Raw genomic sequence first — 56,562 nt, 5'->3', positions numbered from 1 at the left:
CCTCGGCTGCCGCTTCGCCGTTCCCAAAGCACGACACATTCCCTGGTTGCCAGACCTCGTCATCGCAGCTCAGGCATAAATGCCCCGGGATCTGCCCCGGTTACCCTGCCGCACAGCGGAAAATGGCCGCTGCCTGAACCTGGCAATGCCATCCGTACGGCTGAAGGGCGCGGGCTAACCGGCCCCATACGAACATCGCTTTGTTCACAGACGACTATCGACCCGGTTGACCAGATCGCCTGTGCGGCGAGGGCGGGTTTCGCGGGAATCAGCGACAACGGGCTCAAGGGACGACCGCCGGACGTCCAGCGCCGCATGGGGAAAGCGCTGCGCGACCATGGGCTGGCAATGGGCAGCTTCACCCACGCCATGCCGGGACGGGAACCGCCATTCTTCTGGGGCAGCCCTATCTCCGATGTCGGCGCGGCTCTCCACGAGACGCTGGCGGCGGCGGAGCGCGTGGAAGGCGGCCTGATCAATGTCATCCTGCTCGATTCGGGCGCTCCGCTGGGGAGCAGATCGCGCGTGCGAGCGAAAATCTTGGGAGAGCGGCGGAACTCGCCTCAGGCAGGGGGTTCCGGATCGCGCTGGAGGCTGTGAACCGGACGCGGGCGCCCGGCGTGCTTGTCGAGACCGTAGCCGATGTGGTCCGGCTGATGCGGGGGTGCTGCGACTCGGCCTGATCCTTGAAAGCTGTCACTGCCATTGCGCGGGCGATGACATGGCCGCGGCGATACTGGCCCATGCGGACGTGCTCGCGGGCGTCCAGATCGCCGACATGCCGGGGCGCGTGGAGCCCGGTGCCGGCGCCATTGCCTTCGCGCCGGTCATGGCAGCGCTCGCGCGGATCGGCCGGAAGGGGCTGGTCGAGGCGGAATTCAATCCCGCCCGGGCGGGGTGCGAGGGGGAGCAGGAGGCGCTCGCCGCGCTCCGGCGGCTGTCGCTGCTCAGTTCTGTCGATCCGGGGTGCGGACGATGAGGCCGTCCAGCGCCGGACTCAGTCTAATCTGGCAGGACAGCCGGGATTCCGGCCGTCGATCGAACGCGAAGTCGAGCATTTCGGCTTCGTCGGCAGAAGCAGGGCCAGCAGCTTTCAGCCATTTTTCGTCGACATAGACATGGCAGGTTGCGCAGGCACAGCACCCGCCGCATTCGGCGACGATGTTCTCTATGCCATTGCGTCTGGCGACCTCCATGACCGACTGACCGACATTCCCCTGGGCCGTCTGCGCGACCCCCTCGGCAGTGATGTAGGTGACGTGCGGCATTCGAGCTTTCCGGTGGCGAGCCTGTTTTCGTGAAGCCGATGCCGGGCCGGTGCAAGGCTCCGGCACAACATCATGATTGCGATCACTACGTCGCCGTCTTGCCATGCTTTTGGCCCTGCGGGCAATGTCGTCGGCAAGTAGACCGCTCTCGCGGCAGTTGAGGAGAAGGTCATGAGGGCAGCTGTTTTCAAAGGTGCCGGCACGCCGCTGGTCGTGGAAACCTTGCGCGATCCGGAACCGCGCGCGGGCGAGGCGGTGATCAAGGTGCAGCGATGCGGCGTGTGCGGCACCGACCTTCACATGACTTCCGGTCATGGCAACGACGCTCCGACCGACAGCGTCATCGGCCATGAATATTGCGGGGAGGTCGTGGCGGTCGGCGCGGGCGTTGAGAATCTGAAGGTCGGCCAGTTCGTAACCGCGATGCCGGTGGCGGGCTGTGGCCATTGCACGCCCTGCCTTGCTGGCTATCCGATGGCCTGTTTCCAGATGCAGGGCGTCGTCGGCGGCTTTGGCGAATATATGCGCATCGCCGCGCCCGGTTCCATCATCCTGCCTCAGTCCCTGTCACTAGCGGACGGCGCGCTGGTCGAGCCTCTGGCCGTGGGCCTGCGCGGGGTGCGGCTGGGCGCGATGCAACCGGGCGCGCGCGTGGCAGTGCTGGGCGCCGGATCAATCGGCCTTTCGGTCATTTATTGGGCACGACTGCTGGGCGCCGGCAAGATCGTCGCCATCTCCCGCTCCGAACGGCGGGCGGACCTCGCCATGCAGATGGGCGCGCAAAGTTTCGAGGCGCTAAGCGAGGGCGAGACGGAACGTGTCTTCGCCGCGCTGGGCGGGATGCCGGAGATCGTGTTCGAATGCGCGGGTGCGGTCGGCATGACACAGAAGGCGGTCGATCTGGTCGGCCCGGGCGGCACCGTAGTTTCGCTGGGCTTCTGCACGGCGCCCGATCCCATATTGCCGTCGCTAGCGACCTGGAAGCAGGTGACGATGAAATTCTCCTTTGCCTATGACCTGCGGGAATTTCAGCATTGCGCGGACACGCTGGCCGCCGGCCATGTCGAGCCGCGCGCAATGGTCTCGCGCATCGTTGCCTTGGACGCCTTCCCGGACGTGTTCGAGTCCCTGCGCGCGGGTGCCAACGAGACCAAGATCCACGTCGATCCCTGGAGCGCCGCATGAGCAGTCAGGCAACCGTCGACAGCGGCAGCCTGCTGACGCCCGAGGCCATGCTGGCCGCATCGACGGAGCGCACCGGCCTGTCCGATTTCGGCGATCCCTCGTTCCGGGAGGGGCTGGACCTGCTCCTGTCCGACATCCGGATGCTGGACCTCGATTCCGCCTGCGCGCAGGCCAGCGCCTACAGGATCGGCCAGTCGCTCGATACTCGGGCGCTGGCGGTGCAGGGCTTCAAGGCGCGGCCGGAAGTGCTGAAGAGTGCGATCCGGCAGCCCATCGTGATTGCCGGGCTAGTCCGGTCGGGCACCACCGCGCTGCACCTCCTCATGTCCCTCGATCCGCAGTTCCAGGGGCCAGAGCATTGGCTGACCGTCTATCCCATGCCGCGTCCGCCGCGCGACACATGGGATGACATACCGGGGTATTGCGCGGAAAAAACCGCCCTCGATGCCTTTCTCGCGATGTCGCCGGAGGCGGCGGACGATCACATGATGACCGCGGAGGGCATCGAGGAATCGCTGTTCATACTCGGCTCCAGCTTTGCCAGCAATATGTGGCCGTCAATGTGGAACGTGCCGAACTACGACCGCTGGTATCGGGATCGCGACGATACGGACAGCTATCGCTGGCTGGCGGACGTGCTGCGCCTGATCGGGGCGGACGATGACCGGCGCTGGCTGCTCAAGAACCCGACCGATCTCTTCTCGCTCGAGGAGGTGCTGAACGTCTTTCCTGATGCGATGGTGATACAGACGCATCGCGATCCGGTGGATGCCATGCCGTCGGTGAGCAACCTCATCTTTTCCGCCCGCCGCGCCTTTTGCGGCGACAAGGCCGATCCCGCCGATGTCGGCCGGCGCGAGGCGGAGGTGTGGGCGCAGGCGCTGGCGCGGGCCGAGGCGGTGCGGGCCAAGAGCGACAATGTCTTCGTGGACGTGGAGTTCCGCGATTTCACGCGGGACCAGATGACAACCATCCGCTCGATCTACGATCAGCTTGGCCTCGCCCTGACGGCGGAGACGGCGGCGGCGATGCAGGCCTGGCTCGACGCGCATCCGCGCCGGGCTGTCCAGGGCGCCAAGCACGACCCGGCGGACTTCGGCCTCAGCAAGGAGGGGCTGGCGGCGCGGTTCGAGGCCTATCGCACGCGGCGCGGCTATGTCTGAATCGGATCGCCTGCTGGACGGTCAGATGATCCCGTAGCTGGCGAGGCCGTCGATTGCGGCCTCGTCCAGGCCCAGTTCCTTGGCCAGAACCTCGCGCGTGTGCTCGCCCAGCATCGGCGGCGCGCGATAGTCGGTGATCGGCGTCTCGGAGAAATTGAGCGGGCTGCGGATCACGTCCAGATCGGGTTTCAACGGATGCGGCGCGCGGGCGCGCAGGCCGCGATGCATGGCCTGCGGATAGGCGAATACCTGCTCCAGGTCGTTGATCGGTCCGCTGGGAATGCCGGCCGCCCCCAGCTTTTCGAGCCAGTAATCCGCCGTATTGGTGGCGAAGATCGCATTGAACACTTCCGTGATTTCGTCACGGTGTGCCACGCGGAGGACATTGGTGTGGAAGCGCGGATGCGTGGCCAGTTCCGGGTGGCCGACCGCGTCGCATAACGCGACATATTGCTTGTCGTTGCCGGAGGTGATCATGATCGCACCGTCGCTGCACGGGAACATGCTGGTCGGCATGCCGCCGTTGCCCTGCGTCCCGCGCCGAACCGGCACTTCGCCGGAGGTCAGGTAGATCTGGGCGTAATGGGACAGCGCCGACACGCCGCAATCGAGGAGGGCGATGTCGATATACTGGCCCTCCCCGCCATTGGCATCGCGATGATAGAGCGCGGCGAGAATGGCATTGGCGACGTTCAGGCCGGTGAAGAGGTCGATGATGCTCGGCCCCACCTTCATCGGTCCCGCGCCCGGCTTGCCCTCGGGAACGCCGGTCACGCTCATCAGGCCGCATTCGCCCTGAAACACGGCGTCATAGCCCGGCTTGGCCGCCAGCGGCCCGGTCTGGCCATAGCCGGTGACGGAGCAATAGACGATGCCCGGATTGATGCTCTTCAGGCTCTCATAGTCGAGGCCGTACCGCTTGAGGTCGCCCACCTTGTAATTTTCCATCACCACGTCGCTGGACTTCACCAGCTCGCGGATCAGCGCCTGCCCTTCCGGTTTGGCGATGTTGAGCGCCACCGATCGCTTGTTTCGGTTCACGGACAAGTAAAAGGCATTTTCCCGCGTCGCCTCGCCGTCTGCGTTGCGTAGATAGGGTTCGCCGAAGATGCGGGCATCGTCGCCAGCCCCCGGTCGTTCGATCTTGATCACGTCCGCACCCATGTCGGCCAGTATTTGCGACCCGAAGGGACCGGCCAGCACGCGGGTGAGATCGAGGACGCGAATCTTTTCGAGCGGCAGTCTGGACATGCTTCACCTTGACGATGGTCCTGTTCCCTCGCGTCGGGTCTCGACAATGGCAAGCCCGGCAGGCGCTTCTTCACAACCGTGATATGCCCCCTCGCGCGCGGCGGCGGGCCGTTCCGACTGCTCGCATTTTGACCGGCAATGGTCCACATCCTTGGCAGCCAGAGCAAAATGGGAAGGACAGGACCTACATGGGCGACATAGTCCGCGATGCACCGGCGGAGGGCATATGCCGCCTGACACTGAACCGCCCGGATGCGCTCAACTCGCTCACCTTTTCCATGTATGCGGAGCTGATCGATCATCTCGAGGCGGTCCGCTACGACCATGACGTGCGCGTCGTGCTGCTGACGGGCGCGGGCCGCGCGTTTTGCGCAGGCCATGACATCCGCGCCGGCGGGACGCCCGACTGGGTCGCGAAGGGCCTCGGCAAGGCGCAGTTTCAGCGGCGGGTGATGGACAAGCTCGGTCAGATCCCGATCCGGATGCGCGCCCTGCCGCAGCCGGTCATCTGCGCGGTGAACGGCGTCGCGGCGGGTGCGGGCTATGCGCTGGCCATCGCGGCGGACATGACCATCGCGGCGCGCTCCGCCAAATTCGTCAACGCGTTCCACAATGCCGGGACGGGCCACGAAATGGGGTTCAGCTATATGCTACCCCGCCTCGTCGGGATGCAACGCGCGGCCGAGCTGATGCTGACGGGACGCCCCCTCATGGCGGAGGAGGCCGCGCGGATCGGCCTCGTGCTGCGCTGCGTCGACGATGATACGCTGATGGACGAAGCGCTGAAGCTGGCGGATGCGGTGATGGTGAACAGTCCCATCGGGATCGCCGTCACGAAAAGCTCCATGTGGCACAATGTCGACGCGCCGAGCCTGGAAACGGCCATCGAGATGGAGAACCGCGCGATCTTCATGAGCCAGTCCACGGCCGATTCTGCCGAAAGGCGCGCGGCCTTCGTCGAGAAGCGGCCTCCGTCGTTCACGGGCGAATGAGCGGGAAACGTAAGATGAGCGCTATCGATCCCCTGCTGCAACCGTTCACGCTGCGCGGTCTGACCTTGCCCAACCGCGTTCTGATGGCGCCGATGACGCGCTATCGCTCGCCGCTGGGCGTGCCTACCGATGAGGTTGCGAGCTATTATGCGCGCCGCGCCGCCACCGGGCTGGGCGCCGTGCTGACCGAAGGAGTGGCCCTGCCGCATTATGCCGCCGCGGACCATCCGGACGTCCCGCGGCTCGACGGGGCGGAGGCGCTGGCCGGCTGGAAGAAGGTCGTCGATGCGGTCCATGCCGCGGACGGGCGCATCATCCCCCAGCTTTGGCATCAGGGGCCGATGTGGAATGTGGAATATGCCGGCTCCGGCACGGGTAATCCCATGCGCCCGTCCGGCATATGGGGTCCGCCCGACGGGGTCATCTCGTTCCGGCCGGAAGGACGCGAAGAGAGCCTGGCGCCGATGCCGCAAATGTCGGACAGCGACATTGCGGACGTGATCGCAGCCTATGCCGCCGCCGCCCGCAACGCCGCCGGACTGGGCGTGGACGGTATCGCGATCCACGGCGCGCACGGCTATCTTATCGATACCTTCCTCTGGGACTATACCAACAGGCGCGAGGACCGGTGGGGCGGCGATCCCGAGCGGCGCGCAGCGTTCGGCGTCGCGGTGGTCAGGGCGATCCGCGCGGAAGTGGGCGAGGACATGCCGATCGTCCTGCGCTTTTCCCAGTTCAAGATGCAGGATTATCGCGCGGTGCTGGCGGAAACGCCGGATGCGCTGGGGGCGCTGATCGGGCCGCTCGCCGATGCGGGGGTGGACCTGTTCGATGCCAGCCAGCGCTATTTCGATACGCCGATATTCGAAGGCTCGCCGCTCAATCTGGCGGGTTGGGCCAAGAAGCTGACCGGCAAGGCCTCGATGACCGTGGGCGGTGTCGCGCTCGACAAGGCCAGGGGAAATGCGAGGCATATCGACGACAGCCAGCAGTCGGTGAACAATCTGCCGCTGCTGACCGAGCGGTTCGAACGGGGCGAATTCGATCTGGTTGCAGTGGGGCGCGCTATCCTCAACGACCCCAACTGGTTCAGCAAGGCGAGGAACGACGAGCCCTTCCTGCCGTTCGACCCGGCCAATCTGGAACGACTGGCATGAGCGCCGACCTTGCCGAACGCATCGACCGGCTGGAATCGCTTGCCGCCATCCAGCAGTTGCCGATGCGCTATGCGCTGGCGGTGGACGGCCGCGACATGGACGCGTGGGTGAAGCTGTTCGTCCCTGACGTCCACTGCGGGCGGCGCGGGACGGGCCGGGACGTGCTGCGGTCCATCATCGAGCCGGCTGTGAGGACATTCTACCGCTCAATCCACCAGATTTGCGGCCATCGTGTCGAGTTCGACGACGCCGATCATGCGCATGGCGTCGTCTATTGCCGCGCCGAGCATGAGGATGACGGCAAATGGGTGATCATGGCGATCGCCTATTTCGACACTTATGAGCGGCGCGGCGGCGAATGGCTGTTCGTGCGGCGCCAGGAAAAGCACTGGTACGCCGCCGACTGGCAGGAGCGGCCCGCGGCGCCGTTCACCGGCTGGGCCGCACACGAGACCCCGCCCCGCCTGCCGCAGGATTTCGAGAGCTGGAATGCGTTCTGGGCGGGTGAGGACAAGGACAGCATCGCCCGGATGACCCGGCAGCCGACAGGAGAATGAGATGACGGAGAGGCGGCGCTTCGAAGGGCGTTCAGTGATCGTGACGGGAGCGGGTTCGGGAATCGGCGAGGCCGCCGCCCATGCCTTTGCGGAGGAGGGCGCCCTCGTCACCATAGCGGAACTGGACGCGGGCAAGGGCGAAGCGGTCCGCGATGCCATCCTCGCCAAGGGCGGCAAGGCGCGGTTCGTGCCGACCGACGCAACCATCGAAGAGTCCGTCAAGGCGATGATCGAGGCGGCCAGCGCCGCGCATGGCCCGGTTCGTCATGCCTTCAACAATGTCGGGGCGGCAAAGCCCGGCAGCCTGGAGGATCTGAGCCTCGCCGACTGGGACTGGACCATCCGGATCTCGCTGACCTCGACCTTCCTTGCCATGAAGCACGAGATCCCGGTGATGAAGGCCAATGGCGGCGGCACCATCGTGAACACGGCGTCCATGTCGGGCCGCATCTTCACGCCGTCCGCGCCCCCGTCCTATTCGGCGGCCAAGGCCGGCGTTATCCACCTCAGCCAGTTTGCCAGCTGCGCCCATGCCAAGGACAATATCCGGGTGAACAGCGTCCTGCCCGGCCTGACCGCGACGCCCCAGATCGCGGGCATGTTCACGCTGGAACAGCAGGCGGACGTGGCGGCGGAGCATCAGGTGATCCACCGCTGCGTGCAGCCGTGGGAGATCGCCGCGACCGTCCTGTTTCTGTCGAGCGACGACGCGGCGATGATCACGGGACGCGGCATCGAGGTCGCCGGCGGCGGGGCGCATGGCGGCTGAGAACCACATAGGGAGCGTTTCAGAAATGCAAAAGATCGAGCGCCGCATCGACGTGACCGAGGCGGCCGCCCTCGACGAGCCCGTCGAACTGGCCGTCACCCTTTACCTTCCCGATCCCGCTCTTCTGCCGGAGCGGCCGGTCGCGATATTCGCGGCGCCGGGCGGCGGCTACTCCCGCCGCTATTTCGACCTCCGGTTTTCCGGTCACGAAGGCTATAGCGAGGCGTCCTGGCACGCGGAACGGGGCACTATCTACATCGCGGTCGATCATATCGGCGTGGGTGAGAGCACCATTCCCGATCTGTCGCGGATCACGTTCCCGACACTGGCCGCCACCCACGATAGCTGCGTGCGGCAGATACTGGAGATGCTGCGCGCCGGCACGGTGGTAAAGGACTTTCCGGCGCTGTCCTCCGTCTTCGCGGTGGGCATGGGCCAGTCTATGGGCGGCGGCGTGTCGATCCTGACACAAGGCCGCTTCGCGACCTTCGACGCGATCGCGCCGTGCGGGGTGAGCGCGATCCACACCGCGTTGCCCCAGCGCGACCGGGCTGCATTCGAACATGGCAAGGAGCGTTTTGAGCCGGTTCTGGAAGGCAAGATCACCAGCCACGAGACGACCAGCCATGAAGGCGTCGATTATCGCTATGCCTTCCATTGGGAGGATGTGCCTGACGATATCCTCCATGAGGACATGAAGGGCGGTTATCCCATCCGCCGGACCTCGCCTGATTTCGGGAGCCTCACCATCCCGCATTGTGCGGTGCAGATGATGCTGCCCGGCGCCTTTGCGGAGGATGCGGCGCGCGTTACCGTGCCGGTGCTGGTGGCCAATGGCGAGCGCGACACCTGCCCCGATCCCCATGCGGAAGCGGGTGCTTATCGGGCATCGCGCGACGTAGCCATCTTCATCGTGCCGACCATGGCCCATATGCATAATTTCGCGTCGACGCGGCGGCAGCTCTGGCAGCGGCTGCATGACTGGTGCCGCATGGTCGCGGCAGCGCCCGAATAGCAACCACCTTAGCCAGGCCGTCCGTCAGAAAAAACTCTCCCCCCAATTTACCGGTCAGGCGTCTGGTTCGGCATCTAATCTGCACATTCGTCATTGCGAGGGCCGCCAGGCCCGCGGCAATCCAGGGGCGGCGTTTGCGCGCTCTGGATTGCCTCGTCGCTTCGCTCCTCGCAATGACGATTCAAATTTAAAGACTTTGCGCTATGCGGACCCATCGCCGCTCCGCATTGGCCAGCTCCACCGCTTCCACAACGCGGTGCACTGCGGCCGCCTCCGTAAAGCTCGGCGAACCTTCCCGGCCGTTGCGGATGGCGTCAGCCATGTGGGAGAACATCCAGTCCATGGCGACGAACGGACGAGGCGCCGTCTCGCCCGAAATCGTTCCGGGCACGGCATAATACGCCGGGTCGATCGTCACTTCCCGGCAGGTTCGTTCGCCATAAGTGAGGAGGCGCGCGTCGCCCGCATAGAGCTTTGCGGAGAGGAGGTTTCCAAAGCTGTTGTCGACCAGCAGCAGCCGGCCGCGATCGCCCCAGATCTCTACCCGCCAGCCTTCCGTGTCGGGCACGCACCACCCCGCCTGGAGGCTGCCGATCGCGCCGTTCGCCATGCGCAGCGTCGCGCTGCCGAGGTCGTGCGTCTCGGGACGCAGTACCTCGCCATTGGGCAGGAACCACTCCGGTACGCCGGTCGTCAACATGCCGGTCGCTTCCTCGACCGGGCCAATCAGATGGGTGAGGAACAGAAGGCCGTGCGTCGCGAAATTGCGCCATGCGCTGCCGCCACTGCTTTTCTCCGCCAGCCAGTAATAGGGATCCGTATGCTCCGAACAGGCGCTGTAGGCATAGGGCTTGCCCTCATGCTCCACCAGCGGCAGCATCAGTTGCACGTTGAAGCCGAGCGGGCGTCCGATGAAACCGCTGTCGATCATCGCCTTCATCTGCTGCGCCGGAGGGGACCAGCGGAACTGGGCGTCCACCGTCCCGACGACGCCGGCGGCGAGCTGCGCGTCGCGCATCGCCTCCGCATCGGCGGTGCTGACGGCGAAGGGCAGTGCATCATAGACATGCTTGCCGTTGCGCAGGGCGGCCATGACCATGGGGAAACGGAAGGACGGACGCGTCCCGACGTCGATGATGTCGAGATCGGGATCGGCCGACATCTCCTCATGGTTCCAATAGGCCTTCGGAATATCGTATTCGCGCGCCGCGCGTTCCGCTGTTTCCTGCCGGGACGTGCAAATGGCGGCAACCTCGACGCACTCGATACGCCGCCAGGCAGCGCCATGCACTTTCAGGCTCCAGTTGGCGCTGATGATTCCCACCCGCAATCTGTCTGTCACGCCCTTTGCCTCCGCCCATGGAAGGGCCGGGCGGGATTGCGCCCTCCCAGCCCCATTTCATCGATATGGTTGATCAGGCGATTTCGCGCTGGGCCGTCTTTTGCGCCTCCGGTGCGGCCTGAACGCCCCGAACGAGGCGGCCAGGCAGCGCGCCGGTGGCCTCGCCGTCGCGGTAAGTGACGGTGCCGCTGACGATGGTGGCGACATAGCCCTGTGACTTCTGGGAGAGACGCTTGCCGCCCGCAGGCAGGTCCACCTTCACGCGCGGACGGTGGAGCACCATGTTCGGGATGTCGAGAATGTTGATGTCCGCCTTGTAGCCTTCCGCTAGAATACCGCGATCCTCGAGGCCGACCGATCTGGCCGGCTGGCTCGTCAGCGACTGGATCATCCGGGGCAGGCCGAGGCCGTCCCGATCCAGGCGACCGGTCAGCATGTAGGTTGTGTAGGCCGCATCGCAGATCATGCCGTAATGCGCGCCGCCATCGCCCAGGGCGGGAATGAAATTATCCTGCCCGATAAGGTCCCGCGTCTTCTCCAGGTATTCCGGAACGTCACTGGAATAGGAGCACAGGATCGCGCGGCCATCATCCTCCAGCAGCGCGTCGTAGATGACTTTGCTGGCGGGGACTCCCCGGCGTGCCGCCTCGGCCTGGAGGCTGTCGTCGGGTGCGAAATTGTAGTCGGCCGGGTCGGAGATGCGATAGAGCGCGGCGGTGGCCTTGAGCAGGGCGACAAAGGCGGGATTCGCATCTTCCGGTTCCTCCGCCAGCAGACGGGCGCGAAGCTCCGGATCCCGCATGCGCCGAACTTTCTCCTCAAGCGGGAGCGAGGCGATTTCGCGGAAGCTGGGGTTTAGCGAGAAAGGATTGAAGCTGAGGTCCAGCCCATAGAGAACACCCATGGGACGCGGCATGAACTGGGCGCGGATGGTCAGCCCGTCGGCCGCTGCCTTGCGGACGGCCTCGACATAAACGGCCCAGTTTTCCGCACGGAACGGGGTGTTGATGAGGCTGAACGTCACCGGGCAGCCGGTCTGCTCGGCAATGGTCCGGAACAGGGCCATTTCGGTGTCCGCATCGTTGTCGAGATTGGGATTGCACTGGAACACGCCGCTTCCGGCGTCGCGCAGGCCTTCCGCCAATGCCAGTACCTCGTCCAGTTCGGTGGTGACGGACGGCGCAAGGGCGCCCGAGCGGAAGCGGTGGAACAGATTGCGCGAACTGGCGACGCCCAGCGCGCCCGCCTGCACCGCCTCGGTCACGCAGCGGCGCATTTCGGCGAGATCCTCCAGCGTCGGCGGCTCGAGGTTCGCGCCGCGTTCGCCCATGACATAGACGCGCAACGGGCTGTGCGGGATCTGGGTGGCGAAATCGACGTCAGCCTCGCGCTTCGCCAGAGCGTTGAGATAATCCGGAAAGCTTTCCCAGTTGAATGGCACGCCTTCGGCCATGACGACCTCCGGGATGTCCTCCACGCCTTCCATCAGCTTGATCATGAGGTGGTGGTCGCCCGCGCGCACCGGCGCGAAGCCGACGCCGCAATTGCCCATCACAACGGTGGTGACGCCATGGTCGGACGAGGGGGCGAGGCGATTCTCCCAGGTAATCTGGCCGTCATAATGGGTGTGCGCGTCGACGAATCCGGGGGTTACGGTAAGACCCCTGGCGTCGATTTCCTCGCGTCCGGAGCCGTCGACACGGCCGATCGCGGCGATGACGCCGCGCGAAATCGCCACATCCGCGACATAGGGGACCCCGCCAGTCCCGTCGACGATTGTGCCGCCACGGATCACCATGTCATACTGATCGCTCATGTCTTTACCTCTCGCACTTTTCGAGCCTGATCGGCATATGCTAAATACCAGATGATATTTAACTGATGCAGCCCCCCAGAGACAATGGCGAAACGATCAGATGAGCGATTTTTCGGAGCCACCGCAAACCGCGGCCCCCAAGCGCCGGGGTCGCAGATCGACGGAGGAGATCCGCTCGCTGATCCTGGATGCCGCGCGCTGCGTCTTTGCGGAGCGCGGTTACGCAGGGGCGACGACGCGCCAGATCGCTGACGTCGCGAAGGTGGCGCCGCCGCTGATCTTCAACAATTTCGGGAGCAAGGCGACACTGTTCGCCGAGGCCGTGATCGCTCCGTTCAATGAGCGATTCAGCCAGTTCTTGGCAGTCAGCGACGAGCTGCCGCCTGATCGCGAGCAGCGCAGCGCCCAGTTCGTCCACGCGCTCTATCCATTTTTGCGGGATCATGCTGACCTGCTTCTCGCGCTGGTCAAATCGACGGGTGAAATGGAGATGGCGCCGGTCCACGGCCTTGACGACTATTTCGCGCGGGCGGTCGCGCGCATGCGCTCGCAATATGAGCTGGCAGGGCTCCGGTTCGACGTCGCCCCGGAACTGCTCGTGCGCTACTCCTTCGGCATGCTGGCGGGGGCCGTATTGTTTCGTGACTGGTTCTTCCCGGACCAGCCGCCGGACCCGCAGACCGCCGAAAGCACGCTGGCCCGCCTGCTATTCAAGGCTGCGGAGCCGCAGGCCCCAGATGGCGCATGATCCGGGCATCCAACAGGCCCAGCCATCACAACGCTGAAATCAGCCGGGCCCGTCTTGGCCGGGCCGTATGCGAAGGCCCATAGTCGGGGCATGGACAGATCAATTGATAAGTGGCCGGCGCCCGACGGGGCGCTGGACGAGACAGACTTCGTGCGCGAGCCCGCCGCGAGCATCCTCAACCTCGCCGAGGGGAGTGGGCCGGATATTTTCGTGGCGGGCAGCGGCAGCACGAACCATCTGGGCACGGTCTTTGGCGGGCGGCTCCTGGCACAGTCGCTGTGCGCGGCAGTGCGGACGATCGAGGATATGCCGCTCACGTCGCTGCATGCCTATTTTATCGCGCCGGGCCATACAGGGCGGCCGCTCGAATATCGCGTGACCCGCCTGCGCGACAGCCGGCGTTTCGCCAACCGGCAGGTCACGGCGCATCAGGAGGGGCGGCTCGTCTTCATGCTGCTGTGCCAGTTCCATGCACCGGAAGACAGCTTTGCCCACCAGGCCGCGCCGATGCCTGCCGTTCCGCCGCCCGAATCGCTTGTGCCGGTCCAGCATTATGTGCGGTATCACCAGGCGGAGCTGAATGCGGCCGCGGTCCATAATTTCGCCGGTGCGCTGCCGGTCGAACTCCGGCCCGTGGCGCCGGATACCTATTTCAAAAGTCGTCCCCAAGAGCCGATGCGCGATTTCTGGTTTCGCCTTCCGAGCGCGGACGCTCTTGCCGACCCGCGCCTGCATCAGTGCCTGCTGGCCTTTGCGAGCGACTACTGGCTGGCGGGCGTCAGCGCGGTCCCGCATGAGTTTCCCACCAACAGCCGGGCGCTGCTCATCTCCAGTCTGGATCATGCGCTGTGGTTCCATGGCCCCGCACGCAGCGACCAGTGGTTGCTCCACCACACGAAAAGTCCCTCCGCCGGCGAGGGGGTGGGCTTTGCGACGGGGCAGATCTTTGACCGGACGGGCCGGCTCGTCGCTTCGACCGCGCAGGAGTGCCTGCTGCGGCGGCTGGAGAATTGATCGCATATATGAACAAAGGTGGCGATCCGGTCTCGCGCCTTGTGCGGTCCGTCAGGAAAGCCCCAATCTACAGGAAATGGCAGCCGATATCGGACAGACGATCCATGGTTCTTGATAGCATCAACCTGTCTCCGGCGGTCGGGTCGCTGGTGCGCGGCCTGAATCTGCCCGAGGATATGTCCGACGAGACGATGCGGGCACTTCTCGATCTCCTGTTCGATCGCGGTGTGATCGTTATTCCCGGCCAGACGCTCAGCGACTCGGAGTATGTCCGTTTCGCGCGCTTCTTCGGGCAACCGCTGGAATTCTTCATTCCCGAGCATCGCAATGCGGAACATCCGGAGATCATCCGCATCAACAACGATGCCGCGACCCCGGCGGCGATGCGCGACGGCGCGGTCCACTGGCACTCCGACAGCAGCTACGAGACGGTTCCGGGCGCGGTGACGATGCTGTTCGGCAGGGAAGCGCCGGACGAGGGGGGCGAGACGCATTTCGCCAGTACCTCGGCCGCTTATGCGGATTTGTCGGAAATCATGAAGGCGCGCATCGACGGCCTCGTCGCCCGGCACGAACTGGCGCGCGCGCCCTGGATAGAAGGCGAGACGCAGCCGGACCCGGACCGCCCGCCGCGCAAGACCGACGCGCCCGAACACCCGCTCGTCATGATTCACCCGGTCACGGGGCGCCCCGGCATATTCACGTCGGGCACGGCTTATGCGATCAACGGGATGGACGATGCTGAGGCGACCGATCTCATCCGCGAACTGCGCGAACATATCGTCGAACCCGCCTATCGCACCAGTTACAAGGTGCGGCCGGGCGATATCGTCCTCTGGGACAATTTCGGCACTGTCCATTGCGCCAGTCCCATTGAATATTCGAACGAGAACGGCAAGCGGCGCCTGCTTCACCGGATCAGCACGAAAGGCCTGCCTCGCCTATGCGCGGGCAAGATCGCATGAGGGGGAGCAGGCGATGAGCGACGACGACGATATCCTGCTGGATCGGCCGGCATCTGGTATCTGTGTCGTCACGCTCAACCGTCCCGCGCGTATGAACGCCCTGACCCGTGAGACGGTGGCGCGGCTCAATGCGTTGCTGGATGAACTGGCGGACGATGGGGATTGCCGCGCCGTGATCATCACCGGGGCGGGGCGCGGCTTCTGCTCCGGCCAGGACCTCGAGGCGTCCAACAGCCGCAATCAGGCAGGCACCAGCGGCGTCATTGAAAAGCTTGCTTGGCAGGAACGCTTCGCGGGCATGGGCGGCCGCATCCGGGCCATGCCTAAAGTCGTGATCGCGGCCGTCAACGGTCCCGCCGTGGGTGCGGGCATGGCCATCGCTCTTTCCGCCGATGTCCGCCTCGCGACGCCATCAGCGCGGTTTCTGGTCGCGGCCGTGCGTATCGGCCTGACCGGCGGGGAAAGCGGGATCAGTTATTTGCTGCCGCGCATGATCGGCGCGGCGCGTGCGTTCGACATATTGCTGACCGGGCGACCCATAGAGGCCGAGGAGGCAGAGCGGACGGGACTTGTCCGCGCGCTCGTAGAGGCAGACAGCCTGCTGCCCCACGCCATCGCCTATGCCCGAACGGTGCTGGCCAACAGTCCCTATTCCGTTGCCGAAACAAAGAAGCTGATGTGGGAGAACCTGGACGCATCATCGTATCAAGCGGCTGTCGCGGCGGAAAACCGGACGCAGATACTGGGCACGATGACGCAGGATTACAGCGAGGCGACCGCCGCCTTCATGGGCAAGCGGCCGCCGCAGTTCACGGGACGGTGAGGCGAGGCCGGACCCGTCCGCGCCCGCTCAATCGATCAGCCGCTTCACTTCCCGGTCCCGGTCCAGGGTGGGATCGAGATAGCGACCGACCTTGTAATCGCCCATGATGGTGGTGCGTCGTGCGAGCCGCTTGCAATGCAGGGGAACGCCGTTGGCGCCGTGGATGATCCGCCAGTTGTCCCAGACCACCATGTCGTTCTTCTGCCATTCATGGAAATAGGCGAACGCCGGATCCACGAGGTGCTCGGCCACCTCGGTCAGCAGAGCGTCGCTTTCCGCTTTCTCCATGCCCAATATGTAGCGGGCATGCATGGGGGACAGCTTCAGGACCTTTCGTCCCGTTTCCCTCTGGACGATAACCATCGGATGCACGACCGGCGGGAAATCGTAACCCGGTTCGGAACTGACCCGCTCGCGGGGGAGGGCGGTTATATCCTTTGGGAAGCCGTACTGGCCGGAGGCGAAATCCGGATTGAACTGATAGACGACTTCCAGATTCTCGATCCTCTGCTTCAGCGCGGGGGAGAGGCGGTCATAGGCTTCGATCGCGTCGATGAAGCCCGTCTCGCCCATCTCGCTCGCCGGTTCGGCCATGCGCAGCACCGCGCCGCGCACGATCGTCGGCATGAAGCTCTGGTCCCAATGCCAGCCGAGCCAGCCGGCCCGGTCGATGCCGCCGACATTGTAATGCTGCTGGAAGCGGGGGGCGTTGTCCTCCGGATCATAGGCCAGCGTCATCATGAACTTGTTATCAGGATCGTTCATGTCGGCGGTGGCGGCCGGCTCCATCTCGCCGAAGAGGCGGCTCAGCCGCATCTGCGCTTCGTCGTCATTGGCGGCGCTGCGGAAGAGCAGAAGTCCCTTATCGATCCAGACCTGCCGGATCGCGGCCGCGGTGCCCTCATCGAGCGGCGCGGTGAGATCGACTCCGACGATTTCGGCCCCGAAGCCGGCGGTCAGAGGGCGGGTGGTCAGTCTTGCGTCGCCCGCCGCGACGGCATCCTCGGTCAGCATATGCTTCACTCCACTTGCTGGGACGGCCGGGACGCTGCCGTCCTCTCTCATCCGTTTTCGTTTATGCCACCTTACACTTCGAAAATCCGGGGTATAATCGGGCAATTTTCAAAATTACTTTTCAGCATTCCTGAATAATCTCCAGAGAAAACGATCTCCGGGGCGACATACCGCACAATCCATCAAGGTTCTGAATTGTCGTCCCTCGACGCTGTGTGCAGCGGCATCCGTCTTCTCATCCCCAGCACTCGCTCCGTATAGTGGCGGCCGATTCCGCTATCCTTTCGGGATCGGGCGAACGGCATCGGGAATGGCTCGACGATGTTGTGCCGAAGACGACGGGCCGCTCACCTCATCGCGAAATGCCGATCACCAAAGAGGGAACAGGGATGAACAATTTCACTGCCACGCCGTGGCCCAGAGATCGGGTGATACCCGCACCGGCGTGGCAACGTCCCGAGGGCCTGCGAGTCATTTCCAGCGACGACCATCTCATCGAGGTGCCCGGCCTGTGGGAAGACCGGCTGAAGGGGACCGACAAGGACCGCGCGCCCAGATACTGGAAGGACGAGACGGGTTTCCACCTCACTGTCGACGGCCAGGACTATGACGTGCCCGGGCTGCCGCCGGCATTCCCGGAAGGGCGCGAAGGATACTGGAACGTGTCGAAGCGGCTGGCCGACATGGATGCCGAGGGGATCGATGCCTCGATCGTCTATCATGGCCGTCTCAACAGCCTTATCCGCATGGCCGACAAGGATTTCTGGTTCCGCTGCGTCGATGTGTGCAACGAGTGGGCGGCCGAATGGAAGGAGGCCGCGCCGGACCGCCTCTTTCCTGTCGCGCTGCTGCCGACCTTTCTCTGGCCGGAGCGGACGCGGAATTATCTCCAGAAGCTGAGGCAGCTGGGGTACAAGGCGATCGACATTCCGGTCAGCCCCAAGGGCGTGCGCTACAACAGCCAGAGCATGGACCCGATGTGGGAGGCCATCCAGGAAAGCGGGCTCCCCCTGTCTTTCCACATCGGCGCCTATATCCAGTTCAACGGACGGGGATCGCTGGGCGCGAACCTCAACGCCAATCTCATGCCCTTCACCGGCCTGTTCGGCCAACTGGTCTTTTCCGGCGTGTTCGACCGTTTCCCCGGCTTGAAGGTCGTCTTTACCGAGGGCGGCGCGAGCTGGGTGCCCGGTACGCTGGAAAATGCCGACAAGGTCGCGCGCGATTATGCGTCCGAACTGCGCCCCAAGCTGGCGCAGAAGCCGAGCTGGTACTGGCACAACCACTGCTACACCACCTTCATGGAGGATGATGTGGCGATGGAGAATATCGGTCGCATCGGCGCTGACCGCGTGATGTGGTCGGTGGATTATCCGCACCCGGAAGGCGTGATGGGCAATTCCGACGCGATCCTGAAACGTATCTTCGATCAGGTCGGCGAAGAAAGTGCCCGCAAGATCACGGGCGGGAACGCCGCGACCCTCTGGGGCATCTGATGAAGGCCCGGCGGCTTCCAGGGGCCGCCGGGGATGGACCAGTTTTTACTCACATTTCAGCGCGCGGCTCCAGCCGTCCAGGACATGGCGCCTTCCGCCTTGCGCCGGGCCAGTGCGTCCGCCTCTATGGCAATGGCATCGCCCAGCGTCGTCTCCGAGCCGCGATCCAGCACGAATTTGGCGATGCGGATCAGGTCCGGATCATGCGCCGCGATGGCCGATGCAACCTCCAGCGCACGCGGGATCAGGAGATCGGCCGGCAGAACATCGTTCGCCAGTCCGATCCGCAGGGCGGTCGCGGCGTCGATTGGCTCGCAGCTCAACATCATCTGCCGGGCGAAGCGCGTGCCGACGGCATGCGGCAGCCGCGATCCCATGCCGCTGCCCGAAAGGGCGCCGATCCTCGCATGCGTGTCTGCGAAGCGCGCTTCCTCGCTCGCCAGGATGAAGTCGCAGCCGAGCGCCATTTCCAACCCGCCCGTATAGGCGGCGCCGTTGACCGCCGCGACGATCGGCTTGTCCAGCCGGGGAATGGACTGGATCAGCGCCGTCACCCGTTCACGCGGCGCATCGGGCGCGGAAAAGGTCTTGAGGTCAAGCCCTGCGCAAAAGGCGGGCGGGCGCCCCGTGACGACCGCCGCCCGCCAAATGGCCTCGCCTCGAAAGCGTTCGAACGCCTCCGTCAGCGCATCCAGCAGCTCCAGGTCGATCGCATTTCGCTGCGCGGGCCGGTCGAGCGTCAGCAGCATCACGCCGTCGCGCGCCTCCTCGACGGACAGGACGCTCATGAGCGGCTCCCGAAAAAGTCGATCAGGTCGCGGGCGAAGGCGGCGGGTTCCTCCATCGCCGCGAAATGACCGCCCGAAGGCATCTGCGTCATCCGCACAACGTCATGCTGGCGCTCGGCCAGCGCGCGGCTGGGCATGGGATAGAATTCGCCGGGGAAGTGGGCCAGCGCGGTCGGCACCGTTACCGGACCCGATGGACGCGTCTCGTTCTGGGTTCCGTAGTACATCCAGATCGACGACATGACTGCATCGTTGACCAGGTAGCTCATCAGGTTCGTGATGAGGTGGTCCTTGCCGAAGCGGCTTTCGATGTCGCCCTTGGTATCGCCCCACCGCCAGAATTTCTCGACTACCCAGGCAGCCCATCCGACCGGATTGTCGTGCAGCGCCAGGCCGATGGTCTGGGGTTTGGTCGCATGTTCGTGATGATAGCCGCTTTCGGCCTCCATCAGCCTGGCGACGGCGCCCCAATACTGAAGCAGTTCCGGGTCGGCGTCGGGCCCGGGCGTCGGAGCCATGAAGAAGTTGAGGTGAATCGCCGCCACGACATCCGCATGGTTGATACCCAACTGCACCGTGACCGCTGATCCGAAGTCACCGCCCTGCGCGAAAAAGCGATCATAGCCCAGGACGTCGACCATCAGCGTGCGCCACATCTCCGCGACCTTCATGGGACCGATGGGCCGGGGTGGACGGCCCGACCAGCCGAAGCCGGGAAGCGAGGGCACGACAAGGCTGAACCCCGCCTCCGCCAGCAACGGGATCACCTCCTGAAACTCGACCACCGATCCCGGCCACCCATGAGTCAGGAGGATGGGAACAGGATGATCGGCGTCGCCCTGGATATGATAGAAATGGATGGGAACGCCGTCCACGGTGGACCGGAATTGCGGCCACCGGTTGAGTTTCCTCTCCTCCGCGCGCCAGTCATATGTGTCGCGCCAGTAGGCAACGATCTCGGTGAGATAGCGGGCGTCCATGCCGTAACGCCAGCGCTCGTCGTCATCGGGCGCATAGCCGATACGCCCGTCGACGAGCTTCCGGTGGATGTGATCGAGCACCTGCTGCGGGACGTCGATGCGAAATTCTTCCACGCTCATGGCTCCCTCCATCGTGACCTCTCGTCTTGTAATGCGCTTTGCCGGGCGGAGGAGGAACGGGACGGAGACATCACGAACATGATCGTCGGCGGCGGTGCGCCCGATCTGGTGGCGTATGGAAAAGTGGATGGTACGCTACCGCATCCCATTGAGGAGAGGACCCGTCGTGACCATGATCGTGCGTTATCCCCGGATCGATTATTCACGCATCCGCGCACATTGGGCGCCCAATATCGCCTTTGCGCAGCATCAGAATGCCACGTCGATCATTCCGGCACCGGTCGAGCCATGGCTGATCAAGGTCTTGCAGCTTGCCAAGGACAAGCTGCCCGCCACGAGGGCCGATCTTCGCGCCGACATGGCGGCCTTCATCGGGCAGGAATCGCAGCACTTTCGCCAGCATCGCTTGTTCAACAAGGTGATCGCCGCGCAAGGCTATCCCAAACTCGCCGAATTTGAAAAACGGCTGGCCGACGATCTGGAGGGCTTCCTCCGGACGCGCTCGCTCAAGTTCAACCTGGCCTATGCGGACGGATTTGAGTCGCTGGGTGCGGTGCAGGGCGGTATGTGGTTCGAACGGATGGACGATCTGGTCGCGGGTGCCGATCCCAATGCCGTGGCATTGTGGAAATGGCACATGGCCGAGGAATTCGAGCATCGCGAGGTCTGCTTCCAGATCTATCATGCGCTGTACAGTCGCGGCCTGTGGGGCAGGATCTGGAACGGCTATTTCTATCGCATTTATGGCTGCATCTACGCCATGGCGCATTTGCAGGGCTACATGGGCCGGATGTTCGCTTACATGATTGAACAGGACAGGCAGGCCATGGATGAAGCCGGGACGGCGCGGCTGGACCGCGACATCAAGGCCTTGAAGAAGTTCCAGATGCGGGTCTTTTTCCCGCAACTAATGAAGAATTTCCTGCCTTGGTATAATCCGGGCCGGAAACGCATCCCGCGCGACCTGTTCGACTATTTGCGCCGCTTCGAAAAGTCGGAGGGGAAGGCGCCAGCGGCGACGGCCTGAACGCCCGACCACCCTCCCCGTCAGACCGATTTCATCAATTCCCTGAGGGCATATTTGATGACCTTGCCGGTGGAGTTCATCGGCAGCTCATCCACGAAGGTCACGCCGCGCGGCACTTTGTAGTTGGCAAGGTTCGCCTTGCTCCAGGCGATGATTTCCTCCGCGCCGATGGTCGAACCGGCGGAGCGGACGATGAAGGCATGGCCGACCTCGCCCAGGCGCTGATCGGGAATGCCGATGATCGCGGACTGACGGATGCCGGGAAGGCCTGACATCTGCTTCTCGATCTCGGCCGGATAGACGTTGAAGCCGCCGACGATGTACATATCCTTCAGCCGATCGGTCAGCTTCAGATAGCCGTCCACGTCCAGATAGCCGACATCGCCGCTGTGCAGCCAGCCATCCGCATCCAGTGCGGCACGCGTCGCTTCCGGGTTGTCGAGATATTCGATCAGCAGCTTGTTATCGCGGATCAGGACCTCGCCCGGCGTGCCAGCTTGCAGGGATTTGCCGTCAGGTCCGGCGATGCGGATCTCCGTACCGGGGATTGCCGTTCCCACGGTGTAGGCTATCCTTTCCATCGCATCCCCCGGCCGGGTGTGGGTCGCGGAACCGCAACATTCGGTCATGCCATAGCCGGTCGAGATCTGCTGGATCGGGGTTTCCGCCTGAAGCCGCTTCATCAGTTCGATCGGCACCACCGTCGCACCCGTCGACATGAAGCGATAGCTGGACAAGTCCCAGTCGCGCCAGTTCGGGTGGTCCAGTATCTGCTGAAACACGGTGGGCGGCGCGGCCAACACCGTGATGCGGTCGTTGGCGATCATGTCGAGCACGCTCACCGGGTCATAGCTTTCCGGCCAATAGACCGTGCTGCCACTCATCAGGCCCGCGACCCAGCCGGCTTTATAGGACGCGTTGTGGGAGAAAGGACCGAACACGCAATAGCGGTCGTCTGGCGTCTGCTGCGCGATTTCGCACCATGCCCGGCCGCCTCCCAGGGAACGGCGGTGGTCGAACAGGGCGCCCTTGGGCGCGCCCGTCGTACCGGAGGTGAACATGATGTCGGCCAGCGTATCCGGCATGACGCCGGCTTCACGTTCCGCCAGTGCCGCGTCGCTGGTGCCGTCGGCCAGCGCGATGAAGTCCTCCCACCGTATCTCGCCGGGGCCGAGCTGGTCCGGCGACGCCCGCAACACGATGCGGCGGCGCAGATCCGGCAAGCTCTCGTCGCGCAGCATGGCCGGATAATAGCGGCCGAGGAACGGACCGATGACGAACAGCCGCGTGATCCCGCCGCGCCGCACGATGTCGGCGACCTCCCCGCCCTTGAGCCGGGTATTGAGCGGCACCATGACTCCGCCCGCGCGCTGTGTGCCGATGGCGGCGGCGACCCATTCCCACATATTGGGGGCCCAGACCGCCGCGCGGTCGCCGGGCATGGCGCCATCCGCTACCAGCGCTTTCGCCACCAGATCGGCCTGACGGTCCAGATCGCGGAAGCTGATCGGGCCGTCCACCTGGGAAACGAGCGCCGCACGATCTCCATGGCGCCGGGCGGCGTCGCGCATCAGGGCAGGAATCGTCGTGGTCATTACACTCTTCTCCCGGGCAGGGCGGCCGCTTCGGAACGAGTAGCCTGATGAGGGAGCATGTTCAGCAGAAGCTTGGAGCCGCGCCTGTTTCACCACATTTGTGATCGCTGGGCCATCATGCTTCCAGACGGCGGATGAAGTCCTGCCGGGCCCCTCGCGTCAGCCAGCCGCTCACCGGTCCCGCAACGAGCAGGCAGACGACAATGGCATATCGGATCATCGCCGGATCGCCGAAGACATATTCCGTAAGGAAACCAATCAGCATTGGGCCCAGCGCAAATCCGAACAGGTTGGAGCATAGCACGACCAGTGCGGCGAAGCGGCCTCGCATCTCGGGAGGAACGACCATCTGGACCGCGGCCATGGTCGGGCCGAAGCAGGCTCCCATGGTCATCATCATCAAGGTCACGGCCGCGAACAGGAGCCTGAAATCTGACAACAGAAAGGCAAGGGCGACGACAGGGGGGACGGTAAAGGCGAACAGCGCCGACAGGCGTAGCGCGATGTCGCGGGCGCCGCGCGCGAAACGGCGGTCGATGAAGAGGCCCAGGCTCAGCCCGCCGACGATGCCGCCAACGGCCACGGCCACGGACATCATTGTTCCGATTTCGGCGGCACTGACCCCCAGTGTCCGGCGCGCATAAGTCGGCGTCCATATCATGGTCCCCTGTATCGCCAGGGCCATGATCGACGAGCCGAGGACGAGGCCGAGCATGAGCCTGGCATTGTCCCCGATATAGCGAAAGAACCCGCCCCAGGTCGCGGCTTCGGCCGAAGGCGGAGGGGCGGAACGCCGGCGGGGCTCGCGGATGGAGAAGGCAAGGAGCGCGACGGCCAGGCCGGGCAGGCCCGTCACCACCAGCACTTGCCGCCAGGCGGCAAGGCCGGCGAGGGGGCCGCTCAGCGGGCTGGCGGTGAAGCGGTCGAGCAGATTGCCGCCCAGCGCGTAGGACAGCGATATTCCCAGCACTCCGGACACGGTGAAGCAGGCCATCGGCGTGGTCAGCCGATGGCGCGGAAATATGGACGACAGCAGCGACTGTCCCGCCGGCGCGATCGCTGCTTCGCCGAAGCCCACGAACAGGCGGCCGATGAACAGCTCCGCATAATTGCGCGCCAGGCCCGTGCCGGTGGCGGCCAGCGACCATAGCACCACGCCCGCGAACATGATTCTCTGGCGCGAATAGCGATCCACCATGGCCCCGATGACGAGACCCATGACGCCATAGAAGAGGGCAAAGGCAAGGCCCTGAACCAGACCGATCTGAAAATCGTTGAGCGCGAGATCGGCCCGCATTTCCGGGATCAGGACCGAAATGGTCTGACGGTCGATCATGGAAACGACCTGGAAGACGGAGAGAACCAGGACCGACCACCAGGCGTTCGACGCCCGGTAGTTGCCCGGCCAATCGTTCCGCGCGACAGGGGGTGGTGCGGCGGCCATCAACGCAGATGGGCCGGCAGTTCCTTCATGAAGATCGCCTTCACTTCCGTAAAGCCATGCAAGCCCTCGATGCCGCCCTCCCGGCCGACGCCCGATTGTTTGAAGCCGCCATAGGGGATGGTGTAGTCGATGACGCGGCCATTATGCCCGAAATTGCCGGTACGGATACGGCGGGCCACGGCGTAGGCACGCTCGACATCCTGAGTGAACACGCCGCCCGACAGGCCGTAATTGCTGTCATTGGCGATGGCGATCGCCTCTTCCTCGCTGCCATAGGGAATGATCGTGCCGACCGGGCCGAAAATCTCCTCGCGCGCGATGGTCATGCTGTTGGTCGCGTCGGTGAACAGGGTCGGCTCAACGTACCAGCCCTTGTCGAGATGCGCCGGACGGCTGCCGCCGGTCACGACCTTTGCCCCTTCCGCCTTGCCCTTTTCGATATAGCCGAACACGCGCCCATGCTGGTCGCGCGTGACGAGGGGGCCCATGTCGGTCGTTTCGGCGAAGGGATCGCCGATCCTGACATATTGCATGGCGGCGGCGAGCGCGTCGGTAACCGCACCCTTCAGCGTGTGCGGCACGAGGATGCGGCTGAAGGCCGCGCACTGCTGCCCGCACAGACCGACGAGATTGGGCATGATACCTTCGACCACCTTGGCGATGTCAGCATCGTCCAGGACGATCGCGGCCGATTTGCCGCCCAGCTCGGTGGTGATCCGTCCGCCCCGGGCGCTTACCACCGACGCGATGTGGAGACCTGCGGCGGTGGAGCCGGTAAAGCTCACCTTGTCCACCTCGGGCTTGCGGATGAGATAATCCGACACGTCGCGGTCGGCGGTGAGGACGGAGAAGACGCCATCCGGCACGCCCGCCGCAGCAATGCACTCGGCGAGGATCAGCGCCTCCAGCGGCGTTTCGGGAGAAGGCTTGGCAATGACCGTGCAGCCCGCCGCAAGCGCGGGCGCGACCTTCAGCGCCAGCGTGGCAAGCGGCGCATTCCACGGCACGACGGCGACGACGACGCCTACCGGCTCGCGCACGACGATGGCATGACCGCCCATCATCGGCGTGCGGACCTCTTCGAATCCCTTCTCGATCATGTCGGCATAATAGGTGAAATAGCCGCCCATATAGGGGGCCGTGGCAGAAGACTGGGCAAAGGGCATCCCGACCTGGAGCGACCAGGCACGGGCGAAATCATCGCTACGCTTCGCCATCTCCTCGGCTATGCGGCGCAGTACCGCCGCGCGCTCCGGCCCCGACAGCCTGGGCCAGGACCCATTGTCGAAAGCATCGCGTGCCGCCGCGACCGCGCGGTCCATGTCCGCCGTCGTCGCCTTGGCCACGCGGCCGACAGCTTCCTCGGTGGACGGCGAGATGATGTCGATGCCATCCGTGCCGGAAGAACTGGACCAGTCGCCGCCGATGAACAGCTTCTCCGGGCTGGCCAGGTTAACAAGCGTATCGGTCATGGTGCGGTTTCCTCACTCAAAGATCAAATATTCGGCCGGCGGAGGATCAGGTCTCGACAACCACGGGCAGCGACAGGATGTTGGCGACGCCGCCATCGACCGGCAGGATATGGCCGGTGATGTAGCGTGACGCCTCTGACGCCAGGAACTGGACAGGGCCGACCATCTCCGCCGGGTCGCCAAAGCGGTTGAAGGCGATGGCGTCGCGGAAGATCTTCGCGCGCTGCGGGTGGCCGACGGTCGGCGCGGCCATGTCCGTGTCGAAGAAGCCCGGCGCGATTCCGTTGCAGGTGACGCCATGGGGCGCCAGGTCGGCTGCAACCGCGCGGGTCAGGCCCTGCACCGCATGTTTGCTGGCGGTGTAGGCCGACAGGTTGGGGCGGCCGGTGAAAGCGACATAGGAGGCGAAGTTGATGATGCGCCCCCATTTGCGCTCGACCATGCCCTTCGACAGTTCCCGGCACAGCAGGTACATGGACGATACGTTGACATCGAACATGGTCTGCCACTGGTCGAGCGTGGAATCGTGCAGCGCGCCCCAACCCCCGATGGCGCCGTTGTTGACAAGAATGTCGATGGGCACGCCCTCGGCGTTGAGCTGGTCTGTGGCGGCCTGAACCGCGGCGAGGTCGGCAAGGTCGAAGGCGATGGTTCGCGCCTTGCCGCCCTTGCCGCGAATCTCCTTCGCGGTCTCTTCCAGCCTGCCAGCGTCGCGTGCGGCCAGGACCAGCGATGCGCCTGCCTCGGCTAAGCCCAGCGCGATGGCGCGGCCCAGCCCGCGCGAGGCGCCCGTGATCATCGCCGTACGTCCATCCAGCGAGAAAAGCGTCGTCATGACTGTCCTCTTCCAAACTCTGCACCCCAGACATAGCGCGGGGACCGCTGCCATTTCGATGGCTTTTCGCTAGCCATCATAAGAGTGATGTCCGCCCCATCGGTCGTACAAAGCCATTGAGATGCGGCGCGCTTGTGCATCTATGCAACGCCAGCACCAAGGAGAGGCGGATATATGGTCGATGCAGTGCAATCCGGCGCGCCGGGGGAAGCGCACCTGGAAGCGGATGCCGACTATATCGTCATCGGCGCCGGGTCCGCAGGTTGCGTGCTGGCGAACAGGCTGAGCGCGGATGGCCGCCACAAGGTCGTGGTGCTGGAGGCGGGCGGCGACGACCGGCCGACCCGACACCTCCTCAATCCCGCGCAGGCGCTCAGCACGCTCAACATTCATATTCCGGCGGGCTTCACCAAGATGCTGAAGGACCCGCGCGTCAACTGGAACTATATGACCGAACCCGATCCGGGCACGGATGGGCGGCAGCATTTCTTTCCGCGCGGCAAGGTGCTGGGCGGCTCCTCCTCGATCAACGGCCTGCTGTGGGTGCGCGGCCTGCCGGAGGATTATGACGGCTGGCGCCAGCGCGGTCTGGTCGGCTGGGGCTGGGACGACGCGGAACTCAATTTCCGGCGCATCGAGCGCCGCGCCGGCGAAAGCGCGCCGGCCGATCAGGACTGCGGGCCGCTCCATGTCAGCGATATATCCGTGCAGCATCCGATGCTGGACCTGATGGTCCGCGCGTTCGAGGAGGCTGGCGCGCCGGTAAGCGCGGATCTGAACGGAACGACGCGGGAGGGTGTGTCCCGGCTGCGGGCCACCACCCTGAAGGGCCTCCGCGTCTCCGCGGCGGTCGCTTATCTGCATCCCGCCATGGGCCGCCCCAATCTCCGCGTTGTCACCGGAGCCCATGCCTCGCGCGTGCTGTTCGAAGGCGGCAAGGCCGTCGGCGTCGAATACCATGTCGGCCATGAGCGGCGGCAGGTGCGCGCCCGGCGTGAGGTCATCCTGTCGGGCGGGACAATCAATTCTCCCCAGTTGCTCGAGCTTTCAGGCGTGGGCAACGGCGAACGGCTGCGCTCGCTGGGCATCCCCGTGATGGCGAACCGGCCGCGCGTCGGCGAGAATCTCCAGGACCATTTCGCCTGCATGGTTCGGGCGCGGCTCAAGCCCGGCACGTCCAGCATGAACGAGATGTCCCACGGCATGAGCCTCGTCGCGCAGGTGATCCGCTATGCCTTCACCCGCTCGGGTCTGCTCGCCTCGTGCGGGTCCAACCTGACGGCCTTCCTCAAATCCGACCCTGCTCTCGACCTGCCAGACCTGCAGTTCTTCGCAAGCCCGGCGACTGTGGATTTCGAGGCGCTGGCGATTAATGGTGCGATGACTATGGAACGCCAGCCGGGCATGACCATCGGCGGCTATGTCATGCGGCCGCAGTCGCGCGGCACCATCCATATCCGGTCCGCCGATTTCCGGGATGCCCCGTCGATCCGGCCCAATTTCCTATCAGCGGAGGCGGACCAGCGCGCGCAGATTTCATCGCTGCGCTGGGCGCGCAGGGTGATGGCCAGCCCGGCGCTCGCCCCTTATTTCGATCATGAGCTGACCCCCGGCGCGGCGATGCAGAGCGATGCGGAGCTGCTCGCCTTCTGCCGCGCGGCGGGATCGACCGGCTATCACCAGACCAGCACTTGCGCCATGGGTGTGGAGGAGGACGCGGTGGTGTCGGGCGCCCTCAAGGTCAACGGTGTCGAGGGGCTGCGCGTGATCGACGCCTCGGTCATGCCGAACGTCGTGTCCGGCAACACCAATGCGGCGACGATGATGATCGCCGAAAAGGGCGCCGACATGGTTCTGGCCGATGCGCGCTGACGGTTGCATGGCCCCGGCCGGGTAGCCGGCCTATGCGCTCTTCCCGGAACGGTCGACCTGGACTTGTTCGCCGAACAGCAGCAGCGATTGCGAGGGCGGCAGGGCGGCCCAGATCTGCTGTGCGGCCGTGTCGATGTCCAGCACGTCCCGGCCCTCTGCCATTTGTCGCCGCATGGCCGCGGCGACCGGATAGTCGGCGTCCAGCATGGCGGCGACATGGCGGATCAGGCCGGTGTCCACGAAGCCCGGCCGTACTGCCGTGACCCAGATGCCGGAGCGTCCGCGCGCCGCCAGTTCGCGCCGGATCACCCGGACCCACATTTCCAGCGCCGCCTTGCCTGCGCAATAGACCGACTGCCCTTCATAGGGTGAGCGGGCGGACGCGGACGACATCATCACGAGCCCAGCCTCCCCGGCATATCCGCTTTCCAGTACCGCGCGCAGGAACATCTCGCCGAGCCGCAGCGGCGCGGCGACATTGGCCAGGATGTCGCGCGCGTAATCGTCGGGAGGAACTTCGCCCGCAAAGCCTGTCAGGCCCTTGAGATGCGCATTCTGGATAAAGACGACGCGTTTTCCGGAAAAATCGCGCATCGTTTCCGCGAAATGCGCCTGCGTCCCGGCCCAACTGCCGGGATCGGCGAGATCCAGAATATGGGTGTCATAGTCGGGATGTTGCCGGCGCGAGAGATTGATCACGCGGGCATCGTCATAAGGGACATTGCGCGCCAGCCCGAGGCCGATGCCTTCCGTCGCTCCCGATATCCAGATCAGGCTTGAGGATGCGCGTTGCATGGCGTCGTGGCTATCCGGCGGGCAATGTTTGTCAAACACGCGGCCCATTCCATCGTATTAGTGATGGGTGCCGCGCCTCCGCTTGCGCGCGCTATTGGCCCGCGTCATTGCAGGGGTTCGCAAACAATTTGAGATATCGTCATGGAATTGCGCCTCGATCCTGAACTGGAGAGTTTCCGCCAGGAAATTCGCACGTTCATCAACGATGTTCTGCCGCCCGAAATAAAGGAGCGCCAGCGGACCAAGGTGCTCAACAACGCGACCGTGCCGGACCAGAACGAGTGGATGCGCATCCTCTATCGCCACGGCCGGTCGGTGCCGCACTGGCCGGTGGAGTTCGGTGGTTGCGGCTGGTCGCCGATGCAGATCTTCATCTTCAGCGAGGAACTGTACGCGGCCGACGCGCCGGAATTCGACTGGGGCGGCACCCATATGCTGGGGCCGGTGCTTTACACTTACGGGTCCGACGAATTGCAGGACCGCTTCCTGCCGATGATCCGCGAAGGCGCGACCAACTGGGCGCAGGGCTTTTCGGAGCCGGGCTCCGGTTCCGATCTTGCATCGCTGCGCACCTCCGCGGAACTGGTCGGCGACAAGTATATCGTCAACGGCCAGAAAATCTGGACCAGCGGGGCATCGCATTGCGACTGGGGCTTTTTCCTGGTGCGAACCGACAAGACGGTGAAACCGCAGCTGGGCATCTCGTTCCTTATCGTCAAGATGGATTCGCCGGGCGTCACGGTGCGGCAAATTCCCCAGATCAACGGCGATACCCATCTGTGCGAGGTGTTCCTCGACAATGTCGAAGTGCCCGCCGGGCAACTGATCGGCGAGCCGGGCATGGGATGGACCTATGCCAAGTTCCTGCTGGAGCATGAGCGCACCACGTCCAGTTTCATCTACTGGAGCAAGCGGGAGCTGGACCGCGCCAAGGAGATCGCGCGGGGTGAAAGCCGCGGAGGGCGCCGCGTCGCTGACGATCCGGCCTTCCGCGCGCGGTTCGCGCGGGCGGAGGCGGACCTGCTCGCGCTCGAATGGTCGGTGCTGCGCGTGCTCGCGCATGAGGAGACAGATACGCCGGAGGCGGCCGCCGCCTCCGTGCTGAAGATCCGGGGCTCGGAACTCCAGCAGGAGATCACCATGCTCCAGGTCGATGCGCTGGGCGAAAAGGCGCTTCGCTTCTACGAGGCGTCACCCGTGGCACCACCCCCCAGCGAGGCATGGCCCGATTATGTGCCGGGACGAACCGCAGTCGCCCTCATCGCCCGCGCCGCGACCATTTATGGCGGCACCAAGCAGGTCCAGAAGAATATCCTCGCCAAACTGGCATTCGGGCTTTGAGGGGCTGAGAAGCGCAATGGATTTCGCGAAGTCAGATATACAGACGATGCTGCTCGACAGTGCCGAGCGCCTGTTGTCGGACAGCTCCGGCGTCGAATATTGGCGCGAACAGCATCGTAGCCCCCTCGGTTTCGCCGAAGTGCGCTGGGCGCAATTCGCGGAACTGGGCTGGCTGGCCCTGCCTGTTCCCGAGGAGGCGGGCGGGCTAAGCGGCACGATCGAGGATGTCGCGCTCCTGAACATCGCGCTCGGCCAGGCCTTGGCGACGGAGCCCTATGTCAGCACCGTCGTGCTGGCGGGCCATATACTGGAGCAATCAGCGGGCGAGGCGGGAGCCATGGAAGCGCTAGGCTCGATCGCGGCGGGCACGCTCCGCATCGCGCTGGCCCACCAGGAGAATGGCGCCGATCCGCTGTCGCTCGATGGTGTCGCCATGACGGCACGGGCGAGGGGGGGCGGGTTCGTCCTCGATGGCGGAAAGATCATGGCTCTGGATGCGCCGAGCGCGAACCAGCTTATCGTCTCCGCCCGGATCGAGGGAGAGGAGGGCATCGGTCTGTTCCTCGTCCCCTCCGGCCATGACGGGGTTGCGGTCACGGCCTATCCGCTGCTCGACAGTACACGCGCCGCCGACATCGCTTTCAACGGCGTTGCACTGCCTGCCGATGCGCTGCTTGTTGGCGGCAACCACGCTCTTGCGGTGCTGCGGGAGGCGGTTGACCGCGCTTCGATCGCCTTCATGGCGCAGGCCGTCGGCGCGATGGAGGCTGCAGTCAAGATCTGCGGCAGCTATGTGCAGGAACGCAAGCAGTTCGGGGTGGTCATCGGATCGTTCCAGGCGATCCAGCACATCCTGGCGGATATGTTCGTTGCGGCGCATCAGGCGCGCTCGATGCTCTATCATGCGCTCGCCAATGCGGACCAGCCGGAGGCGCGCCGCGCCGCCGCCTTGTCCGCCGCGCGGATCGTGATCGGCGATGCAAGCCAGCTCGTCTCGCGCAATGGCATCCAGGTCCATGGCGGTTATGGCCTGACCGATGAATACGCCATCGGTCATTATTTCCGGCGGCTGATGTGCCTGGAAAAGCATTTTGGCGACCTCGCCGCGCATCTTGAGCGTTTCGGGGGGAGCGTGTTGGCCTGATCGCCGGATCGCCGCGCCGGCTGACAAGGGCGCGTGGATGCTGCCGTCTGTGGAGGGAATGTCATGCGAAGCAGATCGGGTCCGGTCGAGGCCGTCGCCGAGGAGGTAGGGCGCATCGACGCCTCGGCGCTGGTGCAAACCGCGCAGATCGTCGCGGGCAATTTCGATCCCGTCGATCCGGCTCTCGCGGGGAGGCTGAGCCGGTTCGTCGACTGGCTGAATGAACAGCCGCCGCTGCGCGCGGACCAGAAGCATGCGGCGGAGCGTCAGTTGCGCAAGATCCTGGCCACCCGCCTCCGGTTGGGCGCCGATCGCAAGCGCATAATCGGTATCGCGCAAGAAAAGATCGAGCGGCCCATTTTCGTTATCGGTTTCGCGCGGACGGGAACGACGCTGATCCATTCGCTGATGGCCGAGGATCCGAACGCCCGCGCACCGCTGTGGTGGCACACGCACGAGCCAAGCCCGCCGCCCGGCGAAGTACCGGTCATGGCCGAGCGCATCGAATATGCGGCCAGGGAGCTGGACGAGCTGATCAGGATCGCGCCCGGCCTGCTGACGCTCCATCCATATTGGGACAAGCGCGGCTATTGCCCGATCGAGTGCGAGGAGATCTTCACGCTGGATTTCCAGAACGCCTATCCGTCGCTGCTCTACAACCTTCCCGCGCTGGCGATGATCCTGGACGCGAGCAATATTGCAGACGCCTATCGGTTCCACCGTGAATTCCTGCAGCATCTTCAATGGAATCAGGAACCCCGCCACTGGGTGGTGAAAGGCATCTACCATCAGTTCGCGCTCAAGGAATTGTTCGAGGCTTATCCCGACGCCCTGTGCATCTGGCCGCACCGGGATCCGGTTGAGGTGCATCCGTCCACTCTGGCCATCACCGCGGTGCTCTATGGCGGCATCACTAACTGGCAGATGGATTTCAAGGCGCTCGGTCCCGCCTTTGTGCAGAGTATCGCCGCATCGGTGGCCGAAGCGATGGAAAGCCCGGTGGTCGACGATCCGCGGATCTTCCACGTCGATTTCCACGCGCTGACGCGCGATCCTGTCGATGTGGTCCGCCGGGCCTATGGTCATTGGGGTCTTGATTACACTCCGGAATTCGCGAGGCGGATGCAGAGCTGGCTGGCGGACCCGTCCAACGCGTCCAACCGCTATGGTCGTTACGATTATGCGATGGAGCCCTTTGGCCTGACGCGGGACATGATCGAGACAGCTTTCAAGGGCTATTCGCGGCGTTTCCGTCTCGGCGCCTTTGCCTGAGTGCATCCCAAGATAAAAATCCCGGGATTTCTTCCAATAGGCGTGATCGGCCAGCAGCGGCAGGCATCGCTTATCTGATCGCCAGTAGCCGCAGCCATCGCGTATCTGATCAAGTGTCAATGTGGCCCTGAACGCCTTGGTCGTGAAGGTAAAATACCGGTAGGTTTATGCCGGAATAGTCAGCGCACCGCTGGCTTGAAGCGTTTAATACACATAACATCAGAACGCATAACAAAGGTAAGGGGAGTACCATGACGTATCGACGTTTGCTGGCCACATCTTGCACATCCTTGCTGGTCGCATTCCCGGCCGCGGCCCAAACAACGGCGGACGATACCGCCTCGCGGGCTACAGTAGCGAACTCGGTCGCCGAAATCATCGTGACGGCCCGCCGCCGCGACGAAGTGCTTCAGGACGTGCCGATCTCCGTGTCCGCGCTCAGCGGCGACCAGCTTCAGCAGGCCGGCGTGACCGATGTCCAGGGGCTGCAATATCGGACGCCGTCACTCTCCATCACCAGCGCGCAGAGCCAGCGCAATACGGTGGCCTTCGCGATTCGCGGTCAGCGCACGCAGGAAACCCAGTTGTTCACCGATCCGCCGGTTGGCACCTATTTCGCGGAAGTCGTCCAGCCGCGCCCTTACGGCTTCGGCAATACGCTGTTCGACCTGGAATCGGTGCAGGTACTCAAGGGCGTGCAGGGCACGCTGTTCGGCCGGAACATGACCGGCGGCGCCGTTCTGGTCGAGCCGCGCCACCCTGAGATGGGCGTGTTTTCGGGTGAGATCCGGGCCCAGTACGGCAACTATGACATGCACGACATCACCGGCTCGGTGAACATCCCGGCGGGCGACATGCTCGCCTTTCGCCTGGCCGGAAAGACGCGCGAACGCGACGGTTGGGCCCACGATGTCGGTTCCGGCCTCGATCTGGACAACCAGAACTACGACGCCTTCCGCGTATCGGCGCTGTTCGAGCCTACGCCTGACATCCAGAGCCTGACCGTATTCGACTGGTTCAAGTCGAGCGAGAACGGCACTGCCTCGTTCCTGACGACCGCCGTCTTTCCGTCGCTCCTCTCGAATTACGAGACGTTGCGCTCCTTCGGCCTGATCGACACCAATATCCCGGCACAGTTTGCCGAAGCGCAGCAGCTCTTCCGCGATCGCCGCTTCACCCTGAATTCGGGATCGGGCAACGGCAGCAACCTCGACGTGTTCGGACTGCCTTTTGAGAAGATCAAGAACTGGGGCATCACCAACAAGACGACCTGGCAACTGAGCGATACGCTCACGCTGAAGAACATCTTCGGCTATCGCAAGCAGCGCCGCGACATCGTTCAGGACTATGACGGCATTCCCGCATTCCTGATCGCGCCGTACCAGTTTGCCCGGACTCGCAACATCAGCGAGGAACTGCAGCTTCAGGCCAAGGCGTTCGATAACCGCCTCGACCTGATCCTGGGCGCCTACTACTTCGAGGAAAAGGGCATCGACGGCTCGCGTGCCAATACCCTGCCAGAACTGAATATCATCGGGGCCGGCCTTAATGCCCGCACGACCGACGCGACGCTGTTCGTGACGGCCAATCCGGGACGCGGCTATTCCCGTACCGCCGCCGGCTTCATCGCCGGCACCTTTAAGGTTACCGACCAGTTGAGCTTGTCCGGCGGCCTTCGCTACAACTACGACAAGCGCAAGATCACCGTCTCGCCGTCGCGGCCCAACTTCGTGAATGCCGACGGCAGCGTCGGTCTCTGCAGTTTCGACACCGACACCGCGACCGCCGGTCTCCAGACAGTGCCGTTCGACGAATGCTTCTTCACCAACCAGAAGACGTTCAAGGAATGGACCTACGACGCGACGATCCAGTACGAGCCGAGCGACGCGGTCACGCTCTATGCTTCGTACCGCCACGGTTTTCGTGCCGGCGGATTTTCCACGCGTGCGACCAACTTCGTCACGCTGCGCCCGTTCCTTCCCGAATTCGTCGACGAATACGAAATCGGCATGAAGACGGACACGCCGCTGGGCGCCGGCCGTCTCACGACCAGCACCGCGCTGTTCCGCCAGGACGGCAGCGATGTGCAGAAGCAGCGGGCGACATTCGTGGACGGAAACGTCTTCACGGTCGTCGACAACACCGCCAAGCAGCGTAACATCGGCGGTGAGTTCGAAGCGACGTTCAATACCGACACGTTCTCGCTGACCGGCTTCTATTCGTACACCAAGGTCAAGATTCTCGAAGGCGCGGTGACTTCGACCATCGGCCTGCCTGAAATTGCGCAGCGCGGTACGCCCAGGCATCAGCTTGGCGCCACCGCCATCATATCCCCCCCGATCAGCGAGGATGTCGGGAAACTCAACGTCATTGCCAACTACACCTGGCGCAGCAAGATCTACCTCGATGACTTCGAGCTTCAGGGCAAGCAGCCGGCATATTCGCTGGTCAACCTGCGAGCCGAACTCAATAACGTCGGCGGCACGGGCGCTTCGGTCGCAGCTTTCGTGAACAATGCACTGGACGAGACATACCGCATCGGCGTGCTCGGTCTGATTGCCGAGGGGCTGGGCTTCCAGAACAGCGTCTATGGTGAGCCGCGGACTTACGGTATCGAGGTCGGATACAAGTTCTGATCAGGCCGCAGGATTGATAAAAGGGGAAGCCGGGGGTGCAGGATAGCGCCTCCGGCTTTGTCCGCCTGTGAGCCGGCGGACATGATGCCGGAGAGGAATGAGCAGTTGCCCTATGCGGACGCCCTTCCATTGCCGGTCACGACCGAGGCGATCGACGCCGACTGGCTGACGCGCGCACTGCGACAGACCCTGCCGGGTGTGACCGTAACGCATGCCGAGATCCGCGACGTGATGCTCGGCACTTCAACAAAGATCCGCGTCGGGCTGTGTGCCGAGGGCGAGGGCGCGTCGGCGATCGGCGACACCCTGATCGTCAAGGGCGGCTTTGAGGAGCACAGCCCGAAAATGGCGGCGATGTACGCCAATGAGGCGCGCTTCTACGCTGACGTACAGCGGCTGATCCCCATGCCGTCACCGCAATGCTTTTATGCCGGTTCGGACCCTGGATCGCACCAGTCGATTGTCATCATGGAGGACTTGCGCCGACCCGGCGTGGAGTTTTGCGATGCGCTGCGGCCGCAGAGCTTCGAGGCGATCGCACGCCGCATGGACACGATGGCGGCCTATCATTCTGCGACCTGGCAATCGCCGCATTTCGAGCCGGGGGGACGCTGGGCCGACATCCACAGCCGGTTCGAGCATTGGGGTCTGGAATATATGCGCCGCTACCTCGTGCCGGAGGTGTGGGCGCACTATATGGCGTCCCCGCGCGGCGCGGCCGTGTCCGTGCGCTTCCATGACGGGGAGTGGATGGAACGGGCCCTGATCGCGATCGGGAACATCCAGGCCGCCCAGCCGCGATGCCTGATCCATGGCGACACCCATCTCGGCAATCTCTACATATCGGAGGACGGCACGCCGGGATATTTCGATGCGCAAGTGGCGCGCACCGCATGGCATCACGAGGTGTCCTATCATATCGTCTGCGCCGCCGATCTGGCGGACCGGGCGAACTGGGAAAGGGAACTGCTCCGCATTTATCTGGCGGCGCTGAGGAATCATGGCGGGCCGGCGCTGGACGAAGAGGCGGCCTGGCTCGACTATCGCCGGTCGATCGCATGGGGCCTGTTCATCTTCCTGACCAATGAAGTCCGCTTCCAGACGGAATCGGTCAACACCGCTTATGCGGCGCGCTTTTCGCAAGCGGCGCTGGACCACGATCTCAGGTCATTGCTGCCCTGAGGCGAAGCGAATGCCCCCGCACTATCCGGTGCGGGCTTTCACCTGATCGCGGAGCACGAACTTCTGAACCTTGCCCAGGGGCGTGCGGGGGAATTCGCTGACCAGGAACAGCTGGCGCGGCACCTTGTAATTGGCCATCTGCTCGCGGCTCCAGTCGGTCAGCTCCGCAAGGGTCAGCGCGGCGCCCGGCTTCAGGATGACGCATGCGGCGCACACCTCTCCCATTCGCTCGTCCGGCCAGGCGAGAATGCTGACATCGGCAATGGCCGGATGCTTGCGCAGGATGTTCTCGATTTCCGCGGGATAGGCGTTGAAGCCGCCGACGATCACGACATCCTTCAGCCGGTCGAGTATGCGCAGGTTTCCATTCTCGTCGATGCAGCCGACATCGCCGCTGTGCAGCCAGCCATCGGCGTCGATGGCGGCGGCAGTTTGCTCAGGCTCCTCGAAATAGCCCTGCATGACGTTCGGGCCGCGGATCAGCAATTCGCCGCTTTCCCCCTGCGCCACCGCGTTTCCGTCCGCATCGACGATCTTGAGCTCGACGCCGGGCAGCGGACGGCCGACCGTCCGCGCGATCGTCTCGAAGCTGGCGTCGGGATAGTTCACCGTCGCGAGCGCCGTGCACTCGGTTTGCCCGAAGCTGGTCAGGAATGTATCGAAGCCAAAGACCTCGCGCCCCGCACGGATCAGGTCGACGGGCACGTTCGATGCACCGGTGTGGCCGACGCGCAGCGAGGAAAGATCGAACGTCCCGAATGCGGGATGTTCCATCAACGAGAAGAAGATCGTCGGCGGTCCCATCAGCACCGTGATCCGCTCGCGTTCGATAAGGCGCAGGACCGCCCCGGCGTCGAAGGTCGCGAGCGGATAGGTGGTGATTCCGGCGATCAGCGCCGAGACCCAGCCGGACCGGTAGCCGAAACTGTGGAAGAAGGGATTGATGATCGCCATGCGGTCGCCAGCGCGCAGGTCGTTGGACTCGTTCCAGATGGCCGGCATCCACAGCGCCTGGCCGTGATTGTGCATGGCGCCCTTGGGCTGGCCGGTCGTGCCGCTGGTGAATAATATGTCCGCGATGGCGTGCGGGGTTACGGCGGCGATGCGCGCGTCCACGCTGGCCTCCTCCGCGAGATCATGTTGGAATTCGCCAAGCCCCGCAGGGTCCAGCGGCACGATATGGCGCAGGGCCGGAAGATCGCGCACCGGTCCGTCGTCGCCAGCGCCCCCACCGGCCGCGCGCAGCAATTCCGCATAGTCGGTGCCGAGGAATCGGCCGACGGTGAACAGGATGCGCGCCCGCGTCCGGTCCAGCACGAACCGCGCCTCACCGCCCTTGAAGCGGGTGTTGATGGGCACCATGATCGCGCCGATGCTTTCGATGGCGCAGGCCGCGACGATCCATTCGGGGCTGTTGGGCGCCCATATCGCGACGCGGTCGCCATGGTCCACGCCGCGCGCGACAAGCGCACGGGCAAGCGTGCGAACCCGCTTCGCGAAATCCGCAAAGCTGATCGAACTGCCGTCCTCGCCGACAATATAGGGCCTGTCGCCGTAACGCGCCGCGACGTGCCCGATCACTTCGGGCAGCGTGTGGTCCAGTGTAATGTCCAGCCCCGAGAAATGCGGGCTCGCCATGCCGGTCATCCTGTCCTCAAGGTCAGAGAAGCCCGCGCTCTTCCGAAGTTTCAATGCCTTCGGGGGAGACACCGGCCTCCCGCATGGCTTCGATCACGGCCGTCGTGGCGGACGCGATGCAGGGAAAGCCGACATAGGGCGTCAATTGGATGAGCAGCCCTTCCAATTCGGCCACGGTGAGGCCATTGGCGATACCGATCTTCACATGATTCTTGAGTTCGAGGCTCTGACGCGTCGCGATCAACGCCGAGATGACCGCAATGCTCTTTTCCTTGCGATTGATGCCGCTCTGCTGCCAGGCGTCATGAAACGCCCAGCTGGCGGCCATGCGGGTGATATCGGATGCGAAGCCGTCCCCGGTCGCGCCGTTCCGGAACGCTGACCCGAAGGTGTCGCCCATGACGCCCGTGATGAAGGCGACGCCCGATTCCTGCTTTTCGTCCAGCTTCGCCATATCATTCTCCAATGCATGTGCGTGATCCCGAAGGCGTATGAGGGATGACGAGCAAGCGTCAATCGGGGAAGGCGCCCACGCGTACAACGGCGGGACTCATCGGTCATCTGATGGCACGGCCAGGGCCCATCACATAGACGATGGGGCGGGGCGCAGGGCGTGCACTCGACCCGCTTGCGCGATTATATCGCGACTTGTCAGGCACTGAAGATCGGGCGACGGGACATCCTGCCTGCGTTTCGTCTTTCGGCTTCCATGAAGGAGTATTTCGATGTCAGCGCAGGTCGACACAGCGTCCAGGCCACCGCTTTATTCCGGTCCTATGTTCGATGCAGACACCCATTTCTGGGAAACGGACGAAGCGTGGACCAAGTATCTGCCGAAGGACGCGGCGGAGAAATATGGCGTTACCTTCCGCACGGGCGAGGATGGCGATTTCGCCATGTATGTCGGCCCGCGCAAGGTGGAGATCAGCGCCGACCACTTGTTCGAGGATGGCCGCGTGCCTGCTCCGGGCAAGCTCCACGAGTGGCTGCGCGCGATGAAGGAGGGCAAGGCCGAGATCGACCTGCACGTCCCCAAGACCGCCGATATGCTCGAGCCGCAGGCCCGCGTGAAGAAGCTGGATGCCTGGGACGTCCGCTCATCGATCCTGTTCCTCGGAAACATGATTACCGCGATCAGCTTCCTCGACGATCCGAAATATTCCTATCCGGTGCTGAATGCCTATAACGCGTGGATGTACGATCAGTGGAAGTACAATTATAACGACCGGATCTTCTCCTGCCCGGTCATCACGCTCGACAATGTGGAGGAAGCCTGCAAGCAATTGAAGGGCGTGATCGAGAAGGGCGCCAAGCTCATTCTGATGCCGATGGGTCCTTATAACAACAAGGCGCCCGCACACACAGATCATGATCCCTTCTGGGCGATCGCCAACGAAGCGGGCATTCGCGTGGTCTTCCATGTGTCAGAGGCCATCTACATGAAGCAGCACATGGCGCTGTGGGGCGAACCGATGCAGCAGTCCCGCATCCGCCAGTCCGCCTTTGTCTGGATGCACGGCTATTCGGAACGGCCGGTCATCGAAACGCTGTCGAGCTTCATCTTCTGGAACTTCTTCGAGCGTTTCCCGAATGTGAAGCTGCTGTCCGCCGAAAACGGGTCGGAATGGGTGCCGGCCATGCTGACCAAGATGGACAAGTGCCGGGGTATCGCCAAGAACGGCTATTGGCCCGCAGGCCAGTTGAAGGATCGGCCGAGCCGCATTTTCGCCCGCAATGTAGCGGTCGTCGCTTATCCCGAGGATGATCTCAAATCGATTGTCGACCAGGTCGGCAATGCCGACTGGGTGCTGATGGGGTCCGACTATCCCCATGCCGAGGGTGTCGAGGAACCGCGCCATTTCGCAGCCGAGGCATGTCGTGGCTTGTCCGGGGAGGATACGCGCAAGATCATGTATGAAAACGGGATGCGCTTCATGGGCCTGCCCGCCTGACCCGCGGTGAATGGTTGTTGCCTGTGGCCGACGGCGTCGGTCACGGGCGAACCACGCGCTAACCTGCCGACGCCATCTGCCCGGCATGGCGTATCGCTTGCAGAAAGCGGTCGAAATTGGCCTCCATCCTGCCGAGCGGCGCGGCCACCATCATGGCCCCAACCGTCTTTCCATCGGGACCGTGGACCGGCACCGCGATCGCGGCCGTGTCGCTCAGCATTTCGCCAAAACTGGCGCAATAGCCGAGATGCCGTATCTCATTCAGATTTTCCCGGATCTCCTCGGGACTTGTCCGCGTACTGCCGGTCAACGGCTTCAGATGCGCGCGGGCTAGATAGGCATCGGTTCGCGCCGGCGGCGCAAAGGCCAGCAGGACCCGCCCCGCTGCGCTGGCATAAAGCGGTGCACGAAGCCCTGCTTGCATGGCGTAGCGAACCGGCTGACGGCTGTTTACGGCCTCTGTGTAGAAGGCTTGCCCGATCTCCCAATCGGCAATTGCAAAGCCAACGGATTCACCGGTTTCCTTCGCCAGCGCCTTAACCTGGATCCTGATCATCTCCGGCGCGGACCAGCTGCTGACGATACGGGTGGCGAAGCGGTAGGAGGCCGAGCCCAGTCGGTATCGTCCGTCTTCCTGCGCCAGATAGTGCATGTCGCACAGGCCGCGCAGGGTATCGAGAAAGGTGCTCTTGGGGACCGACATCAGGGTGCTGAGATCGGACAGCGTCATGCCGTCCGGCTTGCCCGCCAGAAGATTCAGCACGTCGAGAACGCGGACCATCGCCTTCGGGCCTTTCGCTCGGTTTTTCGCCATTTCCTTGTCAGCCACTGCCTCTTGCCCCGACATGTTCGCCACATCGACGTCTCTAGCCGTGCGAATTTTCGAATGCAATTCGAAAAACCGTTGCAGGTTGCGTATGTGATGGTATGATCCGACTCGTGAAGCGGACATGAGCCCGCTCTAGGAAGAGGAACACCGATGGCCACCACCGCTTCCCGAACCATCAAGTCCGCGCATCGGGTGCTGGAAATCCTGGAGTATTTCGATCAGGATCGCCGCCATGCGACCGTAATGGATATGTCGCGCACCTTGAATTACCCGCAATCGAGCACGTCCGAGCTGCTGCGTTGCCTGACGCGCCTGGGCTATCTTCATTACAATCGCTTTCGGCGAACCTACAGCCCGACGGCGCGCGTCGCCCTGCTTGGCGCCTGGGTGAAACCGTCGCTGTTCCGTGGCGGGCCGCTGCTGTCGGCCATTGATGAGCTTGCACAGCTCACCAACGAAACAGTGCTGCTGTCCACCGCCTCAAACTATGTCGTGCAGCATCTGCACGTCATACACGGCAACACCGATCATTCGGTGGAGGCTCATGTGGGCGACACGCGTCCCTTGCTGCATACGCCGCAGGGCAAGTTGTTGCTGTCCAGTTACCAGACTGATCATATCCGGTCGGCCGTCCACCGACTGAACGCGGAAGAGGGTGATCAGGAGAAGCATGTGCGGGTGGCGGAGGTGCTTTCCGAACTGGCGGTACTGCGCGAACAGGGCTGGACCATCGACGAAGGACAGGACGGCGTCGGCTGCGTGGCCGTGCTCCTGCCGAGAGGTCATCATATTGACCGCCTCGTGATCAGCGTGCAGATGCCTTCGGTAATCGTCTGTGAGAGGGGCGAGGAGATACTCGAGATGCTCATGCAGCGTCGCGAGGAAATTTCCAGGCTCCATGCCGAGGAAGAAGGCAGAGATGCGGACGCGTCCAATGTTGTCCCGATGCCTGAACCCATGAAGATCCCCGACTATCGCAGGCATTTCGCCTGAATACGAGCAAGCGGCGGCAGCATTGATGTCGGACAATCTGGCGGTTCTGCCGGGGAGCGGCGGCCGAGTCCGTCTCGTGGAAATGCCCCGGCCTGCCCCGCTGTCGGATAGGGACGTACTGGTCCGGATGCTGTACGCGCCGATCAATCCTGCCGACCTGCTCGCCATTGACGGCCGATATGCGTTCGATCTGGGTTCGGCCGTGCCACTCGGCGCGGAAGGCGTGGGTCGGGTCGAGGAGGTGGGTGCGGCCGTGTCGGACTTGCGCCCGGGGGACAGGGTCTTGCCCCTGACGCGCGGCAACTGGGCCAGCTACCGCGTCCTGGACCGTGAGCAGTTGATAGCTGTGCCGGCGGGCATTCCGGACGAACAGGCGGCCATGCTGCGCATCAATCCCCCGACGGCCAGACTCCTGCTCGACAATGCAGGCGCCGGGGACGGCGCCGCCATCGTTCAGAACGCCGCGGGATCGACCGTGGCGGCATGGGTCAGGGCGCTGGCAGCGCGGCGGGCCATCCATGTCGTGGATGTGGTTCGCAATGCGGACGCGGCCCTTCCGCACGCTGTCGTCGACGGCCCCGCGCTCGCAGCCAGCGTCAGCGATGCAGCAGCCGGCCGGGCGGTGCGGGCAGCGCTGGACTGCGTGGCAGGCGAGGCAACGGGGCGGCTCGCCGAATGTGTGTCAGCAGGTGGGCGGATCGTCGTTTTCGGTCACTTGTCCGGCCAGCCCGTCGCCGTGCGTTCGCAGCTCCTGACTGGCGGCGGCCTGTCGATATCCGGCTTCAGTCTGCGTCCCGCCGAAACGGCGCTTGGCGCCGACGGGGTGAACCGCATGTTCGCCGAACTTTTCGACCTCTTCCTGGAGGCGCCGCCGTCCCTGGCGACAAGAGCGCTGATGCCCTTGCGGGAGGCGGACAGGGCGGTCGTGGCGGCTCGGGAGGGCGGCAAGGGGCGTATCCTCCTCGACCTCACCGCCTGATATCGGCCATGTGAAGCCTTCTTGCGTGCGCGTTGACTTGACCCGCCAATAACTGCTGGTGGCTGCACCGACATGGGGAAATTGCAATGAAGCTCGATTTCACGGCAGAGGAACTGGCCTTCCGCGATGAGGTGCGGGCCTTCCTCAAGGACGCTCTGCCCGGCGACCTGCGGCAGAAGATGATCGACCGCGAACATCTGGACAAGGCGGACACAGTTCGCTGGCAACGCATCCTCAATGCGCGCGGCTGGGCCGTCACCCACTGGCCGGTCCAGTATGGCGGCCAGAACTGGACCCCGGCGCAGCGCTATATCTTCCAGGAGGAGATGGCGCTGGCCCATGCCCCCGAAGGATCGCCGTTCAACGTCAACATGATCGGGCCAGTGCTGTGCAGATACGGCACGGACGCGCAGAAGGAGAATTTCCTCGCCGCGACCGCCAATATCGACATCTGGTGGTGCCAGGGCTTTTCGGAACCGGGCGCGGGATCGGACCTCGCCAGCCTCAAGACAATCGCCATTCGCGACGGAGACGATTATGTACTGAACGGCCAGAAGATCTGGACCACCCAGGCACAGCACGCCGACTGGATGTTCGGCCTGTTCCGCACGGACAACAGCGGCAGGAAGCAGCAGGGCATAACCTTCCTCTTGCTCGACATGAAGACGCCGGGAATTACCGTCCGCCCGATCGAGACTATTGATGGTGGGCACGATGCGAACGAGGTGTTCTTCGACGATGTCCGCGTGCCGGTCGGGAATGTGGTCGGCGAGGAAGGCAAGGGCTGGGATGTCGCCAAGCATCTGCTCGGCAGTGAACGCAGCGGCATCGCGCGCATCGGCCTGTCGAAGGAGCGGCTGTCGCAGCTTCGCGTGCTGGAGAGGCGACTGGCCGGCGACGGTACGCTGACGCAAGAGGAGCAACTCCGCCTCGCCTACAAGCTGGCCGAGGTGGAGGTGGAACTACGCGCGCTCGAACTGACGCAGCTGCGCGTCGTTGCGGCCGATGCGCATGGCGGCGGCGCCAATGCGGCCGCCTCCATCCTGAAGGTCAAGGGCACCGAGATGCAGCAGCGGATGACGGAGCTGGTGACGGAACTGGCGGGCCCCGCCGGTCTCGCCGTTACGGACCATGATCATCACGGCGGAGACCTCGACACGGGCTGGCTCGGCGCCGCCGCGCCTTTCTATTTCACGATGCGCAAGGTGTCGATTTTCGGCGGATCGAACGAGGTCCAGAAGAACATCATCGCCAAGACCATGCTGGGACTGTGATACGGGGATTTTGACGCGCCATGGACTTCGAACTTACCGACGAACAGAAGATGCTTCAGGAAGCCGTCACCCGTCTCGTGGCGGATACCTATGGCTTCCAGCAGCGCGAACATGCCCTGAAGACCAGCGACGGCTGGAGCCGTCAGGCCTATGCCGGATTGGCCGACATGGGACTGCTGGGCATGCCCTTTGCGGAAGAGGACGGCGGCTTCGGCGGCGGCGGTGTCGAAATGATGATTGTCATGGAGGCGCTGGGGCGGGGCCTCATGGTCGAGCCCTATTTCGCGACGGTGGTGCTGGCGGGCGGCGTGCTGCGCTATGGCGCTTCGGCGGAGCAGCGCGCCGGGATCCTGCCCGGTCTGATCGCGGGCGAGCACATACTGGCGCTGGCACATAGCGAGCGCGGGATGCCCCGCCATACGCTGGATGCACGGACGACCGCGACTCGTGACGGCGAGGGTTGGAAAATAGACGGACGCAAGATCGCGGTCATCCACGGCGCCAGCGCCGATACGCTGGTCGTCAGCGCGCAGACGGGGGAAGGGCCCGGCCTGTTCCTCGTCAATACCGCTGCCGAGGGCGTCGCGGTCGAGAAGGCGCGAGGCTATGACGGCGTGCCCGTGGCGGACATCACCTTCTCCTCGGTCGCCGTTCCGGCCGCTGCCCTGATCGGCGATGCGGGGCAGAGCGGGGCGATCCTTGCCCGCACGTTCGAGGTTGCCACGGCCGCTTTGGTGGCGGAAGCCGTAGGCGCGATGTCCGAGACCTTCGATGTGACGGTCGAATATCTCAAGACCCGCCGGCAATTCGGCGTCGCGATCGGGAGCTTTCAGGCGCTGCAGCATCGCGCAGTCGACATGCTGATGGAACTGGAGTTGTCGCGCAGCATGGCGGTACTGGCCGCCCTGTCGCTCGACATCGACGCCGATCAGCGGACGCGCAACATTTCCGCGGCCAAGGCGCAGATCGGCAAATCGGGACGCTTGATCGGGCAGGAGGCCGTGCAGATGCATGGCGCTATCGGCATCACTGCCGAGTACAAGGTCGGCCACGCCTTCAAGCGCCTGACCGCCATCGACGCGCTGCTGGGGGACCGCGACTATCACCTGGCGCGCCTGGTCGAGCTTCGCGGCGTCTATCCGGCCGCCGCCTGACGCGACCGGGGCAGCAAGAAGCCGGGGACAAGGCTACGGTTTCCCCGCCGTCCGGTCGTCAGCCCTCAGCCGCCTTGCGCAACATCACTGCCCGGTCGCCGTCGCGCACCACGACCAGCCTCATGCCCGGCCTGGTATATTCTGCAAAACCTTCGAACTTCTCCCGCACACCGGGATGGAGCACGCGGATGAAAGTGTCGCTGTCCACGGTGAGGGTACGCACGCCTAGTTCCTTTACATCGACTGTGATGGAATTGGGGGTGACGGCCGTCACGGTCGCGGCGATAGCGCTGGGATTGGCGGCGGACTGGACACGGGAGTCGAAGGTGATGCGCAGCCGGTCGGACCTGTTGGGCGTGCCGCAATGCGGCGTGCAGGGGTGCACGATCAGGACATCGCCCGGCATGTAGTCGGTCGTGGCCCAGGCGTCGTCCGGAACGGCGTCGCGCGGGAAGGGATAGGGCGACGGCTTGCCGACATTGTGGAAATAGCCGCGCCGGTTCTGGCCGATGGCGATGGCGAGGCCGCCCATGTCGCGCGCGCAAGGGGTCAGGGGCACCCACACCGGCTTGTAGTCCTGGATTCCGGGACTGTAAAAACCATCCTGGTGCACCACGGTGATCGGGCCGCCCGGCGGATAAGTGCGGTACTGGACGATGGGGACCGCACAGGCGGGTTCGCCCAGCACTTTCTCCATCACGGCGAGATTGGCGGGATGCTCGATCAGCGCCTTGGCGATCCCGGCATAGAGATCGCTCTCTTCCATATTAGCGGGCAAGGGCTTGCCCGTCCATTTGCCGACCGGATCACCCGGTTCGGTAATGCCGAGTTCGGCTGCCACGGCCAGCATCGCATCGCGCGCCTGCGCGACGGACTGGGGATCGAACACCTCTCGCAGGAGGATGTAGCCGTTCTCCCGGTAGAACGCCTCCAGCCCGGCGTGATCGTCGAGAAGATGATTGCAACTTTCCAGCTCGCGCGCCGGATCTACGTCGGCGGCGCTCAGATCTCGGGCGTCGGGCGCATTGATTACTGGCATGTTCATCGAAGTTCCTCTCCCCGTTGCTACCTTTCGCAGGTGCCGGGATATGCCGCTATCAAATACCAGAATGCCGCCGGATGGAGGGATATTTCCGATCAATCATCGGATAATTTCAGTCGTCCCGAGGTGTCTGATGCAACAGCTTCAGGATGCCCATCAGCTTCCGGTCCTGCCAAGAAGCGATTTCCTCCACCGTCCGGCCCTCGGCGGCATCTTCCATCTGCGTGGCGAGAAGCGCCTGGAGCTGCTCGTCGGCCAGGGGCGGGTCGGCCATGGTGGACCAGCGCCGGATGATGCTTGGCGCGAATTTCGGCAGGAACTCCGCAAGTCCGCCGGAGCCGCCAGAGGTGTGGAAAGTCGTGAACTGCCCCTGTATCGCCCACTTGAGGGCAGGGCCGTATTTGATTGCCTTGTCGATATCTCGGACCGTCGCATAGCCTTCCGCCACGAGACGCACCGCCTCCCGGAACATGGCGCTGGTCAGGCGATTGCCGATATGGCCGAAAATCTCCCGATTGAGCCGGATCGGCTCTTTGCCCATCGCCTGGTACAAGGCGAGCGCAATCTCGACCGCCCGCAGGTCGGTTGCGACGCCGCCGCCCACCTCGATCAGGGGGATGAGGTGAACCGGATTGAACGGGTGCCCGAGGACGAAGCGGGCTTTGGTCGCGAGGTCCTCCTGCAGTTCGGTGACCGGCAGGCTCGACGTGCTGCTCGCGATGAGCACGTCTTCCGGAACCAGCCGGTCGAGATCCGCGAACAGTGCCCGCTTTACATCCATCCGTTCCGGCGTGCTTTCCTGGACGAAATCGGCACCGTCCAGCGCTTCGGCCAGATCGGCGTGCACGGTCAGGCGTGCCTGCCAGTCGTCTCCCGGGCTTGCGAGACCCAGCTCCAGCATCTGATCCCACGCACCGGCTACGTGGGTACGCACTTTCTCGCCAACGCCCGGTGCCGGGTCGAACAGCCGGACGGTGCGGCCGCTGCCCAGAAAGGCAGCAACCCATCCTGCGCCGATCACACCGCCGCCGATCGCGGCGACGGTGTGGATGGCTTGCTTGTCGCGAAAGGCGGTCATGGCCGGTTCAATAGCCCTTGAAGACCGGCTTTTCCTTGTTGGCGAAAGCGGTCGTCGCAGCCTTGTAGTCGTTGGTCAGCATGGTCATGGCCTCATAGGCGATAGATAGCTCGCCGGTAAGGTTGACCTGGTCGCGCAGGCACTTGTTGACCGCCGCCTTGGACCAGCGGACCGCCCAGATGGGCTGACCCGCGATCTCGCGCGCGATCTTGAGTGCCTCGTCCAGCACCTGCTCCCTGGGAAAGGCATAATTGACGAGGCCGATCTCCTCCGCCTTCTTGCCGTTCAGCAGCTTGCCGCGCATCAGATATTCCTTGGCCTTCTGCGGTCCCACCAACAGCGGCCACATGACCGCACCGCCGTCGCCGGCAACAAGGCCGACCTTGACGTGGGTATCGCCCAGCTTGGCGTCGTCAGCGACGATGCTCATGTCGCAGAAGGCGAAGAGCGAGGTGCCAAGGCCGATGGCGTCGCCGTTGACGGCAGCGATGATCGGCTGCGGGGTCATCAGGATCTGGTCCCAGATGCGCAGCGTATTGATCGGCACGCGCAGCGCATATTTCAGGCCATATTCGGTCTGTGCGCGCTCGGCCATCAGCTTGATGTTGCCACCCGCCGAAAAGGCCTTTCCGGCGCCCGTCAGCACGATGACCTTGACGCGCTCGTCGCGCGCCAGCTTGAGCCAGATGTCCTCGAGCTGCCAGTGATTGTGCGGACCCACCGCATTCAGTTTTTCGGGATCGTTCATGGTGACGACGGTCACGCCGTCCTCGCCGATCTCGACCTTGAAGAAATCGAACTCGCTGTAGTCGATTTCGCGCTGGAACTCGTTTTCACTATCGTTCATCTGTGGCTCTCCTGAATCTGAATACTGAATCATTGAAACTTGCCGCGCTCACGCCGCTGCGCGGTTCTTCTGCCATTCCGCGAAGGTCTGCCCCTTTTGCGCCAATTCGCTGAGCAGCGATGCGGGCTGAAGAGAGGGATCACCCGGCGATTCCGCCGCGAATTCCCTCAGCCGCGCGACGATATGGGACAGTCCCGCCTCGTCTGCGTAGAACATGGGGCCGCCCAGGTGACGCGGCCAGCCATAGCCGTTGATCCAGACCAGATCGACGTCCGACGCGCGCAGGGCGATCCCCTCTTCCAGTATGCGGGCGCCTTCGTTGATCAGCGGAAATAGCAGCCGTTCCACCATTTCCTCCCCGGCAATCTCCCGCCGGACGATGCCGAGCTTCTCCGATGTGGCGATGATCAGCGCCTCGGTTTCCGGGTTCGGATAAGGTGTGCGGTCGCCCGGCTCATAGCGGTAATAGCCCGCGCCAGTCTTCTGGCCCAGACGCCCGCTCTCGACGATGGCGTCCGCAATGGGGAAGGGCGTCCCACGCCGCTTGCGGATCGAATAGCCGATGTCGAGCCCCGACATGTCGTTAGTGGTCAGCGGTCCCATGGGGAAGCCGAGATCGGTGAGCGCCGCGTCCACTTGTTGCGGGAAGGCGCCCTGTTGCAATAGCCGTTCCGCCTGGGCCGAACGCTTGGCGACCATGCGGTTGCCGATGAAGCCGTCGCAATTGCCGGACAGGACCGGCACCTTGCCGATCTTCTTGCCCACCGCCATCGCGGTCAGAATGGCCTCGGGGCCGGTCCTGGCCGCACGCACGACCTCCAACAGCTTCATCACGTTGGCCGGCGAGAAGAAGTGCATGCCTACGAAGTCCTCCGGCCGCGCCAGAACCGACGCGATCTCGTCAACGTCCAGCGCCGAGGTATTGGAGGCGAGCACCGTGCCGGGCATCACGCGCTTCTCGAGGTCGGCGAAGATTTCCTTCTTGACGCCCATGTCCTCGAACACCGCCTCGATCACCACATCGGCGTCCGCTGCCCCGGCGCGGTCGACGGAGGGGGTGATGCAGGCGAGTCGCGCGTCCATCTGCTCCTGCGTGATGGACCCGCGTTTCACGGAGGTCGCGTAGTTTGCCCTTACCCGCTCCATACCGCGGTCGAGCGCCTCTTTGGTGGCGTCGATGATCGTCACCGGGATGCCCGCGCCGGCAAAGCACATGGCGATGCCGCCGCCCATGGTGCCGGCCCCGACGATCGCGGCCCTGGACACCTCGCGCGCGCCGGTGCTCTCGGGCAGGCCGGGGATCTTCGCGGCCTCGCGCTCGGCAAAGAACAAGTGGCGCAGCGCGCGCGACTGGCTGCCCGCCATCAGCTCGCGATTGGCCACCGCGTCAATCGCCAGCGCCTCGTCAATGCCCATGGTGAAGGATCGACGTATGGAATCAATGTTGGCCTGCGGCGCATCCTGGCCCTTGCTGCGCGCGGTGAGCTTTTTGGCCAGCGCGTCGAAGGCGGATGCATTGGCGCGCGTCGCGGCCAGCTTGTCATCGCGATCCCGCACGGGCACGGCGGGAATGCTCCCGTCGATGACGCGGCGGGCGAAGGCGGCGCCGATGGCGGCGGGCTCACCGTCCTCGACCGCGTCGACGATACCGAGCGCCAGTGCCTGCCTCGCGCTCACCGGCTTGCCCGACAGGACGAACTCCAGCGCTTTTTCCGGCCCGATCAGGCGGGGCAGTCGCTGCGTCCCGCCGCCCCCGGCGAAAAGACCCAGATTGATCTCCGGCAAGCCGACCCTCGCGGCGGGAACGGCGACGCGGAACGGACACCCGAGCGCAATCTCGAGGCCTCCGCCCAGTGCGGTGCCGTGAATTGCGGCGATCACCGGCTTGGCCGAGCTTTCGAGCGCGGCAATCGCCTCCTGCAGGGTGGGAGAGATGCGGGGTTTGCCGAATTCCGTGATGTCGGCACCGGCGAAGAAAGTCCGGCCCTCGCAATACAGCACGATTGCCTTGACCGCGGGTTCCGTATTGAGGGCCTGAAGCGCATCGACCAGCCCGGTCCGCACCGCGATACCCAGCGCGTTCACCGGCGGGTTGTCACTGATGATGAAGCCGACATCGCCGTCGATGTGGATGGAAATTTTATCGTTGATCTGGGTCATGGCAGGATTGGGGGGCCCTTCACTCGTATCCGAGGCAGCGGTTGGCACTGTCTGTCACAAGCAATCCGATGCCCCGACTGTCAAGAAATGGGGTCACCGATCCCCAAGCATCGCGAATGTGAAGGATATCGCCCCGCCCCTTCGCATCGCGCCCGCCGGAGATTAGGCCTTCACTGTGAAGATGCGCGCAGCGTGATGCTTGATTGGGGAAACGATTAGATGCAGTTCGATCTGAACGAAGAACAGGCAATGTTCCGCGATTCCGTGGCCGCTTTCGCGCAGCGCCACCTCGCGGGCGGTGCGCTGGAACGAGCGCACAGCGACGATTACCCGTGGGACGTGGCCAAGCTGATGGCCGAGCAGGGCCTGATCGGCATCACCGTGCCGGAGGACAAGGGCGGGATCGGCGGATCGCTGATGGACGCGGTGATCGCGATCGAGACGATCGCCTCGATCTGCCCGCGCTCCGCCGATGTGGTGCAGGCCGGTAATTTCGGCGCGATCCGAACCTTCGCGCAATTCGCCAGCGACGCGCAGCAGGAACAGTACCTGGCGCCCCTGCTGCGCGGCGAGGGCCTGATTTCGGTCGCCATGACGGAGCCCAATGCGGGCTCCGCCGTCACGGAGCTGACGACGACCGCGGTGGAGGATGGCGACGGCTATCGCATCACCGGCCAGAAGATCTTCACGACGCACGGCACTCATGCCACGGTGTTCCTCGTCTATGTCCGCTACGGCCCCGGCACCGGCAATATCGGTTCCGTCCTGATCGAACGGGGCCAGGAAGGCTTCACCTTCGGCAAGCCAGTGCGTTTCCTGTCGGGCGAGGAATGGAACCCGCTGTTCTTCGACAATGTCTATGTGCCCAAGGACAAGGTGCTGCTCGGCCCCGGCGGCTTCAAGAAGCAGATGTCCGGCTTCAATGTGGAGCGCATCGGCAATACCTCGCGCAGCCTGGCGCTGGGCCGCTACGCCTTCAATGCCGCGGTCGAACATGCCAAGACCCGCAAGCAGTTCGGCCGCCACTTGTGCGATTTCCAGGGCCTCCAGTGGAAGTTCGCGGAGATGAAGCTGAAGCTCGATGCCGCGCAGCTCCTGCTGTACCGCGCGGCGACCAATGCCGATGCGGGCCTGCCCTCGCCGGAGGAGACGGCGATCGCCAAGGTCGCCTGCAACCGCGCCGGTTTCGAGTGCGCCAACGAGGCGATGCAGATCATGGGCGGCACCGGCTATAGCCAGGACAGTCTGGTGGAATATTGCCTGCGCCGCACACGCGGATGGATGATCGCCGGCGGTGCCATCGAGGTGCTGCTGAACCGGATCGCGGAGGGCGTGTTCGACATGCGCTTTCCGCAGGGTCCGGCAAAAAGCTGAGCGGCGGGGCGATCGGGAGAGGAAAGAGCGATGAACGAGATCAGCAATGTAGCGGCGGTAGGGGCCGTGACTCCGGACAGGGTTCCCATTGATGCCTATATCTCGCCTGAATATGTTCGGCTCGAAAAGGAACGCCTCTGGCCGCGCATCTGGCAAATGGCCTGCCGCGAAGAGGAAATCCCGCAGCCGGGCGATTTTTATACCTATGACATCGCTGACGAGTCCATCACCGTAGTGCGCAAGCAGGATGGCACGGTCGCTGCCTATCACAATGTCTGTCCGCACCGCGGTCGCCGCCTGACCGCCGGCTGCGGCCGGATGGGCAGGTTCCATTGCAAATATCATGGCTGGCAATTCGATTTGGATGGCAAGCCCGCCCATATCGTGGACCACAAGGATTGGGGTGATTTGCTGCCCGAGGCCGAGGTCAGCCTGTACCCCGTCAAGGTCGGGCTCTGGGGCGGCTGGGTGTTCATCAACATGGACCCCGACAGCGAGAGCCTCGAACGCTTTCTGGGCGAGGCGCAAACCATTCTCGATCCGTTCGAAATCCAGCACATGCGCTATGTCTGGCGCAAGCGGATCGTCATGCAGTGCAACTGGAAAGTGGCGCAGGAAGCCTTCATGGAGGGCTATCATGTGCAGACGACGCACCGGCAGCTCCTGCCCTACATGGACGATTACACGTATTCTCGGGCGTACGGCAAACATGCGATGTTCGGCTATGCGCCAACGGCGCTCTTCGGCCTGCCAAGCCCGCGCCTGGGCAACCAGGGCGGCGATATCCGGCATGGTCTCTATATGTTCAACAAGGAGATATGGGAAACGCTGAAGGCAACGTCGACCGAGGAGATGTTGGCCGCCGGCAAGCGGCTGATGGAACTGCCCGAGACGGCGACGCCCTTGGAAGTCTATATCGCCTTCGCCCAGTTCCACCAGGAAGAAGCAGCGAAGAATGGCCGCCCCTTCCCAGACATTACCGGCGAGCAGCTCATGGCTGCCGGAACCGACTGGAACATCTTCCCCAACCTGGTCTTCCTCCAGCAGCCGACCAATGTGCTCTTCTACCGTGCGCGGCCCAATGGCGATAATCCCGACAGCTGCATCTTTGAAATCAACGCTCTCGAGCGCTTCGCTCCGGGCGCCGAGCCGGCCAATGTCGAGGTCGATGTCGGCGAAGACTGGCGCACGGTGGACTGGGGCCTCATTCTCTCACAGGATTTCCAGAATATGGAGGAGGTCCAGAAGGGCATGAAGTCCTGCGTCATGACGCATGTCCGGCCGAGCCCGCTGCAGGAGGTGGAGATCAGCAATTTCCACCGCGCTTATCACGAGTATATGCGAGAGGGCGCCTGAATGGACGAGACCGCATTCGACGAGGTGGCCGACTTCGTCATCGTCGGCTCGGGCGGCGGATCCATGGCGGCTGCCCTATATCTCGATTCCGTCGGCAAAAAGCCGCTGATCCTGGAAAAGACCGACAAGTTCGGCGGATCGACGGCGATGTCTGGCGGTGTACTGTGGGTGCCCAACAACCATCTGCTGGCGCGTGCGGGGATCAAGGACAGCCATGAGGCGGGCCGCACCTATATGGATGCCACCGTTGGCAATGACGCTGGCCCCGCCGCATCTCCGGAGCGCAAGGAAGCCTATCTGCGCAACGGGCCGATCATGCTCAAATGGCTCGAAGAGCATGGCATGAAATGGCTGCATACCGAGGGTTGGGCGGACTATTATGACGACCGGCCCGGCGGGTGCACGCGCAGCCGTTCCATCGGCGCGCCGATGCTGGACGCGCGCGACATGGGCCCCCTGTTCGACAAGCTGCGCTTGGGACCGATGGTCATGCCGCTGCCGACCGACAGGGCCGGCATCATCGGGCTCGCGACGCGGACGCCCAGGGGCATGTGGGAGGGCGCGAAGCTCCTCTTCCGCATGTGGCTGGTCAAGAAGCGGGGCAAGCCCTTGCTCAGTTTCGGCGGCGCCTTGCAGGGCCGGATGCTGATGCTGGCGGACAAGGCAGGCATCGACATGAGGACCGAGCATGGCATCGTCGAGCTGATCGAGGACGATGGCCGGATCGTCGGCGCGATCGCCGATTACAAGGGCAAGCGCCTGCGCATCGGCGCGCGGGACGGCGTGCTGATCAACGCGGGCGGCTTTTCTCACAACGCCGAGATGCGCAAGAAGTACGGCCCACAGCCCAGCTCGACCGAATGGACCAACGCCAATCCCGGCGACACCGGCGAGATGATCCAGATCGCGGAGCGGCACGGCGCCGCGCTCGACCTGATGGACCAGGCCTGGTGGGTGCCCGGCACGATGGTGCCGGAGGGCGGTCCCGCCAACATGCACAATACCGATATTTCGAAGCCGCACTGCATCATCGTCAACCGGCACGGCAAGCGCATCCTGAACGAGAGCGGCTCCTATATGGAAAACGGCCAGCGGCTCTATAAAAATGATGTGCCGGCCTATGTCATCCTCGATAGCCGCCACCGCAAACGTTACGCCTGGGGCTATTACGAGCCCGGCAAGACGCCCCGGTCATGGATCGACAGCGGCATGATGAAGAGCGCCGACACCCTGGAGGAGCTGGCGGAGAAGGCGGGCATCGACGCTGTTGGCCTGAAGGCGGAGGTCGAGAAATTCAACCGTTATTGCGAGACCGGGAAGGATCTCGATTTCAACCGGGGCGGGCGCGGCTATGACAACTGGTTCGGGGACCCGACGGTCAAGCCCAATCCCAATCTGGGCAAGATCGAAAAGCCGCCCTTCCATGTTATGGAGATGGTGCCGGGCGATGTCGGCACCTCCGGGGGGGTCCTGACGGATGAATATGCCCGTGTGCTGAAGGCGGACGGGTCTGTCATCCCCGGCCTTTACGCGACCGGCAATTCCACCGCTTCGGTCATGGGCCGCTGCTATCCGGCGGCAGGTGCCAGCATCGGCGCCTCGTTCATCTTTGCGTGGATCGCGGCCCACCATGCGGCTGGTCGCAACGAATAGAGGCGCCCCGCTTGCCGCGCTCGGCCGCCGCCTTTCGGGCGCGTGCGCGAGCGCGCCATTGCGTCGCCGTCATGCCGGTCCGCTGGCGGAACATCGCGCGAAACAGGCGGCTGTCCGAATAGCCGACCAGTTCCGCGACGCGGTCGATCGACCGGCTCGACTTCTCCAGCATACGGATCGCCGCCTGGAGGCGCAGTTGCTGGACATAAGCCTTGGGCGAGAGGCCCAGCGCCTTTCGGAACCGGCGGTTGAGCGTCGCGGGGCTGGTCGACAGCCCGTCCGCAAGCTCCGCCAGGCTCATCAAGCCGGTGAAGCGTTGTTCGATCCACAATTGCGCGCGTGCGACCATGGGATCTGGCGCGAGCAGGTCCTCATTCTGGCTGTCCAGCCCGATGATGGACGTCAGCCAGCGCGCGATGTCGGGCGACAGCGTCCGCTCGACGACCCGGACGATCAGCGAAAGGTCGTTGGCGATGCCGTTGGCAATGAGCAGCGAGCCGCTGTCGGCGATGCCCAGCCGCTCTTCGAAACGCTGGCGCGGGAAGAAAGCGCGGGTCAGTGGTTGCAGCGCCCGCGCCACGGGCACTGCCATGCCGCCGGTCAGCCCCGCCGCCATCAGCAGCATCGAAGCCGATCCGCTGGCGCCGATGATCGCGCCGCGCCGCGCCTGATCGCGCAGCCAGGCGAGAATGTCATGACTATGGGCAAGCCGGGCCTCCAGTGCTTCCGGCCCGCCGGCGCGGAAGGCGGGAATCCATATGAACGCGTGCTCGGCATCGCTGTCCGGGGCGCCGTCCACCTTCAGCGTGGAGCCGTCGCTGAGCGCGACGGACCCGCCGTCGGCCGAATAGAGCCGCAGCCCCGTTTCCATGCGAACGTGGTCCACGCCGGCAAAGACATGCTCTATCCGGTCGCGCGCGAGCAGATAGCTGTCGGTCAGCGCGCCGACACTGCTGCGATAAGCGCCGTCGAGCGCAAGGAGGGCGAAATCGGCCATCGGGAAATCCGGTTGAAAATAGCCGCTAATTGCAGAAAATCAGCCTGTCAACGGCCATATCCTCTTCGGATATTCACCGGCATAATCCGCGATCGGCGACCGGCGGGGAGCGAGGCATGACGGAGGACGCGGCCAACCCTTTCCCCTCATTCGGTGCG

The 56,562-nt window shown here is 64.1% G+C and carries 49 protein-coding genes; 29 read left to right on the top strand and 20 right to left on the bottom strand.

The genetic code is table 11. The features are described from left to right. Positions 1-315: 315 nt before the first annotated feature. Positions 316-600: a hypothetical protein gene (locus IEX32_RS11345; protein WP_188771574.1), complete on the top strand. Its 285-nt coding sequence runs from the start codon at positions 316-318 to the stop codon at positions 598-600. Between the two features lie 121 nt (positions 601-721). Further along, entirely contained in the window at positions 722-979 is a 258-nt protein-coding gene (locus IEX32_RS11340) for a hypothetical protein (protein ID WP_188771572.1), read from the top strand. Here the strand turns inward: IEX32_RS11340 and IEX32_RS11335 are convergent. Further along, positions 948-1,268 (bottom strand): 2Fe-2S iron-sulfur cluster-binding protein, encoded by a 321-nt coding sequence (locus tag IEX32_RS11335; protein WP_188771570.1) that lies wholly within the window; start codon positions 1,266-1,268, stop codon positions 948-950. The two genes, IEX32_RS11340 and IEX32_RS11335, sit on opposite strands and share 32 nt — an antisense overlap. 171 nt (positions 1,269-1,439) lie before the next feature. Between IEX32_RS11335 and IEX32_RS11330 the strand changes: the two genes are divergently transcribed. Beyond that, positions 1,440-2,453 carry an alcohol dehydrogenase catalytic domain-containing protein gene (locus IEX32_RS11330; RefSeq protein ID WP_188771569.1) on the top strand — a complete coding sequence of 338 codons (1,014 nt, stop codon included), beginning with the start codon at positions 1,440-1,442 and terminating at the stop codon, positions 2,451-2,453. After that, entirely contained in the window at positions 2,450-3,616 is a 1,167-nt protein-coding gene (locus tag IEX32_RS11325) for a sulfotransferase family protein (RefSeq protein WP_188771567.1), read from the top strand. The genes IEX32_RS11330 and IEX32_RS11325 overlap by 4 nt, the downstream gene beginning before the upstream one ends. 21 nt (positions 3,617-3,637) lie before the next feature. Here IEX32_RS11325 and IEX32_RS11320 read toward each other — a convergent pair whose 3' ends face one another. Then, positions 3,638-4,867, bottom strand: a complete 1,230-nt coding sequence (locus tag IEX32_RS11320) for a CaiB/BaiF CoA transferase family protein (protein WP_188771565.1) — start codon at positions 4,865-4,867, stop codon at positions 3,638-3,640. 188 nt (positions 4,868-5,055) lie between these two features. On the opposite strand from IEX32_RS11320, the gene IEX32_RS11315 reads away from it, so the two are divergent. From IEX32_RS11315 to IEX32_RS11295, 5 genes are read left to right on the top strand one after another with little or no spacing between them, the layout of a single operon-like run. Next, a complete protein-coding gene (locus IEX32_RS11315; RefSeq protein WP_188771563.1) occupies positions 5,056-5,859 on the top strand; it encodes an enoyl-CoA hydratase/isomerase family protein in 804 nt (267 codons plus the stop codon). A 14-nt stretch (positions 5,860-5,873) separates the two neighbouring features. Then, a complete protein-coding gene (locus IEX32_RS11310) occupies positions 5,874-7,016 on the top strand; it encodes an NADH:flavin oxidoreductase (RefSeq protein ID WP_188771561.1) in 1,143 nt (380 codons plus the stop codon). Beyond that, positions 7,013-7,573 (top strand): nuclear transport factor 2 family protein, encoded by a 561-nt coding sequence (locus IEX32_RS11305; protein ID WP_188771559.1) that lies wholly within the window; start codon positions 7,013-7,015, stop codon positions 7,571-7,573. The genes IEX32_RS11310 and IEX32_RS11305 overlap by 4 nt, the downstream gene beginning before the upstream one ends. 1 nt (position 7,574) lies before the next feature. After that, positions 7,575-8,342 (top strand): SDR family NAD(P)-dependent oxidoreductase, encoded by a 768-nt coding sequence (locus tag IEX32_RS11300; protein ID WP_188771557.1) that lies wholly within the window; start codon positions 7,575-7,577, stop codon positions 8,340-8,342. Positions 8,343-8,367: 25 nt separating this feature from the next. Next, a complete protein-coding gene (locus IEX32_RS11295; protein WP_188771555.1) occupies positions 8,368-9,357 on the top strand; it encodes an alpha/beta hydrolase in 990 nt (329 codons plus the stop codon). Positions 9,358-9,544: 187 nt separating this feature from the next. On the opposite strand, the gene IEX32_RS11290 is transcribed toward IEX32_RS11295, so the two are convergent. Then, positions 9,545-10,699, bottom strand: coding sequence for a Gfo/Idh/MocA family protein (locus IEX32_RS11290; protein WP_188771551.1), 1,155 nt, complete (start codon positions 10,697-10,699; stop codon positions 9,545-9,547). Between the two features lie 73 nt (positions 10,700-10,772). Further along, positions 10,773-12,515, bottom strand: a complete 1,743-nt coding sequence (locus IEX32_RS11285) for an N-acyl-D-amino-acid deacylase family protein (RefSeq protein WP_188771549.1) — start codon at positions 12,513-12,515, stop codon at positions 10,773-10,775. A 100-nt stretch (positions 12,516-12,615) separates the two neighbouring features. Here IEX32_RS11285 and IEX32_RS11280 point away from each other — a divergent pair, with 100 nt between their 5' ends. From IEX32_RS11280 to IEX32_RS11265, 4 genes are all read left to right on the top strand, one after another. Beyond that, a complete protein-coding gene (locus IEX32_RS11280) occupies positions 12,616-13,263 on the top strand; it encodes a TetR/AcrR family transcriptional regulator (protein ID WP_188771548.1) in 648 nt (215 codons plus the stop codon). Positions 13,264-13,353: 90 nt separating this feature from the next. After that, a complete protein-coding gene (locus IEX32_RS11275) occupies positions 13,354-14,277 on the top strand; it encodes an acyl-CoA thioesterase (protein WP_188771546.1) in 924 nt (307 codons plus the stop codon). Between the two features lie 104 nt (positions 14,278-14,381). Next, a complete protein-coding gene (locus IEX32_RS11270; RefSeq protein ID WP_188771545.1) occupies positions 14,382-15,242 on the top strand; it encodes a TauD/TfdA dioxygenase family protein in 861 nt (286 codons plus the stop codon). 13 nt (positions 15,243-15,255) lie between these two features. Next, entirely contained in the window at positions 15,256-16,065 is an 810-nt protein-coding gene (locus tag IEX32_RS11265; protein WP_188771543.1) for an enoyl-CoA hydratase/isomerase family protein, read from the top strand. A gap of 27 nt (positions 16,066-16,092) precedes the next feature. Here the strand turns inward: IEX32_RS11265 and IEX32_RS11260 are convergent, their stop codons facing one another. Beyond that, a complete protein-coding gene (locus IEX32_RS11260) occupies positions 16,093-17,079 on the bottom strand; it encodes a TauD/TfdA dioxygenase family protein (protein ID WP_188771541.1) in 987 nt (328 codons plus the stop codon). 389 nt (positions 17,080-17,468) lie between these two features. Here IEX32_RS11260 and IEX32_RS11255 point away from each other — a divergent pair, with 389 nt between their 5' ends. Beyond that, a complete protein-coding gene (locus IEX32_RS11255; RefSeq protein ID WP_188771538.1) occupies positions 17,469-18,575 on the top strand; it encodes an amidohydrolase family protein in 1,107 nt (368 codons plus the stop codon). A gap of 56 nt (positions 18,576-18,631) precedes the next feature. Here IEX32_RS11255 and IEX32_RS11250 read toward each other — a convergent pair whose 3' ends face one another. Together IEX32_RS11250 and IEX32_RS11245 are read right to left on the bottom strand one after the other, a co-directional pair. Next, positions 18,632-19,363, bottom strand: a complete 732-nt coding sequence (locus IEX32_RS11250; protein ID WP_188771535.1) for an enoyl-CoA hydratase-related protein — start codon at positions 19,361-19,363, stop codon at positions 18,632-18,634. Further along, positions 19,360-20,463, bottom strand: a complete 1,104-nt coding sequence (locus IEX32_RS11245) for an epoxide hydrolase family protein (protein WP_188771533.1) — start codon at positions 20,461-20,463, stop codon at positions 19,360-19,362. Before IEX32_RS11245 ends, IEX32_RS11250 begins: the two co-directional genes overlap by 4 nt. A 172-nt stretch (positions 20,464-20,635) precedes the next feature. On the opposite strand from IEX32_RS11245, the gene IEX32_RS11240 reads away from it, so the two are divergent. Continuing rightward, on the top strand, positions 20,636-21,490 hold the full coding sequence (locus tag IEX32_RS11240) for a metal-dependent hydrolase (RefSeq protein WP_229736325.1): 855 nt from the start codon (positions 20,636-20,638) through the stop codon (positions 21,488-21,490). Positions 21,491-21,510: 20 nt separating this feature from the next. Here the strand turns inward: IEX32_RS11240 and IEX32_RS11235 are convergent, their stop codons facing one another. From IEX32_RS11235 to IEX32_RS11220, 4 genes are all read right to left on the bottom strand, one after another. Further along, positions 21,511-23,085: an AMP-binding protein gene (locus tag IEX32_RS11235; RefSeq protein WP_188771529.1), complete on the bottom strand. Its 1,575-nt coding sequence runs from the start codon at positions 23,083-23,085 to the stop codon at positions 21,511-21,513. Positions 23,086-23,200: 115 nt separating this feature from the next. Further along, positions 23,201-24,529, bottom strand: coding sequence for an MFS transporter (locus tag IEX32_RS11230; protein WP_188771527.1), 1,329 nt, complete (start codon positions 24,527-24,529; stop codon positions 23,201-23,203). Continuing rightward, on the bottom strand, positions 24,529-26,001 hold the full coding sequence (locus tag IEX32_RS11225) for an aldehyde dehydrogenase (protein ID WP_188771525.1): 1,473 nt from the start codon (positions 25,999-26,001) through the stop codon (positions 24,529-24,531). The genes IEX32_RS11230 and IEX32_RS11225 overlap by 1 nt, the downstream gene beginning before the upstream one ends. Before the next feature lie 46 nt (positions 26,002-26,047). Then, positions 26,048-26,836, bottom strand: coding sequence for an SDR family NAD(P)-dependent oxidoreductase (locus IEX32_RS11220; protein WP_188771523.1), 789 nt, complete (start codon positions 26,834-26,836; stop codon positions 26,048-26,050). 174 nt (positions 26,837-27,010) lie between these two features. Here IEX32_RS11220 and IEX32_RS11215 point away from each other — a divergent pair, with 174 nt between their 5' ends. After that, positions 27,011-28,708 carry a GMC family oxidoreductase gene (locus IEX32_RS11215; RefSeq protein ID WP_188771521.1) on the top strand — a complete coding sequence of 566 codons (1,698 nt, stop codon included), beginning with the start codon at positions 27,011-27,013 and terminating at the stop codon, positions 28,706-28,708. 30 nt (positions 28,709-28,738) lie between these two features. On the opposite strand, the gene IEX32_RS11210 is transcribed toward IEX32_RS11215, so the two are convergent. Further along, complete coding sequence (locus IEX32_RS11210) at positions 28,739-29,503, bottom strand: SDR family NAD(P)-dependent oxidoreductase (RefSeq protein ID WP_188771519.1); 765 nt, start codon at positions 29,501-29,503, stop codon at positions 28,739-28,741. 141 nt (positions 29,504-29,644) lie between these two features. Between IEX32_RS11210 and IEX32_RS11205 the strand changes: the two genes are divergently transcribed. The 5 genes from IEX32_RS11205 to IEX32_RS11185 all read left to right on the top strand — a co-directional run bounded on the left by IEX32_RS11205 (position 29,645) and on the right by IEX32_RS11185 (position 37,078). After that, positions 29,645-30,844, top strand: coding sequence for an acyl-CoA dehydrogenase family protein (locus IEX32_RS11205; RefSeq protein WP_188771517.1), 1,200 nt, complete (start codon positions 29,645-29,647; stop codon positions 30,842-30,844). 16 nt (positions 30,845-30,860) lie between these two features. Continuing rightward, positions 30,861-31,988 carry an acyl-CoA dehydrogenase family protein gene (locus IEX32_RS11200; RefSeq protein ID WP_188771515.1) on the top strand — a complete coding sequence of 376 codons (1,128 nt, stop codon included), beginning with the start codon at positions 30,861-30,863 and terminating at the stop codon, positions 31,986-31,988. Positions 31,989-32,051: 63 nt separating this feature from the next. Beyond that, entirely contained in the window at positions 32,052-33,260 is a 1,209-nt protein-coding gene (locus IEX32_RS11195) for a sulfotransferase family protein (RefSeq protein WP_188771513.1), read from the top strand. A gap of 380 nt (positions 33,261-33,640) precedes the next feature. Beyond that, positions 33,641-35,896, top strand: coding sequence for a TonB-dependent receptor (locus IEX32_RS11190; RefSeq protein WP_229736324.1), 2,256 nt, complete (start codon positions 33,641-33,643; stop codon positions 35,894-35,896). 84 nt (positions 35,897-35,980) lie between these two features. Further along, positions 35,981-37,078 (top strand): phosphotransferase family protein, encoded by a 1,098-nt coding sequence (locus tag IEX32_RS11185; protein WP_188771509.1) that lies wholly within the window; start codon positions 35,981-35,983, stop codon positions 37,076-37,078. A 21-nt stretch (positions 37,079-37,099) separates the two neighbouring features. On the opposite strand, the gene IEX32_RS11180 is transcribed toward IEX32_RS11185, so the two are convergent. Together IEX32_RS11180 and IEX32_RS11175 are read right to left on the bottom strand one after the other, a co-directional pair. Beyond that, positions 37,100-38,716, bottom strand: coding sequence for an AMP-binding protein (locus tag IEX32_RS11180; RefSeq protein ID WP_308421043.1), 1,617 nt, complete (start codon positions 38,714-38,716; stop codon positions 37,100-37,102). 22 nt (positions 38,717-38,738) lie between these two features. After that, positions 38,739-39,170: a carboxymuconolactone decarboxylase family protein gene (locus IEX32_RS11175; protein ID WP_188771505.1), complete on the bottom strand. Its 432-nt coding sequence runs from the start codon at positions 39,168-39,170 to the stop codon at positions 38,739-38,741. A gap of 271 nt (positions 39,171-39,441) precedes the next feature. Here IEX32_RS11175 and IEX32_RS11170 point away from each other — a divergent pair, with 271 nt between their 5' ends. Next, positions 39,442-40,668 (top strand): amidohydrolase family protein, encoded by a 1,227-nt coding sequence (locus IEX32_RS11170; RefSeq protein WP_188771503.1) that lies wholly within the window; start codon positions 39,442-39,444, stop codon positions 40,666-40,668. Between the two features lie 58 nt (positions 40,669-40,726). Here the strand turns inward: IEX32_RS11170 and IEX32_RS11165 are convergent, their stop codons facing one another. Then, complete coding sequence (locus IEX32_RS11165) at positions 40,727-41,449, bottom strand: IclR family transcriptional regulator (protein WP_229736323.1); 723 nt, start codon at positions 41,447-41,449, stop codon at positions 40,727-40,729. 198 nt (positions 41,450-41,647) lie between these two features. Here IEX32_RS11165 and IEX32_RS11160 point away from each other — a divergent pair, with 198 nt between their 5' ends. The 4 genes from IEX32_RS11160 to IEX32_RS11145 all read left to right on the top strand — a co-directional run bounded on the left by IEX32_RS11160 (position 41,648) and on the right by IEX32_RS11145 (position 45,897). After that, the gene (locus tag IEX32_RS11160; protein WP_188771501.1) at positions 41,648-42,490 is read left to right on the top strand and encodes an IclR family transcriptional regulator; all 843 of its coding nucleotides are present in this window, start codon (positions 41,648-41,650) and stop codon (positions 42,488-42,490) included. A gap of 25 nt (positions 42,491-42,515) precedes the next feature. Next, positions 42,516-43,469 carry an MDR family NADPH-dependent oxidoreductase gene (locus IEX32_RS11155; RefSeq protein ID WP_188771499.1) on the top strand — a complete coding sequence of 318 codons (954 nt, stop codon included), beginning with the start codon at positions 42,516-42,518 and terminating at the stop codon, positions 43,467-43,469. Positions 43,470-43,555: 86 nt separating this feature from the next. Further along, positions 43,556-44,743, top strand: a complete 1,188-nt coding sequence (locus IEX32_RS11150; protein ID WP_188771498.1) for an acyl-CoA dehydrogenase family protein — start codon at positions 43,556-43,558, stop codon at positions 44,741-44,743. 20 nt (positions 44,744-44,763) lie between these two features. Continuing rightward, entirely contained in the window at positions 44,764-45,897 is a 1,134-nt protein-coding gene (locus tag IEX32_RS11145) for an acyl-CoA dehydrogenase family protein (RefSeq protein WP_188771495.1), read from the top strand. A gap of 58 nt (positions 45,898-45,955) precedes the next feature. Here IEX32_RS11145 and IEX32_RS11140 read toward each other — a convergent pair whose 3' ends face one another. The 4 genes from IEX32_RS11140 to IEX32_RS11125 all read right to left on the bottom strand — a co-directional run bounded on the left by IEX32_RS11140 (position 45,956) and on the right by IEX32_RS11125 (position 51,024). Beyond that, the gene (locus tag IEX32_RS11140) at positions 45,956-46,942 is read right to left on the bottom strand and encodes a phytanoyl-CoA dioxygenase family protein (protein ID WP_188771493.1); all 987 of its coding nucleotides are present in this window, start codon (positions 46,940-46,942) and stop codon (positions 45,956-45,958) included. A gap of 109 nt (positions 46,943-47,051) precedes the next feature. Further along, a complete protein-coding gene (locus IEX32_RS11135; protein ID WP_188771489.1) occupies positions 47,052-48,017 on the bottom strand; it encodes a 3-hydroxyacyl-CoA dehydrogenase NAD-binding domain-containing protein in 966 nt (321 codons plus the stop codon). A gap of 7 nt (positions 48,018-48,024) precedes the next feature. Further along, positions 48,025-48,864, bottom strand: a complete 840-nt coding sequence (locus IEX32_RS11130) for an enoyl-CoA hydratase/isomerase family protein (RefSeq protein WP_188771487.1) — start codon at positions 48,862-48,864, stop codon at positions 48,025-48,027. Positions 48,865-48,912: 48 nt separating this feature from the next. Next, positions 48,913-51,024 carry a 3-hydroxyacyl-CoA dehydrogenase NAD-binding domain-containing protein gene (locus IEX32_RS11125; protein ID WP_188771483.1) on the bottom strand — a complete coding sequence of 704 codons (2,112 nt, stop codon included), beginning with the start codon at positions 51,022-51,024 and terminating at the stop codon, positions 48,913-48,915. A gap of 219 nt (positions 51,025-51,243) precedes the next feature. Here IEX32_RS11125 and IEX32_RS11120 point away from each other — a divergent pair, with 219 nt between their 5' ends. Genes IEX32_RS11120 through IEX32_RS11110 form a run of 3 tightly spaced genes read left to right on the top strand, consistent with a single transcriptional unit; the run spans position 51,244 to position 55,407 of the window. Then, the gene (locus IEX32_RS11120) at positions 51,244-52,398 is read left to right on the top strand and encodes an acyl-CoA dehydrogenase family protein (protein WP_188771481.1); all 1,155 of its coding nucleotides are present in this window, start codon (positions 51,244-51,246) and stop codon (positions 52,396-52,398) included. A gap of 30 nt (positions 52,399-52,428) precedes the next feature. Beyond that, positions 52,429-53,754, top strand: a complete 1,326-nt coding sequence (locus tag IEX32_RS11115) for an aromatic ring-hydroxylating oxygenase subunit alpha (protein ID WP_188771480.1) — start codon at positions 52,429-52,431, stop codon at positions 53,752-53,754. After that, positions 53,755-55,407 (top strand): FAD-binding protein, encoded by a 1,653-nt coding sequence (locus IEX32_RS11110; RefSeq protein ID WP_188771477.1) that lies wholly within the window; start codon positions 53,755-53,757, stop codon positions 55,405-55,407. Here IEX32_RS11110 and IEX32_RS11105 read toward each other — a convergent pair. Then, positions 55,358-56,404, bottom strand: a complete 1,047-nt coding sequence (locus IEX32_RS11105; RefSeq protein WP_188771475.1) for a GlxA family transcriptional regulator — start codon at positions 56,402-56,404, stop codon at positions 55,358-55,360. The two genes, IEX32_RS11110 and IEX32_RS11105, sit on opposite strands and share 50 nt — an antisense overlap. Positions 56,405-56,562 lie beyond the last annotated feature (158 nt).

It is taken from the genome of Novosphingobium endophyticum, assembly GCF_014640675.1.
Lineage (GTDB): Bacteria > Pseudomonadota > Alphaproteobacteria > Sphingomonadales > Sphingomonadaceae > Novosphingobium > Novosphingobium endophyticum.
Note: the sequence above shows the minus strand (reverse complement) of the source record. Positions and strands in the feature narration are given on the sequence as shown.

Excerpts from the sequence above, each read along its gene's own strand:
- IEX32_RS11235 (WP_188771529.1), bottom strand. The coding sequence starts at position 23,085 with ATGACCACGACGATTCCTGCCCTGATGCGCGACGCCGCCCGGCGCCAT.
- IEX32_RS11130 (WP_188771487.1), bottom strand. The coding sequence starts at position 48,864 with ATGAACGATAGTGAAAACGAGTTCCAGCGCGAAATCGACTACAGCGAG.
- IEX32_RS11225 (WP_188771525.1), bottom strand. The coding sequence starts at position 26,001 with ATGACCGATACGCTTGTTAACCTGGCCAGCCCGGAGAAGCTGTTCATC.
- IEX32_RS11125 (WP_188771483.1), bottom strand. The coding sequence starts at position 51,024 with ATGACCCAGATCAACGATAAAATTTCCATCCACATCGACGGCGATGTC.
- IEX32_RS11340 (WP_188771572.1), top strand. The coding sequence starts at position 722 with ATGGCCGCGGCGATACTGGCCCATGCGGACGTGCTCGCGGGCGTCCAG.
- IEX32_RS11285 (WP_188771549.1), bottom strand. The coding sequence starts at position 12,515 with ATGAGCGATCAGTATGACATGGTGATCCGTGGCGGCACAATCGTCGAC.
- IEX32_RS11305 (WP_188771559.1), top strand. The coding sequence starts at position 7,013 with ATGAGCGCCGACCTTGCCGAACGCATCGACCGGCTGGAATCGCTTGCC.
- IEX32_RS11335 (WP_188771570.1), bottom strand. The coding sequence starts at position 1,268 with ATGCCGCACGTCACCTACATCACTGCCGAGGGGGTCGCGCAGACGGCC.
- IEX32_RS11205 (WP_188771517.1), top strand. The coding sequence starts at position 29,645 with ATGGAATTGCGCCTCGATCCTGAACTGGAGAGTTTCCGCCAGGAAATT.
- IEX32_RS11325 (WP_188771567.1), top strand. The coding sequence starts at position 2,450 with ATGAGCAGTCAGGCAACCGTCGACAGCGGCAGCCTGCTGACGCCCGAG.
- IEX32_RS11195 (WP_188771513.1), top strand. The coding sequence starts at position 32,052 with ATGCGAAGCAGATCGGGTCCGGTCGAGGCCGTCGCCGAGGAGGTAGGG.
- IEX32_RS11185 (WP_188771509.1), top strand. The coding sequence starts at position 35,981 with ATGCCGGAGAGGAATGAGCAGTTGCCCTATGCGGACGCCCTTCCATTG.
- IEX32_RS11320 (WP_188771565.1), bottom strand. The coding sequence starts at position 4,867 with ATGTCCAGACTGCCGCTCGAAAAGATTCGCGTCCTCGATCTCACCCGC.
- IEX32_RS11315 (WP_188771563.1), top strand. The coding sequence starts at position 5,056 with ATGGGCGACATAGTCCGCGATGCACCGGCGGAGGGCATATGCCGCCTG.
- IEX32_RS11230 (WP_188771527.1), bottom strand. The coding sequence starts at position 24,529 with ATGGCCGCCGCACCACCCCCTGTCGCGCGGAACGATTGGCCGGGCAAC.
- IEX32_RS11140 (WP_188771493.1), bottom strand. The coding sequence starts at position 46,942 with ATGAACATGCCAGTAATCAATGCGCCCGACGCCCGAGATCTGAGCGCC.
- IEX32_RS11180 (WP_308421043.1), bottom strand. The coding sequence starts at position 38,716 with ATGGCGAGCCCGCATTTCTCGGGGCTGGACATTACACTGGACCACACG.
- IEX32_RS11310 (WP_188771561.1), top strand. The coding sequence starts at position 5,874 with ATGAGCGCTATCGATCCCCTGCTGCAACCGTTCACGCTGCGCGGTCTG.
- IEX32_RS11210 (WP_188771519.1), bottom strand. The coding sequence starts at position 29,503 with ATGCAACGCGCATCCTCAAGCCTGATCTGGATATCGGGAGCGACGGAA.
- IEX32_RS11295 (WP_188771555.1), top strand. The coding sequence starts at position 8,368 with ATGCAAAAGATCGAGCGCCGCATCGACGTGACCGAGGCGGCCGCCCTC.
- IEX32_RS11280 (WP_188771548.1), top strand. The coding sequence starts at position 12,616 with ATGAGCGATTTTTCGGAGCCACCGCAAACCGCGGCCCCCAAGCGCCGG.
- IEX32_RS11165 (WP_229736323.1), bottom strand. The coding sequence starts at position 41,449 with ATGGTCCGCGTTCTCGACGTGCTGAATCTTCTGGCGGGCAAGCCGGAC.
- IEX32_RS11220 (WP_188771523.1), bottom strand. The coding sequence starts at position 26,836 with ATGACGACGCTTTTCTCGCTGGATGGACGTACGGCGATGATCACGGGC.
- IEX32_RS11215 (WP_188771521.1), top strand. The coding sequence starts at position 27,011 with ATGGTCGATGCAGTGCAATCCGGCGCGCCGGGGGAAGCGCACCTGGAA.
- IEX32_RS11175 (WP_188771505.1), bottom strand. The coding sequence starts at position 39,170 with ATGGCGAAGCTGGACGAAAAGCAGGAATCGGGCGTCGCCTTCATCACG.
- IEX32_RS11265 (WP_188771543.1), top strand. The coding sequence starts at position 15,256 with ATGAGCGACGACGACGATATCCTGCTGGATCGGCCGGCATCTGGTATC.
- IEX32_RS11105 (WP_188771475.1), bottom strand. The coding sequence starts at position 56,404 with ATGGCCGATTTCGCCCTCCTTGCGCTCGACGGCGCTTATCGCAGCAGT.
- IEX32_RS11120 (WP_188771481.1), top strand. The coding sequence starts at position 51,244 with ATGCAGTTCGATCTGAACGAAGAACAGGCAATGTTCCGCGATTCCGTG.
- IEX32_RS11345 (WP_188771574.1), top strand. The coding sequence starts at position 316 with ATGGGGAAAGCGCTGCGCGACCATGGGCTGGCAATGGGCAGCTTCACC.
- IEX32_RS11275 (WP_188771546.1), top strand. The coding sequence starts at position 13,354 with ATGGACAGATCAATTGATAAGTGGCCGGCGCCCGACGGGGCGCTGGAC.
- IEX32_RS11250 (WP_188771535.1), bottom strand. The coding sequence starts at position 19,363 with ATGAGCGTCCTGTCCGTCGAGGAGGCGCGCGACGGCGTGATGCTGCTG.
- IEX32_RS11155 (WP_188771499.1), top strand. The coding sequence starts at position 42,516 with ATGTCGGACAATCTGGCGGTTCTGCCGGGGAGCGGCGGCCGAGTCCGT.
- IEX32_RS11260 (WP_188771541.1), bottom strand. The coding sequence starts at position 17,079 with ATGCTGACCGAGGATGCCGTCGCGGCGGGCGACGCAAGACTGACCACC.
- IEX32_RS11245 (WP_188771533.1), bottom strand. The coding sequence starts at position 20,463 with ATGAGCGTGGAAGAATTTCGCATCGACGTCCCGCAGCAGGTGCTCGAT.
- IEX32_RS11255 (WP_188771538.1), top strand. The coding sequence starts at position 17,469 with ATGAACAATTTCACTGCCACGCCGTGGCCCAGAGATCGGGTGATACCC.
- IEX32_RS11300 (WP_188771557.1), top strand. The coding sequence starts at position 7,575 with ATGACGGAGAGGCGGCGCTTCGAAGGGCGTTCAGTGATCGTGACGGGA.
- IEX32_RS11110 (WP_188771477.1), top strand. The coding sequence starts at position 53,755 with ATGGACGAGACCGCATTCGACGAGGTGGCCGACTTCGTCATCGTCGGC.
- IEX32_RS11240 (WP_229736325.1), top strand. The coding sequence starts at position 20,636 with ATGATCGTGCGTTATCCCCGGATCGATTATTCACGCATCCGCGCACAT.
- IEX32_RS11115 (WP_188771480.1), top strand. The coding sequence starts at position 52,429 with ATGAACGAGATCAGCAATGTAGCGGCGGTAGGGGCCGTGACTCCGGAC.
- IEX32_RS11150 (WP_188771498.1), top strand. The coding sequence starts at position 43,556 with ATGAAGCTCGATTTCACGGCAGAGGAACTGGCCTTCCGCGATGAGGTG.
- IEX32_RS11160 (WP_188771501.1), top strand. The coding sequence starts at position 41,648 with ATGGCCACCACCGCTTCCCGAACCATCAAGTCCGCGCATCGGGTGCTG.
- IEX32_RS11200 (WP_188771515.1), top strand. The coding sequence starts at position 30,861 with ATGGATTTCGCGAAGTCAGATATACAGACGATGCTGCTCGACAGTGCC.
- IEX32_RS11270 (WP_188771545.1), top strand. The coding sequence starts at position 14,382 with ATGGTTCTTGATAGCATCAACCTGTCTCCGGCGGTCGGGTCGCTGGTG.
- IEX32_RS11330 (WP_188771569.1), top strand. The coding sequence starts at position 1,440 with ATGAGGGCAGCTGTTTTCAAAGGTGCCGGCACGCCGCTGGTCGTGGAA.
- IEX32_RS11145 (WP_188771495.1), top strand. The coding sequence starts at position 44,764 with ATGGACTTCGAACTTACCGACGAACAGAAGATGCTTCAGGAAGCCGTC.
- IEX32_RS11170 (WP_188771503.1), top strand. The coding sequence starts at position 39,442 with ATGTCAGCGCAGGTCGACACAGCGTCCAGGCCACCGCTTTATTCCGGT.
- IEX32_RS11135 (WP_188771489.1), bottom strand. The coding sequence starts at position 48,017 with ATGACCGCCTTTCGCGACAAGCAAGCCATCCACACCGTCGCCGCGATC.